Source organism: Endoryza foliicola, assembly GCF_050589245.1.
Lineage (GTDB): Bacteria > Bacteroidota > Bacteroidia > Chitinophagales > Chitinophagaceae > Endoryza > Endoryza foliicola.
In genome coordinates this window covers 461372-519042 of record NZ_JBOBEW010000001.1, presented here as the reverse complement: position 1 = coordinate 519042, position 57671 = coordinate 461372, and the positions used below count along the sequence as shown (strand labels likewise).

Sequence of the window (57671 nt, the reverse complement as noted above, 5' to 3'; positions counted from 1 at the left end):
ACTCATTCGTTGTACCAGTTCTTTTTCTTTCTCGATGTAGACGTCGTATTTAATTTGTGTTTCTGTTTGTTCTATAAATTCTGTTTCGATTTCTTTGAATTGGTTTAGAAATTCAAAATGATCGATCATCCCTTTTAATGAAATGTTTGGTCTAACGAGAAGATTGATAGCTTTTTGTTTTTGCGATAAAGGAGCTGAATTATTTTTCTCTAAGAAAGGCGTTGCTTCTGAAGGTTCTACAGATGTTTCTATTAAGCTATTTTTTAATATATCTACTGTTCTTAATTTTTCTTCTACACGTTTTAATCGATCTGTTTTTGCAAGTCCAATTTTTACACTCAATGGTGTAAGTCTAATATCTGCGTTGTCTTGGCGAAGTAAGGTTCTGTATTCTGCTCTTGATGTAAACATTCTGTAAGGTTCTTCGGTTCCTTTAGAAATAAGATCATCTACTAGCACTCCGATATATGCTTCGCTTCTTTTTAATATGAATGGCTCTTGATTTGTGATTTTCAAATGTGCATTGATTCCGGCCATTAATCCTTGGCAAGCTGCTTCTTCGTATCCTGTTGTTCCATTGATTTGTCCGGCAAAAAAGAGATTGTTTATTTGTTTCGTTTCGAGAGAATGTTTGAGTTGAGTAGGAGGGAAGAAGTCGTACTCGATAGCATAACCCGGTCTGAATATTTTTACATTCTCAAATCCCGGAACATTACGAAGAGCTTCGTATTGTACTTCTTCCGGGAGTGAGGTAGAGAAGCCGTTGACGTATATTTCAACGGTATTCCATCCTTCGGGCTCAATGAATAATTGATGTCTTTCGCGTTCTGCAAAGCGATTTATCTTGTCTTCAATACTTGGACAGTAACGAGGGCCAACACCTTCAATACGTCCGGTATACATTGGACTTCTGTCGAAACCAGTTTTAAGAATATCGTGTACAGTTGTATTGGTAAAGCTGATCCAACAAGATCTTTGTTCTGTAGGTTTCTTGGTATTGGTATAAGAAAAGCCAACTATTTCGTCATCGCCTTTTTGTTCTTCCATTTTAGAATAATCAAGGCTTCTTCCATCTATTCTAGGAGGCGTACCTGTTTTCAAACGGTCGCTTTCGAAACCAAGGGATACGAGCTGTTCAGTAATACCGGTTGCTGCTTTTTCAGCGACTCTACCTCCACCGAATCTTTTCTCACCAATATGTATTACACCGTTTAGGAATGTTCCGCTGGTAACTACTACGGCTTTGGATCTGATTTCATGTCCTAGACCTGTAACCACTCCTTTTACTTGATCTCCTTCGATGATCAATCCATTTACCATGTCTTGGTAAAACTCAACATTCGGAGTCTGCTCTAACATTTCCCTCCAGGTAGCAGCGAAGAGCATTCGATCACTTTGAGCTCTTGGGCTCCACATGGCAGGTCCTTTTGATTTATTAAGCATGCGGAATTGAATCATGCTTATATCGGTAACGATACCCGAGTATCCTCCAAGTGCATCTATCTCTCTAACAATTTGACCTTTGGCAATACCTCCCATGGCCGGGTTGCAACTCATTTGGGCGATGGTTTGCATGTTCATAGTGATCAAAAGAACTTTTGATCCCATATTGGCTGCAGCTGCTGCGGCTTCACATCCGGCATGACCGGCACCTACTACTATTACATCGTATTGTTGAAACATGATGCAAAGTTAGTTATAGGTGATAAGTTTTGTGTGGTAAGTTTTGAGAAGAGGGTGAAATGAGAATGCCGAGATTATATGGTGTTCCACGTGGAAACAAAAGGAGGTGTTTTTAGAAGAATAATGGACTTAGAAATAACTACTTATAACCAATTACCTAAAGTTCCACGTGGAACTCATTTAAAGTAGGCGCTTAAGGCTCTTTGTTCGGCCGCACGCATTTCTTTGATATGTTTCGGGGATTTGTCTTTGTATCCACAAAGGTGAAGTAGTCCATGGAAGATCACCCGATGAAGTTCTTGTTGGAGGGTAGAGGAGAAGGAAAGGGCGTTATCTTTTACTCGATCTACACTTATGTATAGTTCTCCTTCGATGGCACTGCCTTCGCTAAGGTCGAAAGTGATGATGTCGGTATAGTAGTCGTGCTGAAGGAATTGTTTATTCATTGAGAGCAGGTACTCGTCGGAACAAAGGATAATACTCAGTGTTTTGAGGGGTCGACCTTCCTTTTTAGCCAGTTTCGTTAAGAAAAGCTTTAATTCCTTTCTGTTTTTTAAGGAGGGAACAGGAATAAGATTGTGAAACTGTACTTTTGGGGTCTGGTTCATATTGTTCAATTAACGAAGCAAAGCTAAGGCTGTTAGAGAATTAGTTATGAAAAGATTATCAGAAGTAAAAGCGGGCTCGAGAGTAAAGATTGTAAGCTTCGAGAATAATGATTTGTTTTTGAAGTTGATGGAAATGGGTTGTGTACCCGGTGAGTTGGTTCAAGTAGAACAAATTGCCCCTCTAGGAGATCCCATATCAATTACGGTTGCGGGATACAGTTTGAGCTTACGAATCAATGAGGCAGATAACATCTTTGTTGAAGACATCGCCTAATTCAAATTCCCGAAAATGAAGATCGGTTTATACTTTGGATCGTTCAATCCTATACATCACGGTCATTTAATAATAGCGAATCATATCCTCAATCATGGTTCGGTTGATCAAGTATGGTTTGTAGTAAGTCCTCAAAACCCGCATAAACCTTCGGGGACATTGTTAAACGAGTACCATCGCCTTTATTTAGTTCAACTAGCCATTGAGGGATGTGAGGGATTGGTAGCAAGTGATATTGAATTCAAGCTACCGCGACCATCTTATACTATTGATACACTCACCTACTTATCAGAGAAATATCCGCAACATCAATTCAAGGTGGTGATGGGTAGCGATAGTTTCAGAAACTTATCGAAATGGAAGAACTATGAAATACTGATTCGCGACTATTCCTTTATTATATATGAACGTCCCGGCTTTCCGGTAGAAACAATACCAACCGGGGCTGATGTAACTGTGTTGAAAGCTCCGCTTTTGGAAATTTCGGCTACACATATACGTAATACTATTAAGGAAGGAAAATCAGTACAGTTCTTGGTTCCCGATAAAGTTAGGGAAGAGATGGAGCGAAACTCCTATTATAAATAAAGCTGGCGCAGGGTTGTGCTTAACTCTCTTTGGTGATTGCTTGCAATCCAATTAATTTACTCTCTTAAATGTAGCCGTTGGTATTAGTTCGACACATCCCATTTTTGAAAGCCGTTTTTCTGCATAGTCTTACCGGATTTGGCGGACCGCAGGGTCATTTCGGAATGATGTTGAAAACCTTTGTAGATGAGCGAAAGGATGTGAGTAAAGAAGAATTAATGGATTATAATTCTTTTTGCCAACTTCTTCCCGGAGCCTCGTCTACACAAGTACTCACGCTTATTGGCTATAAACGAGGCGGTGCGCCTTTGGCCATTCTTACCTTATTGATATGGATACTTCCGGCGAGTTTACTCATGGGTGCGTTGAGTTTTCTGTTGCGCAGAATCAGTGAGCAATCGATGCAAGTAACATTGTTTCGTTTTATTCAACCGATGGCAGTTGGATTTCTGATCTATGCTTCTTTGAAGAGTTATTCATTGGCAATTCATAATACCATTACAAGAAGTATTTTGATTGTATCTGCCATTGCTACGTTTGTACTTTTTAAAATGCCCTGGATCTTTCCGCTATTGATTGTTTTGGGAGGAGCGGTTACAAATATTAGTGACAAGAGGATTCCTCAAAAAGGGCAAGCGCCGAAAAAGATAAAATGGGGTAATCTCTGGGTTTGGGCTATTTTGTTTTTGGTTTTGGGGGTATTGAGTGAATTGGCCAGAAAAAACGACTGGCAATACCGAAGGCCTATCAACTTAGCTGAGAATACCTATCGTTTTGGAAGCTTGGTATTTGGAGGTGGTCAAGTTCTGATTCCAATGATGTATGAACAATTTGTAGAAAGACCTACCTCGGAAACGGTGATAAAGAAGAACCAGAACAAAAAGGAAAATGTAATTGCGATAAATAAGGATGAGTTCTATACAGGTGCCGGAGTGGTTCGAGCAATTCCAGGACCCGTATTTTCGATCGGTTCATTTATGGGTGGTATGGCAATGAGTGATAGAAGTTCTGCCTGGCAAGTATTGGGCTGTATTATAGGTACGGTCGGCATATTTTTACCGAGCGCATTGTTTGTTTTATTCTTCTTTCCCATTTGGAATAACTTAAAAAAATATGCAGTAGTATATCGTTCTCTAGAGGGTATCAATGCGGTAGCGGTGGGCATTATGTTTGCTTCAATTTTGTATATGAGCAAAGACATTGCCTTTTTTTCGAATACTCTAGATAGTTATATAAATATTATTGTAATGGTTGGCACTTGGTTGCTACTGCAGTATTCTAAAGTAGCGTCTCCCGCAATTGTAGCGTTAACCCTTTCAATTGGAACTTTTTCTACCTTTTTATAATGCAAGTAGCTTCTTAACAAGGTGTACCTAATCTGAACAGCGTCATATCTTATCTTTGTACTATGCTGAAAGAAACATTATACAACGCAACAGAAGCCGGGGCTCAAATCCTTCTTCATTATTTCAATAATAAGGATCTAGCCATTAGTCATAAAGACGGGGTCAATAATTTGGTCACTGAAGCAGATCATGCCTCAGAAAAAGCGATCATTGAAACCATCAAATCGACATTTCCGGATCATTTTATTTTGAGCGAAGAAGTGGGTGCTATAGAAACGGGGAGCGAATATAAGTGGATTATCGACCCCATTGATGGGACGATCAACTATGCTCACGGAATTCCGCTTTGTTGTGTATCAATTGGCATTGAACATAATGGCACAATAATTATGGGAGCCGTTTACAATCCCTTTTTAAAAGAATTCTACTTTGCCGAAAAAGGGCAAGGCGCCTTCTTAAATGATCAAAAATTATCGGTAAGCGAAGAAGGCAGTGTTTTAAAATCGTGTTTGGTAACCGGGTTTCCGTATACCTATATAAATCAGCCCAATGGTCCCTTGGAAAGTTTTTCAAGATTTATCCGTGAAGGGATTCCTGTAAGAAGACTGGGTTCGGCTGCGATCGACTTATGTTGGGTGGCGGCCGGAAGATTTGATGGTTTCTACGAACACAAATTGAATGCTTGGGATAGTGCTGCCGGTTATTTGATGGTGGAGGAAGCCGGTGGTAAAGTAACCGATTTCAAGGGACAGCCATATTCACCTTATCAGCCACATATTCTTGCTACCAATGGTAAGATCCATGACGAAATGTTGTTATGGGTGAACGATCAACGATAATTTTTCACGCCACACTATTACAGATAGAAACTCAGATCCACTGAATGCGGTTTACAGTACAGATCATCAATTACTTGACGGCGGCATATCTTGAAATATGCATCGACTCTTTGTTGGCTGCTGCCAAGGGTTATGATGTTGAAATATTGGTTTCGGATAATAATTCCGGGGACCCCGACTACCCGGCATTGGCCTCAAAATATTCAAACATTGCTTTCGAAACCAATGAGATAAATCTTGGATTTGGCGCAGCCCACAATGAATTGGCAAAAAAAGCCACCGGAAACTATTTGGTTATTTTGAATCCGGATATAATTGTTCCTGAAACATTTTTTCAAAAACTACTACTAACGATAGAAACAAACCCTGAATTTGGTGCAATTGGATGCAGAATGATCAACGGATCAGGAACCTTTTTGAAAGAATCAAAAAGAGGGGCTCCGACTATTTGGAATTCCTTTTGTTACTTTTCAAAGCTGAGCTTGCTTTTTCCCAAGAGTAAAGTATTTGCGGGGTATCATGTTGGATGGATTCCAGAAAGAGCCCTGTCGGTGGTACCGGTACTATCGGGAGCCTGTATGGTGTTACTTAAGTCGACATACCTGAACGAAGGTGGGTTTGATGAGCGGTTTTTCATGTATGGAGAAGATGTAGAGTTGAGTGAACGCTTGTTGAAAAAGGGGTATAAAAACTATTACCAGGGAGGGTTGACTGTTTTGCATTATAAAGGACGAAGCAGTGCTCAGAAAGCTGAAAGCATTAAATATTTCTATAATGCGATTTGGGTTTATTGGAAAATCAAACTCGGCATTTCAAAGGATGGAATCAAAACAAGTAAATTCAAAGGAGTTTCAGAGAGCGAGCGGTCAATCTTAAGTAGGCAAAAAGAGGAAGATCAGAAAAGGGGACGGAACAAAGAAATAGAAGTAGGCACCGATATGGGATATGCGCAAGTGATTGAATATATTGAAACGAAGAAAGAATCCGGGATTGTGCTAACAAAGAAGGGGTGCAGCTGGGCTCTTAGTCCAAAGGGAAAACTGCCTAGATTTGGCGAAAACTAGACAACAAAACAACGCATATTCCCTTAATTTTGAATCAGCTAACCAAATTAAAAGGTATCTTGCCGCATGGCATTAATTGAACTTTCTCTACCCAACAGCATCGCCAAGGCTCTGCGATTACCGCCGAAATCGCCGAGAAGACAGCAATTGAAAGTGCTCAAGAAATTGCTGAAGAAAGCGCGATTTACAGAGTTTGGTCAAGCCTATCATTTCGATGAAATTTTATTGAATAAGCATATTGGCATTAAGTTTCAGCAACTGGTGCCAACATATGACTATTCCAAGATATATAAAGACTGGTGGCATAAAACCTTAGAAGGAAGCTCCGATGTTTGTTGGCCCGGCAAAATAAAGTATTACGCATTGAGCAGTGGCACATCAGAAGCCGCCAGTAAATACATCCCCATCACCAACGATTTATTGAAGGGAAACCGAGTAGTTATGATCAAACAATTGTTGAGTTTGAGAAACTACCAAGACCTTCCCATGAAGAGCATAGGCAAAGGTTGGTTGATGATTGGAGGAAGTACGGACTTACAAAAGGGCGAGGGTTATTATTCCGGCGACCTTAGCGGTATTACAGCTAAGAAAGCGCCTTTTTGGTTTTCTCCATTTTATAAGCCAGGAAAAAAAATAGCGAAAACGAAAGATTGGACCAGCAAGATTGAGATGATCATTGAGGAAGCGCCGAATTGGGATATCGGATTTGTGGTTGGCGTTCCTGCGTGGATCCAGTTGGTGATGGAAAAAATTATCGAGCGCTATAATTTAAAAACGATTCACGATATCTGGCCAAACTTGGCATTTTTTGTTCACGGAGGTGTTTCTTTTGAACCGTATAAAAAAGGGTTCGAAAAATTATTAGGAAAGCCGCTGATTTACATTGAGACCTATTTGGCTTCCGAAGGATTTTTAGCATACCAAGACCGTCAGGGGGTAACCAGCATGCGCTTGGTTTTGAACGATCATATTTATTTTGAGTTTGTTCCCTTTGACGATACCAACTTTGACGCTGATGGAAATTTAGTAGAGAATCCCAAAGCTTTAATGATTCATGAAGTGGAGGAAGGCAAAGACTACGCAATTCTGTTGAGTACCAGCGCCGGAGCTTGGAGGTATTTGATTGGCGACACGGTTCGATTCACCGATACCGAGCGATGTGAAATTGTGATCACCGGACGAACAAAGCATTTTTTAAGTTTAGTAGGGGAGCATTTGAGTGTAGACAATATGAACAAAGCTATTCAGTTGTCTAGCGAGGAGTTGAATGTATCGATTCCCGAATTCACGGTGGCGGGGGTGCCACATGGGTTGTTTTTTGCACACCATTGGTATGTGGCATCGGATGATGCTTTGGATACTGAACTATTGAAACAAAAAATTGATCAACACCTGTGCGTGTTGAATGATGACTATGCGGTGGAGCGGAAGAGTGCATTGAAAGATATTTTTGTTACGGTATTATCTGAAGACACGTTCTTAGAGTTTATGAAATCGAAGGGTAAGGTTGGTGGTCAACATAAGTTTCCGCGAGTAATGAAAGGTAAGATGTTAGAAGAATGGACTGCATTTCTGGCCAAACAAAAAAACACAAAACAATAAGACTGGACCAATGATAACGCTTGAGAAAATTGGAATGGAGGCAATGGAGTCGTTGCGAGAAATTGGAATCCGAACATTTACGGAAACTTTTGGTGCTCTAAATACTCCGGAAAACATGAAAAAGTATTTAGACGAAAGTTTTGCAACAGAGAAACTTAAGCAGGAATTAACGAACCCGAATTCTGTTTTTTATTTTGCAAAAGAGGGTGAGGCCATCATTGGATATTTGAAGTTAAACTTTGCCGGCGCTCAAACAGAATTAAACGACGGATCGGCTGTTGAAATTGAGCGGATATATGTTGTGAAAGAATATCAAGGCAAAAAGATTGGTCAGTTATTGTATGATAAGGCAATTGAAGTGGCGAAGGAAACAGAGGCTGCATATGTGTGGCTGGGTGTTTGGGAAGAGAATGTAAAAGCCATTGCTTTTTATAATAAGAATGGGTTTGTTCCATTCAACAAACACCGGTTTACACTTGGCGAAGATGTTCAAACAGACATCATGATGAAAAAGGTATTGTAAACCGTTTAATCTCCTTTCCGAATTATTTTTTGTATAGAACCGTATGACAGAAGCGATTTTAAACGGAATAACTCTTGGTTTTGTGCTGGCGATTTCTGTCGGTCCGGTTATTTTTACTATTATCAAACAAAGCTTAACTAACGGACCGAAAGGAGGATTTAGTTTTGTTGCGGGGGTTTGGTTAAGTGATATTGTATTAGTGGTTATCAGCAATGCTTTTTCTGAACTGGTAAGTGGGCTGTTGAAATATAAAATGATGATTGGTGTGGTGGGAAGCGTGTTTTTGTTTTTGATGGGAGTTGTATATATTTTCTTCAAGAAAGTGAGTATTGCAACAGCTGATGGAGAGCCTCAACGGTTTCGAAAGAGAGATGTGGCGAAGATTTTTTCATCCGGCTTCTTAATAAATACCCTCAATCCTAACGTGATCATCTTTTGGCTGGGAGTAGCAACGGCTTTTTCCGGGAAGTTTAATTTATTCGAACGAATCATAATTTTCTCGGTTTGTATTGGAATCAATATCGTTGCAGACGCTTTGAAGGTTATACTGGCCGGTAGGCTGAGCAAGAAACTCACTTTCAAAACAATTGGAACCATCAATAAGATATCGGGTATTTTATTGATTGCATTTGGTGTAGCGCTCTTTTACGGTGCGGTGATTTTAAGGAAATAGTGCTCTGTTAACAAAACCCCAACAATATTAAAGCGCGTAGGGTTGTAATTTGCCGATCATTATGAGAATTCTTCTATATTTTTCTTTTCTCCTCTTTTTGGACGCTAGTGTAGTGGCCCAAACCACCGATATCGTTCAAATTCGAAAGAAGAATTCCACCAAGGTTTTAAAATCTTATTTCCCAACCGCTTTTATTGCCGGAAGCACTTATGATGGTTTTCAAATCAGCGGAATCATAAAGGCGATTCATGGCGATACCTTGTACATTGCTCAGCAAGAAACAAAGTTGATGAGAACCGAGTTCGGATCTGTTGTAGACACGATGTTCTACACTGTTGGAATTCCGTTGGTAAACATCGAGCGATTTTATTTTGGATCGCGTTATGAGAACGGGAAATCCAAAGGATTTGCGCAAGCAACCCTACCGAATATTATGGTGGTGGCAGGAACTGCTTATGTGGGTCTAGAATTATTCAATACGCTTTATAGACGTGAAAGTCTAAACGAACATAATAAATGGCCATCGCTCATCGGCGCTTCTACAGCGGCTTTGACGGGATACTTTTGGAAGAAAATTGCACGAAAAAGAGATCGTGTTGGCGGAAGGTATGTTGCGGTTTACATAAAAGCAGGATCAATTAAAACACCTTCTTAGTATCTTGCAGAAAACCGACTAAACCCATGTTCGCAAAAGCAAAAGAAATTCTATCAAAACTCTGGAGGGTTACCAAAAAGGTTTTCATTTTCTTACTCATTTTTCACTTAGTATATATTGTTGTATTAAAATGGGTTGATCCCCCAATCACTATTACTCAGTTGGTGAGCTTGGTAACAGGCGATGGACTGAAGCGCGATTATGTGGATTATGATGAAATGAGCAAGTATGCAAAGCTTGCCGTTATTTCTTCAGAAGATCAACTATTTCCGGATCATAGTGGGTTTGATTGGAAGAGCATCGAAAAAGCCCAACAATACAATAAGAAAAAGCCCAACAGAATACGCGGGGCCTCTACCATTAGCCAACAGGTGGCAAAGAATGTTTTTCTTTGGCAGGGGCGAAGTTGGTTTCGGAAAGGCCTGGAAGTGTACCTCACTTTTATGATTGAAACCATTTGGGGTAAAAAGCGAATTCTGGAAATGTATTTGAATGTAATTGAAATGGGTCAGGGGGTTTATGGGATTGAAGCAGCTTCGCAGTTCTATTTTAAGAAACCGGCTTCGAAATTAAGTCGATCCGAGGCAGCAATCATTGCGGCTTGTTTACCCAATCCGGTAAGGTTTACGGTTAAGCCGATGTCGAGATTTGTTGCTCGAAAGTACCCTTGGATCATGGTACAAATGGGAAACCTGGAATCAGATGAGGATATAAGGAAGCTAATTGATGCAAAATAGCGTTTCAAGAAGTGGGTCTTTAATAATTTTGAAATTGCCCCAAAAAACCTATTTTTTTCGATTTTTGCCCCAAAACTGGCCAAAACCGAGTAAAAAGAGCTCAATTCTACCTAAAATCGCCTTATTTCAAACTATCAATTGCTTCAATTGCTGCCTGTAAACGTTCTTCGCCGGTTCCGCTAATAAGGGTCCAAGGAGTATCTTGATTGATTAAAATATCTTTATAAATGTTGAAGAGCTTGGCCCTTGTTTCTAGGTCCGGATATTCTCTAAGTTCGTCTTTCACCCAAGGAAGATCAATATTACATAGTAGATATAGGTCGTATTTTCTAGAAACAATGTTATCGAGAATAAAGCTATGGCAGTTGTTAAAGACAAACTCAGCCCACACTTTCATTACGTACATATCGGTATCAACGATAAGCAGGTCTTGATTTTTTGATACATTGGAACGGACTTGTTCCACCGCCTCGTCTTCGCCTCGAAGCTGACCTTTGGCGATGGTGAGCAAATCGTCGAATGAATAATTCATCCCGTTTTTTAGGAGGTACTCACGTGCGAACTCTTTTACCCAAATGGTATTGAAATGGTTGGCGAGTTGATCGCACAGCGTGCTTTTGCCCGTGCTTTCCGGACCAATGATCACTATTTTTTTCGGTTGAGTTGCTTCCATGCAGGTTGGTGCTTCAATACGGTTTTGTAAACAGGACAGTCTTCACTATGGGCACCGGGAAGATATCCGGTGCTCATTAAAAACTCATTGACGATTTCCCCACCTGTAAAACGAAAGGTTTTCTTAAAAAGTTTGGTCCACTCCTCTTTTGTTAAGGGATGGTTCTGATTCAACCAGTTTTTAAAAGAACCAAACTCTTTCTGTAGCGATTCGATTACTTGTGCATTGTGAATGGCGGCGTGGACCTTAAGTCGGTTTCTAATAATACCTTCATCACTCAACAATCGTTCGATATCTTTTTCTTTATAACGCGCAACCTTTTTTATTTCGAAGGAAGAGTACGCTTTTCGAAAATGGTGTTCTTTTTTGAGAATAGTAGTCCAACTTAATCCGGCTTGATTGATTTCTAGAATAAGTCTGCAAAATAATTCATCGTCGGTTTCAATAGGGAACCCGTAGAGATGGTCGTGATAATGCTTATGAAGGTCTTTAGTTGGACCATCCATGGTTGCAATAGCTTTGCAATAAGACATAGGTTAAGTGCTGCTTTTGATGTTTTCGATTGCTTTTCTTCTCCATTCCATAAGACCACTAAACGCCAGCAGCAACAATATTACATAATATGCACTGGTGAGCGCGTAATGTTTTACAAAATATAATGGGATGGAAAAAATATTGGTTAAAATCCACCAGTACCAGGACTCAACTTTTTTCTTGGCCATTAGCCACATTCCGGTGAATGCGCTGGCACTTGCAATGGAGTCGGCCCAAGGTATTGTATCGGCCGCAAAGCCTTTTTTAACTAAACTTAAAATACTGAAAAGGCTAACCAAGAAGAACGAGAAGAATCCTAATTGATACACTATCTCTTTTTTATTAGAGTATGCTATAGGCGTCTGTGGTTTATTGTCTTCTTTTTTCAAAGCCCACAACCACCAACCATAAATGCTAACAATGGTATAGTAAAAGTTCACGGCAGCTTCTCCAAATAGTGCACCTTTAGCAGAAAGGAAGATGTAGATAATGGTATTGATCAAACCAACAGGATAAACCAAGATGTTCTCTTTTTTACTGAACCAAACGCTTGCTATTCCTGCAATAACACCGATCCACTCAAGCGGTTTAGCGTTTTGTAGTTGAGTGAGAAGTTCAGAAAAGAATTGTGACAACATCTGACGAAGATACTAAAATACAAAAGCATATACATGATCTTGCTTGTGCATTAGAGATGATTGCTAGCGATGCCTGTGATATGGCTTAATCTTCGGTTGGAAACTTTTTGTGATACTTAAGATGGTTAATTACGATCCTCAGTTCGGTGAATTCAATGTCTTTGCCTAGTGCCTCTCTGTATTCTGTTAGGGATTGGGGGCCGAGTTTTAATATTTCTTCTTCTAATTGTTTGAGTTTTTTCGAATCGATGAGCTTATCGGCATCAAGGTCTCCGTTCAGCACAAATGCGGCGAGATGTCCTTGAATAGTGGAAGTAGCCAACCCGCGTAATTCGGCTATGGCTGCTATTGAAGAACCATTCTTAAAGAAATTCAATGTTTCTAGCTGTGAAGATCCAATGGCGTTTTTCTTTTTTACTTGAATTACGGGTAACTCTTCTCTCTTAAAGAGTGGGCCTATTGCGGGTAATCCAATTTGGTCGAAAGAGCTGTTTTGGAGTTGTGATAATTTACCCCAGAAAATGGTCTCGGTATCGAGTAAAAATTTCACATAGGTCTTTTGCTTTAGATCAGTTGATGCTTGAAGCGCTTCTTTATGAAGGGGAAGAATCAATTCGTTGTGAAGATTTTCAGCAAACCATTTCAAACCTTTTGAAACCCTGTCGTGCAAAACAGCGTTTGTGGGGCCATCTTTGAGTAGCCTTGATTTTAACTCTTCGGAAAATTTATCTGCGACATCGGCTTGATTGTTGGCTGTAGTTATCAAGCTGTTGCAAAAGCTCATTACGAGTTCTTTGCTTTGAATAGTTTTTGAGTCGCAGTTTTTTTTCAAAGAATGAAGTGCCTGAACAAGGGGTTTCCACTCGAAGAGTTTGACTAACTGAATATTGGCATGGTATTGAGCTTCTTGTTTCAAGAGCATTTCCAATTCAGGAATGGCCTCTTCGGAAGCCATGAAGGCGTTTACTTCTTTATTGGTGCTAATGGCACCGGGGGTTATTTTCGAAAGCAACGTAATTCCATCGAGCGTTGTACAACGGCTGAGTGCTACATAAACTTGGCCGGGCGAAAAAGATTGTGCAGCATCAATCACAACTTTATCGAAGGTAAGACCTTGGCTTTTGTGAATGGTGATGCCCCAGGCCAATCGAATTGGATATTGAGAAAACGAACCGAGTTCTTCTTCTTCTATTGCATTGTCCTCTTTATTTAAAACATAGCGGATGTTTCTCCAGGTTTCTTTTTCAAGTTTGAATTCCGAGTCATCATCGATACCTTTTACAAAAATTTCTTTTTCATTGATTTTTGTAATGATGGCTCTTTTACCGTTAAAGTATCGTCTGCTTTCGCCCACATCATTTTTGATGAACATAATATGAGCGCCTTCTTTCAGCTCGAGTTCCATTTCTGTTGGAAGCGCGTTCTCATTGAACTCTTTACTGATAGTGCCTTTGAAGTAAAAACTTTTTGAGTTTAGTTTCGCGAGTCCGGCGGCATTCAGGGCATCTGCTTTTCTATTATGGGTAGTAAGAGTGATGCAGTCGTCCGGAATATGATAATTGGTATTGGTTCTGCTTTCGAGTTTTTGCCAATTTGCTGCTGTCATAGTGTTATTTCTTACATTATTAAGCAGGTTGATAAAATCCTCTTCTTTTTGACGGTATATTTTTTTTAGTTCAATACAAAGCGGAGGGTTGTCTCGCAGCACTTGAGATTGAAAGAAAAAGGGCCCACTGTAATATTCTTGCAGATATGTCCATTCTTCTTGTTGTACAACGGGCGGGAGCTGGTGAAGGTCGCCTATGAACAACACTTGTAAACCACCGAAGGGTAGTCGGGGGTTTTTGCGGACGTATCTAAGAATGGTGTCGATAGCGTCGAGCGTATCGGCGCGAAGCATACTCACTTCATCTATGATGAGTAGTTCTAATTCTTGGAGTAGTTCTCTTTTGTGTTGAATGAATTTTATTTTTTCGATAAGGCTGTGTTTGTCTACAATACCTTGTTCAGTAAACCCTGCTTTGGTTCCGGGGATGAAGGGACCGAAGGGTAGTTGAAAAAGAGAGTGTAGGGTAACACCTCCGGCATTAATTGCTGCTACTCCGGTAGGTGCAGCGACAACTGTATTTTTCACAGCCGATTCTACAATGTGTTTCAGGAAGGTTGTTTTACCGGTTCCTGCTTTACCTGTAAGAAAGATCGATCGGTTTGTGTTTTTCACAAACGAAGCGGCTAATTCGAAAGGGGTATTGATAGAATCGTAATGCATAAAATGGGGCGGTGAAGATAAATCAAAACAGTGGTATGGGATAGAGATACCGGGATAAACCCGGTATCAATTTAGGCTGCAATGGGTTCTTTTTTCGGTTTAGGGCTTAACACAAGAAAGCCGCTTGCTTCAATTTCGGCCCTTGTTCTTTTAACGCCGTCTTTGTCTACATACGTATTGTAGATCAACTTTCCTTCGACGTAGATTTCGGCTCCTTTCTTGAGGTATTTTTCTGCTGTTTCGGCAGATTTGCCCCAGATGTTAACGGAATGCCACTGTGTGTCTTCTTTTTTCACACCGTCTTTTGTAACATATTGATCGTTTGTGGCGATGTTCAGTTTTGCCAATTTGCGATCATTGTTAATGATTTTGATTTCAGGATCTTGACCAAGGTGGCCAATCAATTGGATTCTGTTTTTGAATTCGTACATGGCTATTATTTTTTGAGTGAAAGGCAAAGCGAACAACTTTGCCTCTTAATGAAGGCAAAGGTGAAGTTGTAAGATTCTCGGATCTGTTTTTTATACGCTTATATTCGCATGTAAACGTATATAACAGTAAAATACAACCGAATTAAATTATTTTTGTATGGAAACGAAGCAGTGTAAGTGGTGTGGATCTATTGTGAAGGGCAGAACGGACAAAAAGTTTTGCAATGATTATTGCAGAAGTGCTTTTCACTATAAACAGAAGGATGAAAAGCCGGAGATAATGAAACGGATTATTCGGCAGCTGGAGCGTAATTGGGTGTTGCTAGGTCATTGGAAGAAGAGGGGTCTTCAATCTGTTGACATAAAAGCCGCAAGAATGCAGGGTTTTGTGGAGGACTGTTATACAGGAATGGAAACCAAGAATGGAAAGAGGTGCAAGTTGGTTTTTGATAGGGCGTTTGTTTGTGAGAAGGGCGGGGGGGTGATTAGGGGAATATGAGGTAGGAGCGAGGAGACGAGGAAACGATGAACGAGGAGGAGAGGAGAAGGAAGAGGAGGAGGAACAGGGGGAAGACAGGAACGAGGAGAAGAGGAACGAGGAAGAGAGGAGAAGTAAGAAGGAGAATATAGGAGAGAGTAAACGAGGAGAAAGAAGAGGGGGAGGTGCAGGGGGGAAGACAGGAACGAGGAGAAGAGGAACGAGGAAGAGAGGAGAAGTAAGAAGGAGAATATAGGAGAGAGTAAACGAGGAGAAAGAAGAGGGGGAGGTGCAGGGGGGAAGACAGGAACGAGGAGAAGAGGAACGAGGAAGAGAGGAGAAGTAAGAAGGAGAATATAGGAGAGAGTAAACGAGGAGAAAGAAGAGGGGGAGGTGCAGGGGGGAAGACAGGAACGAGGAGAAGAGGAACGAGGAAGAGAGGAGAAGTAAGAAGGAGAATATAGGAGAGAGTAAACGAGGAGAAAGAAGAGGGGGAGGTGCAGGGGGGAAGACAGGAACGAGGAGAAGAGGAACGAGGAAGAGAGGAGAAGTAAGAAGGAGAATATAGGAGAGAGTAAACGAGGAGAAAGAAGAGGGGGAGGTGCAGGGGGGAAGACAGGAACGAGGAGAAGAGGAACGAGGAAGAGAGGAGAAGTAAGAAGGAGAATATAGGAGAGAGTAAACGAGGAGAAAGAAGAGGGGGAGGTGCAGGGGGGAAGACAGGAACGAGGAGAAGAGGAACGAGGAAGAGAGGAGAAGTAAGAAGGAGAATATAGGAGAGAGTAAACGAGGAGAAAGAAGAGGGGGAGGTGCAGGGGGGAAGACAGGAACGAGGAGAAGAGGAACGAGGAAGAGAGGAGAAGTAAGAAGGAGAATATAGGAGAGAGTAAACGAGGAGAAAGAAGAGGGGGAGGAACAGGGGGAAAACAGGAGCGAGGAGAAGAAGAGGCGAGGAGTGTGGGGAGGGGGGTGAAGGAAAGAACAGGAGAATACTGAATCGTTTTGGTAATTTGTATCAAAATTTTGCCATGATTGATACGGTTGACGGATATCTGAAAGACGGGTGTATGCGCTGTAAGTATGGTGCGACGCCGGATTGCAAGGTTAACTTGTGGAGGCCGGTTTTAGTTGAGTTAAGAAAGATAGTGGTAAGGTCGGGATTGTTAGAAGAAGTAAAATGGGGTGTTCCTTGTTATACCGATAATGGAAAGAACATCCTTCTGTTGAGTGCTTTTAAAGAATACGCTTGCATCAGTTTTATGAAAGGCTCGATGCTGCTTGACCCCGCAAAAAAATTGATTCAGCAAGGTGTTAATACGCAAGAAGCAAGAATAATAAAGTATTATAAATCATCGGAGGTAAAAGAGGATCGCGAAATAATATTGAAACTCATACAAGATGCTGTTGAGATTGAGCGTTCGGGACGAAAGTTGGAAAAACCCAAAGCCACAAATGAACTGCCCGAACCGCTTTTGCATGCATTTGAGAAAGATGTTCTATTCAAAGAGGCTTTTTATAAACTTAGCCCTAGTAAACAAAGAGGATATCTTATTGGATTATCGAGTGCAAAGCAAACGAGCACTTTATTAAATCGAATTGAAAAGCTTCGAATAGAAATTACTGCACAATAGAAAAAAGGAGCTGAGCCTAGTCGAACTTTAGAAATGAATCGAGCTTCGATCAGCGGGCTGCGATATTCGAAATGCTGCTACTTGAGATATGATTTATTAGATTGAGACTGAATGATAGCAGACAGTGTTCTTATTTTAGTTGTCGCACTTTAATTTCTCGGTCTGTAATTGAGTTTTGTTTGGTACCGCTGATAAGACCTCGGCATGAAGTAGTTCCGCAGCGGCATACAAAAGACTCCATGTGTTCATCAAGGAACACAGCGTAATCGAGTGTGAGTTCTTCGCCTTTTTTGATATCACGAAGCGCAATTACATTCAGTCCGTCGCAAACGGTATTAGCTTCACAACTATGGTTTTGAGGAGCCCAACCGGAGGGGTCGTCATCCCATAACAAGAACACTTCGTTGCTTACCGGCCAAGCGTAACGGCGGAAGATCTCTTTTTCGTTTTCGTTCCAATTTGCTTCCACGTGGCGACGCGTAGCAATTCGCTGGCTTCGTTCTTCACCGGCAAAAACCACTTCGCTTTTCGCAATGTTTTGATTGGCGTAGATGCCGTAACCGGCGATGGAATTTCCTCGAACAACAAACTTGCGTTGTTTCTTTTTATGACGGGCAATTCCTTCTGCAATGATGTGTTTAAGGAAGCCTTCCTGGCCAATTCCATCAAATTTTAGAATAAAATCTGCAGAACCCTCCATCCCGTCTTTATAAAAAACAGAGCAGGTGAAGTTTATTTCAAGAAAGAATATTTTGCCTTTATCATTTACTCGGAAATCGAGACGCGCATAACCAATTCCACCAAATCCTTTGAAGATGCGCTCAGCATATTCCCGTAGTTCTTTTTCTAATATAGGATCGTCGCAAGGAAAGTTACAATCAGGATGAAGCTCCGAAGTTTTGAGGGCATAGGTTTTAAAGGCACGGCCTTCGGGAAACTTATACTCTACAGGTTTGAATGTTTTGCAAGTATTGTCTCCATTGGCGGCAACAAGTACGGTGAATTCTCTACCAGCGATGTATTCTTCAACCAGAAGAGGTCCGTATTCTTCCAGAATATCGGCCACTTTTTTTCTAAGCTCTTCTTCGTTTTGAACGAGAGAGTGCTCGTCTACTCCCAAACTATCACCCGCTTTGGCCGGTTTCACGAAAAGCGGGAATTCAAGGTATTTGAGGCATTGAGGGATATCGTCTTCCGATTCTACCAACACAAATTGAGGCGTAGGCACGCCCTCGCAATAAGCTACATATTTCATTAGCTCTTTGGTGGGGTCGTAAAGTTTCGACGAAGGTCCTGTATGCGGGAGGTTGAGAAGTTCAAACGTATGAATAACGTCTATTGAAGGCACTTCCCATTCGAGGTATCCTTCACAGAGGTTTACAAAAATGTCGTAATTCTTTTTGCTTAGTTCTTTTAGTTGACGGTAGGTTGTAAGCTTGTTGAGGAAAACATGGTCAACTTGATCGTTCGGTAATAGAGGCGCCAGATCTCTCGGGGGATCATAATTTTTATAATCCACACCTGTTGTTGAATAATCAGGCTGAAGTACACATACTCTCATATTTGAACGCGACGATGGTTGATTAGTAAGGTATATTCAAATGTAATAGATAATTCAATAAAAAGATCAAATCTTCTTATTAATAGCATCTTTTATTATGGTTTCAATTAAAGAGGTAAAGCTTGCATTTGATACTCTAAGAATGGCTCCGATAGAAGTAAAGTCTTCGTCTTCACTTAATCCGCATTGCGCGTTTACTTCAAGAACATATAGATTGCCTGTTTCGGTATCCATTCGAATATCTAATCTACCGTAACCGGTACCTTTTACCGAACAATAGGCTTTCAAAGTAAGGTCTTTCAAGGCTTTTGCGAGTGCCGGTTCTACTGAGATATAGTTGTAGAAGTTTTCTTCATTTGGCATTGGGGTTTCGTCTTCATAAATTTCCCAAAGTCGATCGAAAGATAGAAAGCGTTCATTTTCAGGAAGGGAGGGATGAAACACCCGTTCAACGGGTTCGTAAACTGTACACTCTTCAGGGTTGGTATAGGAGCCAACAATAAAGGTGGTAAACTCTTTCCCTTTGATGAATTGTTCTACGAAGAGTCCACCGGTATTCAGTTGCCAACCCCGGTAACCGGAATTGAGTTCGTTTACGCGATCAATGAGTTCTTGTTTTGATTCAACCACATTCTTTACAGAAACGCCCATGCTACCACCTGAAATAGCCGGTTTTATAATAAAAGGGGTTTCTATTTGATCACAAATGGTTTCTAAAGAATGGGATGTTTCGTCAACGATACCCCATTTGGGAGTTTCAACCATGGCTTGGTCGAACGCTTTTTTCATCGGAATTTTTGAAGTAGTGATGTCGTAGAAATAAGCGTTAGAGCCGGTGTATTGAATTTGATGCTTTTCAAGTTCGTGAATGACAGAGATACCGGGTGTGCCGTTTACTTCATCTCCATCACAAAGGTTAATGACCAAGGGCTTTTTAGGTTGACTTTTCTCCTTGATTTCATTTATAGTGCCAGGGATATTATTGATGGTTATGGGCTGCCATTGCCATGGTGTATTAAGTTCGGAGAATACTTTTTCGTATTCTTTCAAACTTTGAGAGAAATCGTAGTAGTACTGAAGATTGGGGTCTTCTGTTTCCAGGTGTGGTACGAGTACCCAAAGCGCATAGTCATCAAAAGCCTTCATGAACCAGTTTTGCTGTTTATACCTTTTGTAGGATTTGCTCCTGTATAAAATTCGTTAAACGATAGTGTTGTAGAATTTCATTGGAAAGGTAGGCTGCACCTTGAATCAACTGAAGGCATTCGGGTTTACCGCATTGACAAACAAAGGGTTGGTCCATTTTCCATTCAGTTGAAGGATAGAAGAAAGTGATTTCTTCGCCTGCTTCAATGGTGTCTAATGCGATCAATTCCATGGTATCGGTATTGAAGAATGCATTCGGTTTGCAGCTATGATTAATATATTGAAGATGGCTGGGTTGCAACGTTATGTGCGTATGCTCACCAACCTGAACCGTTAGATAATTGGGTGTTGAAAGGGTTTCGCCGGCATAAAAGGGGCTGATAACATCACCCGAATTAAACTTTTGAGTTGCATTTAATTGCTGTTGACCTGTAGTTCTATTCTTAAGAACAACAGCGTAGGGAGCCGTGAAAACCACGTCTGTATTGAATTGTGAAAGATTGTTGTTTGCCATTTCTTAAGGATTAGTGTTAAAGTACTTTAAAGATAGTTATATATGTTTATTGAAAGTGTTATTTAAGAATATTATATAAATAGTGTTTATAAACTATCATTAATTGTGAACTTTTATTACAATCTATCAGTGGTTCAAAGCATATAAAATCGCTGTTTAGAGCAATCAATAGGTTCAATTGATGAATAGTAATGTAGATGAATGGATGAGTGATCTTTTTAATAGAAGTGGAATCTCAAAATTCATAATAGGGCATGAAAAGGCGACATTGAAAAGCAGATCGTGCATTGGCTTGATGGTTGGGCGTCAGTACTCGGCAATGGTTAGTGGGTAGCAATTATTACTGTGTAAATCATCATTTTAAAAATGATTAAATTCTTTGGTGTCCAACAAGCGTTTCTTTTTAATTTTTTAATTTTCTAAAATTCGCTCCTGACCTGAATTTTGCAAGATTTTCATTCGAAAAAGAAAAGACTAAATTGTAAATTGCGCAAAGCATTTCCTTTCGTTGCAATCATCAACCTATAAACAGCAAGGGCACGTTATATGAAAAAGAGCGTATTGAAAGTTCACCCTAAAGACAATGTTATTGTTGCACTCAGTACTCTTGAAAAAGGCAGTACCATTGAATTTGAGGGTAAAACATACCTTATTCAAGAAACCATACCGCCCAAGCATAAGTTTTATGAGGAAGATATGAAACCCGGCGATTCGGTATATATGTATGGGGTTTTGGTAGGAAAGATACAGGTACCTGTAAAAAGCGGTTCCTTGATGACCACTGAGAACTTAAAGCACGCGGCAGATCCATTCAACTACAAAAATTCTAATTATACCTGGACCGGTCCGGATGTAAGTGCGTATAAAAACAGAACTTTTAATGGGTACCACCGCGCCGATGGCCGAGTAGGAACAGCCAACTACTGGCTTTTCATTCCAACGGTTTTCTGCGAGAATAGAAATCTCGATGTTATAAAAGAAGCACTTCACAATGAATTGGGATATGCCGTTACGGGAAAGTATAAGTCGTATACCCATCATTTGCTGCAGGCTTATATGAAAGGAGAAGACATTTCAAATTTCAATTTGTTACCATCGGATGCCCCCGCAGTTAACCGACCGTTTAAAAATGTGGATGGGATAAAATTTCTGAATCATCAAGGTGGCTGCGGTGGCACTCGCCAGGACTCGGAAGTTTTGGGCTCCCTTTTGGCGGCCTATGCCGACCATCCAAATGTTGGAGGTATCACTGTTTTGAGCTTGGGCTGCCAGCACTTGCAGACCAACCACTTTTTAAAACAAGTAAAAGACCGCAATCCTCATTTCAATAAACCGATATACATATTTGAACAACAACAAAGCCAAAGCGAAGAGCAATTGATTGCCGATGCAATCAGAAAAACATTTGAAGGATTGGTTAAGATCAACCAACAGGAACGCAAACCTGCGGGATTGGAGCATCTCTGTATTGGAGTAAAGTGTGGCGGTAGTGATGGATTTAGCGGTATTTCCGCGAACCCGGCAGTGGGTTATTGTGCAGACATGGTAGTAGCGCTGGGCGGTAAGGTGTTATTGGCAGAATTTCCGGAACTCTGTGGTGTAGAACAAGAATTGATTGATCGATCTGTTTCAAAAGAGGTTGCAGAAAAGTTCATTCATTTGATGACCACCTACAATAACCAAGCTTTAAGTGTGGGCTCGGGTTTTCATATGAATCCATCACCGGGAAATATTAAAGATGGATTGATTACAGACGCTATCAAGAGCGCCGGAGCAGCAAAGAAAGGGGGCACGGCACCGGTAGCGGATTGTTTGGATTATACAGAGCCAGCAACGAAACCAGGACTAAGCTTGGTTTGTACGCCGGGCAACGACGTAGAAGCAACAACCGGTAAAGCCGCAAGCGGCGCAACACTCATTCTTTTTACAACAGGTTTGGGAACCCCTACAGGAAACCCTGTTTGTCCTACTATTAAAGTTGCCACCAATACTCCATTGGCAACCCGAATGAAAGATATTATTGATATTGATTGTGGTCCAATAGTAGCGGGAGAAAAAACGATCGAAGAGATGGGGACCGATATATTGGAATATTGTATTAAAGCTGCCAGCGGCGAAATCATTCCGAAAGCGGTTCAGTTGTTACAAGACGACTTTATCCCTTGGAAGCGAGGCGTATCGCTTTAATTATTTGCAGTGGATTCAACTGTTTCACTTTTCCATTTGAATTCTTCAGACCGAATTCTCCAAATGAAACCATCTAATATGTAATGGGTGATTTGGGGAACGGCAAGAAACGGAATTAACAATCGTAAAGTGGCATCAGAAAATGCCGGAAGATTCCATTGAAATACGGGAAAGACTGTTGCTCTTTCTTTCCAAACCAAACCATCCCACAGCCCCTCTTCTATAAAAGCAAATAGTATCAGCAAGGCAATCAAAAGGAGCCAACCGTATTGACTGAAGATCAGTTTTAAGAATGACCCCGACTTTGATTCTGTTCCGTATTTCTTCTTACCATAAATCCATACCAGCGCTACGTAAGGAATTCCATGGCTAACCACATTTAATAAGGTGAAAGCCATATCTCCATTGAAATATACAATTCCTATAAACCAGGATAATCCTGTTCCGCTAATGATCAAGAATTTTGGCCAATTGAAAATTGCAGGGTCTTTTTTGATTCTTTCCAAAACCAGAATCGAGAGATAGATTGTTATGGATATAACGTACAATAAATTAAGTACAGTAAGAATTGCGCCGGCATTGAAATAGAGGAAATCGTTTTCTACAAACCAATTGAAATTTCGGGGTCCGGATAAATGCCAATATAGAAGCGGGTAGATTGTTAACCAATAAATGAAGAAGGTTTCAAAATTGCGCACCCATTTTTTAATTGGATCTCTGCGGCTATAGATTCGAAGAAACCCATATTGTTGTCGAACAAAATGGAAAACTGCTGTATATGCCAGCACTCTCCAAAATAAAAGGCTTGAAAAACTGTAAAGCAGCACACCAATAGTAAATGCAATTACCGGAATAGCAATAAGTAGGGTACTCTGCTCTTTCAGAGCCTGCTTATCGAAATAGGTTCGAAAGAGCGTGCTGTAAACGTGTCCCACATCAATCAATAGAATGAGCACCACCCATGCGGCTTCGGGAAGTTGATCGTTGTTTTGAAAGAAAGCAGGAAACAGCGCGATAATAGCAATACTCAGAAAAGGCGGTAATAAAATGAAGAGGAATTCTATCCAAGGAAACCCCAACCAAGGTTGTTTGTTAACTGCGCTATTATTACCCATTCAAACAATTTTTAGCTGCATTCAAGCCTTGATAGAAGGCTTCTTCAAAAATACTAATACCCGCCAGATCTGTATGTGCGAAATGTATTCGAGGGTCCGGGCTTTTTGCAAGGCTACCAAGTACCGGTCCATGTACCAGCCCCGGTTTGGGTTTTACCATGGCATGCCCCCACAATAGAATTTCGATGGAGATGATGTTTGATTCAAAATTTGGATACACTCTTTTCATTTCTTGTAGCACTAATTCTTTCCAATTTTCAATGGGAGTTTCGTATGCTTTCTGTCTTTGTGCTTTGGCGTCTTTTTCGCTAAGTGGAATGTAAAGTGTAAAGTTGTGCTCGCTTATTTTTTGATTGAGCAACTGATGTGTTGCATTGACGTACCCCAACGACAGACTGCCATAGCACACATTGTCCCATGATAGTGGAGCACCGCTTATTTCGAGCGGGGTACTGCAGTTGATGTTTGCCACCAACCAAGGAACGTATTCAAAATGAGTTTTGACCAATGCTGCCCGTTCTTTATGCTCCCATATTCTGTTTGTAATGAACTGTGGGGTTGCGATGATGAGTTGTTTACAAAGAAATCCGGTGCTCTCATTGTTAATTGGATTCAAGACAGAAATCTTAATTCCTGCTTCTACCGGTTGTACTTCGGTGACCAAGGCGTTTGTTCTTATTTGGTCCTTGATTTTCTCGCGCAGTTTCTTTACCAAGAAACCATTTCCTTCAGGCCAGGTGATGACATCATCTGATTTTACATTTGCGCCTTTTCCTTTTCTTGCTGCGAAATAGTGTAAGCCAATCCATGCGCTGCATTCATAAATTGACGTGCCAAAATCATCGCGTGTGCAATAGTTGATATAATTTTCTAAATGAGAATTGAAAAAGGATTGTTGCTTTAACCACTCGATCATGGTGATCTGATCAAGTTTCAACCACTCTTCATCCTTACTAGAGTTGGCTATCGGAATGTCGAAGACCCACTTACCATCCGAGCCCTTTTTTTCTTTTAATACCTCCATTAATTTCAGAAAGGAGGCGACCTTGGATTCGTCTTCTGTTAAAAGTCCAAACTTTGGTACCAACCCTTCTTGCCATTTCCCGTTGATGAAAAGTCGCTCTTGAGAATCGAAGCAAATGTATTCCTCTTTGTAGATGGGTAATTGGTTTTCATCGTATCCTTGAACGATTCCTTCTTCTTCAAGAAATTGAAGGTATTCTATGAGATGATTATTGGGAATGGGAATATAGTGCGCCCCCCATGGATATTCAGATGTTTTATTGGATCCGAAAGCCGCATTTCCTCCAACTTCTTTATCGAGCTCGAGAAGTAAAAACTGTTTTTGGTTTTTATGAAGTTCACGCCCGGCAACCAAACCTGAAATGCCACCGCCAATGATGATGGTGTCGACTTCTGTGAATGTGGTTGGATTTGCTTTGACCCCTTCTCTTATTAGATGCCCAACTTTGCTGTTAGCACCTACCATTGAAACTTTAATAGGCAATTTTGTACTGCAGCTTTCTAGTAAAAAACCGGCAGAAGATAGTAGTGAAGCGGCTTGTATAAAAGAACGACGGTTCATAAACTAGGGCTCCAAAAATTTCGACCATTCTTCTTCAAAATAAGTGACCAAGGCTTGATTGTTCAATCTGTTTATTTCGAGTTTTGCGGTGGTCTTCATGTCTTCGGGAAAAACAAAGAGGTCGTTGATCGTTTCTTTGTTTAAAAATCTTAATGGAGTTGGTAGTTGAGAGAACCAATTGAAATTGCTTGACTTCATCGCCATGATGTATCCCCATTCTCCAAAAGACGGAACATAGTTGTGGTATGCTTTTGTTTGCAGTCCAACGGATCGAAGGGTTTGGTCTACACACCAGAAGCTTTTCGGTGCCACATAGGGTGAAGTACTTTGAATCACCACCAATCCTTTTTCGTCCAAACTTTTATAGAGTGTGTTATAAAACGCACTGCTGTATAATTTTCCGATTGAATAATTGGAGGGGTCCGGAAAATCGACAATGATTGCATTGAAAACTTGGCTGTTCTTGCGGAGCCATATATAGGCGTCGGCATTGACGATGGTTAGCTTTTTGTTCTTAAGCGACTCGTGGTTTAGTGACATCAGCATGCTTTGGCTGCTGAAAAGTTCTGTCATTTTAGGATCTAGATCAACCAGTGTGATTTTTTCAACATCGGGGTATTTGAGAATTTCACGCACGGCCAAACCATCGCCGCCCCCCAAAACCAATATGTTTTTTCTTGAAGGAAGCGAAGACAAAGCCGGGTGAACGAGGGCTTCATGATAGCGGTATTCGTCTGCGGAACTAAACTGCAGGTTGCCGTTCAGAAAGAGTCGGGTTTCTTTTTTATTTTTTGTGATTACAATTCTTTGATAGGGGGTAGAGGTTGCATAAACCACTTGGTCATTGAAGGTCAGCGTTTCGCTATAGTTCATGATTTTATCTGCATAAGCGAAACATATAGCACTAGAGAGCAGAAGAATGATGGCTGCAGAGTGCAAAGGTTTTGTGTTTCGGAGTTCTTCCTTGAACTTAAAAACCAGGTACCAGCCTACACCGATATTTAAAATACCAAAGAATAAAGAAGTGCGAATGATGCCTAAATGTGGAACTAATAGCAATGGGAAAATAATGGACGCTAAGAGAGCACCAATATAATCGAAACTGAAAACCCGGCTGATCAATTCTTTGAACTCGAGACGGTTTTCCAAAATCCGCATTAGCAATGGAATCTCTACTCCAACAAGAATACCGGTAATTCCAACTAGTGCATACAATACTATTCGGAAGGATTCTGCAACCGGAAAGAGCAGAAAAAGCAGAATGGAGCTAAAGCCGCCCACCATTCCAACCAATAGTTCGGTTTTTACAAACCAACGAAGCAAGTTGCCCTTAAAAAATTTCGATAAGTAAGAGCCAATTCCCATTGAGAAAAGATAGACCCCAATGATGGTACTAAACTGTGTAACGCTATCGCCAAGAAGGTAACTCGCTAATGTGCCTGCTACTAGTTCATAAATAAGTCCGCAAGTAGCAATCACGAAGACTGCTAGCAGTAGGATCCATTCTTCTTTCTTTTCTCTTGCGCTCATGATTTAGTGAATGGCGGATGCAATGATCAGAGCAACGGAAAGCATGAAGAATCCGAAGAAAATAGCAAGTGCCGTGTTTTTGTTTTCAATGATTTCTTTTCGCAGGTTGTGTTTTGGTGTCAGTATTTCTAAAATAAAAAAAGAAACCACCAAAATAGCAATGCCTAAGAAAGCATAGATGATTGAATTTACAAATGCAGAACTCATAGTTAGTTGATTTATTTGTGATAGCCGGGTCCGCTTGCAGACCATTTTTCCTGTGAAGCACTATTAAAATATACTCGGCCGGTTAGTTCGTAAAACAGAAAAATTGCCAGTACTATTAAATAGGCGATGATTGGTATTTTAAGAATTTTTAATTTATTCATTTGTTGGAAATTTAGAATCGTAAAACGGACTATTGGTCCAACGTGATTTTTCCACTTGAAAACGAATGACGCCGAGAACTATTGACAGTATTACAATAAAGATAAGCGTGTGAATCAGGTTTTTTGAGCCGGCAACATCATAAGTGGCTTTTACAGATATGCGTTCAACCGGAATTAATTTAAAACTCTCTCTTACGCCTTCTACTGAAACAATGTATTTTCCGGAGGGAATTCCCGTGAGAAATCCTGATTCCGATTTAGAACCTTCACTCCAGCTTTCACCACCATCGTATCCTGAATAGTATTCGACCCCTTGTTCCATACTGTATTCTTTTCCTGAAATAATATCGGTGAGTATTACAGAAACACTGGTCCATGTATTATCAACGGGGGCGCTCACATCAAATTTAATGTTTGAGATAGACCTTGTTAGCTCCACCGTATCAAGAGTGGTGCTGAAAGTGTTTGTGCTGTCTTTAAAATAGAAGCTTTGATTGAAAAGCTCCTTGTTCTGTTTGCCTTTGTCTAAAGCAAGATGGGCAACCAGCACTAAAACAACCGCCATAAGCGTGGTGATTATCAGCTCAAGAAAAGTATACTTAAAAACCGGCTTGAGTGGGTGTATTTCTATTGAACTACTTGGTAGCTCAATATTTGCATTGTTGAGTGCTTTTGATACCTGTTTTCTTGAATAATACTCTGCTTTAAACCAAAAGACGCCTTCTCTGGTGTCTTTGTCTTTGATCCACATAAATGGCGGCGCAATGTATTCTTTAGAAAAGAAAGAATTGTTGTTGAAGGCATTGTAAGCGAATACGCCGCTACCGCTGTCTACTCTTGATTCATAACTATTGTATAATTCGAATTCAGCATCTTCATATTTAAAGAAGTCGAATTCTTCATAAATCAAGACCGGATGATTTCCTTGTTCTTTGGCAAATGTGAATTGACCATTGTATTCATTAAGGTAGGCGAATCCGTAGTTTGGATGGAATAAAGTGAATTCATTCCACTTATAGCCGCTGCTGCGTTCGGCTTTACTTAAGTAACCAACAACTGTATAGGATATACCCTTGTGATTGAAACTGCTACCAATTGGTATGTATGGTTCAGTTTCGTTTTTAAGAATTTTCTGTTCGGCAAATCTGAAATTTGCTTTTGCCGAATAAGGGTGTTGGCATTTGTTACAGATGGTGCTTTGTGTATAAGGATAGAGTGGTAGTGCTATTTGGTTATTGCAGTTTGAGCAGCCAAATGAAAAGCTCGAATTTTTAAATGGTCTTAGGTTTTCAAAGCGGAGCTCATCAAAATCCATGTACTCTGTTACATATGGATACTTTTGAAATCCATCTCCCTCAAAGATTGTATAATGCGTACCCGATTCGGTTGAAAAGCTGCAATCAAGCAGTGCTTTGAAAGAATCAATGCAAAAAGCTTCTCCCTCAACCTTTATTGAGAATAGGCTGTTTTTTTGCTCAAGTGAAAGTACGGGCCCTTGGTCCCATAAAACATATCCACTGTCGATCTTTAAATTATGTAGCGACTCGTTGGTTTGAAAGTCAATGTTTTTTGCGGTAAGAAAACTATAGATTCCGTATGCTTCCCCCAATAACTTCGATGTGCCGTCTGAACATTCAAGGGTCCAGTAATTAAAAACACCTTCTTCATAAAAAAACTGAACCCTTCCAAGTACGGTGAATTCATGTTCTTTCCAAGCGCCTTTAGTGCCTACTTGAATCACACTTACAGGATCTTTTATTGAATCTAGCTTTATTTTAGATTGTAATGCGCTTTGACTTACAACCGCACCGCAGCTGCAAGTCTTTAAATTAGTGTCTATCCGCTTGAATTGAACCAGCGTTTTGCAGGAGGGGCATTCAATGAGTTTTCCCTGGTTCATTAGCGTACGATTTCTTGTTGGTGAAGAATGGTTGCTTCAAGTTTTTCAACTATAGAATTGAAAATGGAACGTACAACTCCATCATTAACTCTTTGGAAGTTGCTTAGATATATGTCGATGTTCAAAAGTTGATGCTCAGGCCAAGAGTGAGCCGAGAGATGGCTTTCACTTAAACAAACAATGGCCGTAAATCCGCCAGGATCAAATTGATGGTAAACCTCTCCTAGGTTCTGAAGTTGGTGAAATGTGATTTGTTGGTCGATTACTGTTTTTAGGTAATCGGCCTTCTCCAGATAGTTTAGGTTGGAGCACTGAAGGCTTGCGATAAGGTGTAGTCCCGGTTTGTACAATGATCGAAAATTGTAAAAATGAAATTAATAATTAAAGGCGAATGATCATCATCATTCGCCTAATTTATTCGATCGATTGTTGATTTTTAATGTGATGCTTTGTAGGGATGAACTGTTTTTTCGCCGGCGTTTACTGCAAAGGGTAATATGTTTTGTTTCGGAGGAAGCGGACATGTTGCGAAATCAGAGAAAGCACAAGGCGGGTTGAAGGCTTTGTTGAAATCTACGATCACCACTCCTGCAGCTGTGGGCTTGTTTACATACATGAATCTGCCTGCGGGATAGGTATCCACACCACTTGTTGCGTCTCCAAAAATGATGAACAATTCATTGCCACCCTCATCAATTGCATCGAGCTTGTATTGTTTGCCCTGCCAGGTGAATACAAGTTTACCGGGAGAAGGCTGAAGCGTGGTTTGACCCAATACGTTTGTAATCGGAATTTTCTTTCCATAAGAAGGCTCGAAACTGGCGGTTATCTTCCACTGTAAATCAGGAGCAAATCGAGGGATTTCGTTGTAATAGTTTAAAGCCGGGCTCCTTGTATCACGAAAACGAACACCAATTTTATCTTCTCTTTTAATAATGGTGAACCGAAACTGACCCAAAACCAGAGTTGGGTTATTGCTTGAGTCGGGATTGAAGATCTCTTTTTTAAGAATGGGGACACCCTTAGAGTCGGTGGCCACCACTTCATCGGCACTGATCCATTCTACACTATACCCCGTTCTTTTGAATGTGCCTGCTAAGCTTGGAAAATATGGATGATTGAAAACCAATTTATTTGAGGAGTCGCTGCCAAAAGTATTTCGTCCTTCTTCTAACCAAAACAAACCCGCGAGATTGATCCAGCCTGTTGGCGCTTTCAAATCGGATAATCTTTTGGCCTGCCATGTTTCAATTTCAATATTGTAATGATCGTTGGATTGAGCAAAGCCAATGAATGTAAATAACAAGAAAGAAAGCAAGAATAGAACTCGACTCATTTTATAGACAATTATAGTATAAAGGTACGATTTTTCTTATTCGAGCGGGGCTTTGTACATTCGCATGATGGATCTTAACAATTTATATGATGTTCATTGCCACAGCCCAAAGGTGGGTGTTAAGTCCATTGTGAATTACTATGAGGGTTTTTCAACGATGCAAGGGGCTCCTTATGTTTCTGCCGGCATTCATCCTTGGTATCCTGATAAAACAAGCTTACAAGAACTGGAATCGATTCTTTCCAAAAAGGAACTTATTGCCATTGGCGAATGCGGGCTCGACAAGGTTTGCAGCACCGATTGGGAGCTCCAACTAGATCTCTTTAAATCTCAGATAGTGTTGGCGGATCGATATGGCAAGCCCCTGATCATTCATTGTGTTCGCGCTTGGAGTGAATTGATCGCTTCATTGAAAGGAGTGCGTGTTCCGGTAGTGATCCATGGTTTCAATAAAGGTGTTGAATTAGCAAAAGCGCTATTAGCAGAAGGTTATTATATAAGTATTGGATTGACGGCCTTGAAACCTGGAATGGAAGAGTTGATAAAAGCGATTCCGGTGGAGAAGATGTTTTGCGAAACGGACGATAGAGCCGAATCGGTAGTAGAGGTGTATAAAGCAATCGCTGCAATTAAAGAAATTGATTTGAATTCCTTTGCTTTGCAGGTTCAAAAAAACGTATTGAAGGTTTTTGAAATAGAATAGTATGACAACTGATTTTTCTTGGTTATCGAGAACGAAATTATTAATTGGAGAAGAGGCGTTGATTAAGTTGGCCAATACACATGTATTGGTGGTTGGCTTGGGTGGAGTAGGTTCTTTTGCTGCAGAGTTTATTGCCAGAAGTGGAGTAGGAAGAATGACGATCATTGATGGCGATGTAGTGGATCCTTCCAATAGAAATAGACAGTTGCCCGCTTTGGCAACCAATCATGGAGTATCGAAGGCAGAAATTATGTGTGAACGATTGAAAGCCATCAATCCTGAATTAGAATTGGAGACCATCAAGGAGTTTGTTACCCCGGAACGCGTATTGGAGCAATTGAAAGGAAAGCCCGATTATGTTATCGATGCCATTGATAGTATAACGCCGAAGGTTACCTTTATTAAGACTGCTGTGGAGATGGGTTTAAAGGTAGTAAGTAGCATGGGTGCAGGTGCGAAACTAGATCCAACCAAGCTTCAAGTAGTAGACATTTCCAAAACCTATAATTGTCCATTTGCCCAACAGGTTAGAAAACTCCTGAAAACACACGGAATTCGTAAAGGAGTAACAGCGGTGTTTTCACCGGAAAAGCATATCAAGGAAAGTTTGATGCTTACAGATGGGAAAAATTACAAGAAATCGGCGTACGGTACCATCTCTTATTTACCTGCAGTTTTTGGAGCTGTTACGGCGAGTGTAGTTATCCACGATGTAATTGGCGCAGAGTATTAGGAGGCCAACAGAACAATCATAGCGTCGTTTTCTGCTAGTGTTGGCCAGAGTAGGTACCACAGAAGTGCATGAAACAAACTTGGGGTATTTGCAAGTTCTCCTTCAAAAAGAGATTTGGGTTTGTGATTCTCAGTAATCAAACCTAGCGAAAGAAATAGTTTTTCATTTTCGTAAATGGCATAGGTGGCAAGTGGTTTGTTTTCAAGTTTTAAAACAAACTGTTTTGAATTGTGGGTGATGAAATAGCTGGAAGACCACCATTTCTTTCCTACAACCTCAAGAACCGTTTCGTCTTTTGAGTTCCGGATTATGGTTTTGTTTAACAGAAATCCTGTTCTTTTAATTTGAAAGGTTTCACCATTTAAACTGAATTCCTGTTTGTTAGCACCTGGGTTGATCTTAAACTCAAGTGTTCCTCCTTGATTCAAGTATAATCCAAATTGATTTGATGTACTCATCGGCTTTTTCATTATGAGTAGACTTCTAGGTGAAAATGTTACCGGAGCCTGTGTTAAATTATTATTACCAGATATTAGAAACGAGCCGTTTGAAGAGGAGCTTGCCCATTGTTAAGTACGGTAGCTAATAATATCTGTGGGTTAATGGTTCCCTTTAATTCGTTTTTCACCCAACATTGAATTAAGTTGTTGGTATGTTTTAATTGAAGTCTTCCTTTGAAAAGTGTGGCTCCGGGAGTTTCTATGAATTCGATCAAACCCTTTTTAGACGAGATGTGACAAGCCAGTTTCTCGCTGCCCATCCATACACAAACCTGGAGTTGACGCAAGTGAGGCTTTACTGATATAAGGGGTTTAAGAGTGTTCATAGACGGAATACAATGTACAAAAAATATGCCTTAGATACAAGTACAGTCTTTCCGTTAAAACGGACTTGATTAAAAAGTTCCTTTATATATTCTTATTTGGTCCATTCCCAAAAGTGGTGAAATTGATCAGGGTGCTCGTGTTTGATCAAGGTGAAACCAATTTCTTCAAGCGATTCTTTTATGAAAGTTTTTGTTGCCGGGAAATCGAAATTGGAAATATGATCGTTGATGAGATCCAATCCTTCTTTAGAAAGTTTGTTCCAGGTATTGATACAATTGTTGATATAGTCGTATAAATATTGACTACGAGAAGCCCTGTTTTCTCTAGCCACATCAATTATGATGAATCGACCTTCCTTTTCTAGGTTGTTGTAAATTTTGGTCCAAAGTGCATATTTGGCCTCATCTTGCAGGTGGTGTATGGCAAAAGAGGAGTAAATAATATTGACAGTTTTATCAAGGTATTGCTCGAAGGATTCCATGTTTGCATTGTGCAAATGAAGTCCGTTGCCTATAAAAGCAAACCGTTCTGCGGCAATATTCAAAGCTGGTTGTGCAAGGTCGAGACCAATATAGGCGCTAATATTATAAGGTTTCAAGAGGGAGCAGATGGGTTCCCCATCGCCGCAGCCCAAATCAAGGATTCGGAGTGCATCGGCCTTGGTCGAGAAGTTCTTAAACGAGCTGTTTAGCAATGATCTTAATTCTGTATGATGCATGTAATTTTCTGCTATCAGTAATTGGTAAACAGACCAGCTGTTTTCGAAGATGGTGGTTGAGTTGCTCACGAGAAGCCTGTATTTATTTGATGGGAATGAAGATAGTTTAAAATAAAATAGTTGCCATATAAAGATGAGCGCTTTTCAAGGGATAGAATCGAATCTCAGAATGAAATGATGGACTTTCAAATGATTGGCAAGTGAACAGACTTTTAGACTTCCAGACTTTCGTTCTTTTCGAGAGAATCCATTAATTTACCTGAAAATAGCGATCATGTTTTTGAAGGCCATACCTTATCATGTTCAGGTGCGCGATTATTTTAAAGAACAAGAAGTCAGCTGGGAATTTTTCTCAAAAGCCCAAACGCAGGAGGAGCAGTTGAAGGAGTTCAAATCGGCACTGCTAAAGAATACCTATTTATTTACTGAAGAGGGCGAGCCCATGTTGTTTGCCCAATTGGGAAAAGCAAAGAGTGCATTGGAGCTAGAAGCCTTACCTGTATATATTTACCAAGCACCCTACACAGATGAGTTTAATGCCAGTATTGCTTATTTGGAAAAAGAGGCGCACTTGGTTTTTTCCGGTCCTGTTCTAAAACTACTTTCCGATCAAGAACTACTAGCTGTATTGGCACACGAACTTTCACATATTAAACTCTATACGATGTTGGAAGGGGAGTTAGAAGTGGCAGATAGGATTGTAACGGCAATTGCCAATAACCGTTATTCAAACAACGCACATTACGAAACCGCACGATTGTTTAAATTATTTACTGAGATATTTTGTGATCGAGGAGCGCTATTGGTTACTCAAAATGCCGACGCGGTGGTTGCCTCACTGGTAAAAATCACTACCGGACTAGACAATGTGCACGCCCCTTCCTATCGTCAGCAAACCGAAACCATTCTTAATTCTGAGCAAGGATTGAAATCGGAAGGACTCTCTCATCCCGAAAACTTTATTCGTTGCAAAGCCCTCGATTGGTGGATAGAAGATGAAGCTACTGCAGACAAAAAGATTGCGGAATTATTAGAAAAGCAGACGACTCTCGATCAAATGGACATCTTTAAACAAAAATCACTCAGCGAGCTCACCAAAAAGGTTTTACAGCTTTTTTTAAAGCCAAAATGGTTTCAAAGCGTGAGTGTATTGGCGCAAGCCCGACAATATTTCCCCACTTATCAATCGGATGAAAAAGCGGTGCTTTCAATAGAGCTGGTAGATACAATTAAGGGTTTTGACAAGAGCATTCAACAATACCTTAGTTATGTGCTGCTTGATTTTGTGAGATTGGATCCAAACTTAGAAGAGATTCCGGCCGGTTGGGCCTTTCAGTTTTCTGAGGACCTAGGACTTCAAGAACACTATGAAAAAATTCTAAAGAAAGAATTCAAATGGAGTGAAAAAGCACTTCAGCAAAACAAAAAGAAACAGCTAGCAGCGTACTATCAAGTAAAAGAGGGAGCTGCGGATCAAATTTATGAAGACTAAAATAGTGAAAATGGAATCGCGTGTACAGTTTCAAGAATATATAGAAAGTTGTTTTGAGCAAGGAGCGTTTGCAACCGATGATGTAATTGCTTTTGTGCTTCCTGTGTTTAAAGAGGTGCTTGGCTTTCATGAAGAAGGCAAAGTGGGGCCCTTTCATTTACCTATCAGTTTGTTTGTAAATGAAAATGTGTTGGATATTGACGAGAATCTCGCAATATCAGCAAAGAGCAATTTGTCTGCAATAGAACAATTGTTTAGAAAATACAAAGCCACCCAATTTGAAGTCGCAGACCGAGAAAAGTTTGAATCTGATGACGAAGGCTATGGGTTTAGTGACACGATGGATCTGTATTTGGGTGAGGATGCGGACCTAAAAGATCCCGCATTCATTAAAGGGTATCGTTGTTATGAACTGTTGTTTGATCATCATGATGCTTTAACAGACATATTCTCGCTGGGGTTGATCTTAGCTTCTGTTTCAATGGGCTTGGACCTAAACGATGAGTTCGACCTAAAAGTTTTTGTGAGAAATCGCAAATCGCCTACTTCTGTTCATTCATCAATTCATCCAACTATTGCATCGTTGATTACTGAGATGACAGAATTGGATCGAAGTAAACGAAGCAAGGACTTGTATGAAATCATCCGCAAACTCGAGCACTATCGTGAATATGATGTGGAACGTCAGCTGGATTTAAGTAAGGTGAACGGATGGAAACAACAGCAGGTTCAAACTCGTTCTCAATTCATTCTCACCAAACTACGAAACCGGCTTTTTGATACTAGCAGGAGGAACCGTTTGTTGTATTACAAATCGAACATGCGTTTTGTAAACCTTACGGTTAGTAGCGTACCAATTGTATTGCATTACCAGAGTATAAGACCCGATCTTTTGTTTACTTGGAACGAAGAAATCAGTTCCAAGTTAATTGGAATGAAGGAAATGGTGTTGAACAAATACCTTCGATTTGAAGACCATCCATATATTGCTTCGTCATTGGATAAAATAAGATCGGAAAGCCAAAGAGATGTTCAAGAATATGGATTTAGCCAATTAAAAATGGTAGTTGCATTTTTGAACTGGCATAATTTGAAAGAAGACATAGAAGAGCGAATTCAAAGTCCGCTGCTTTTGGTTTCGGTTGCATTGAAGAAAAATAAAAAGCTTAAAGAGGATCATTACGTACTAGAAGTACTCGATAATACTGCAGAAGTAAACCCCGTATTGGCCAATCAGTTGAGAGATCTTTATGGAATTCAATTACCTGATTTTGTTGATCTCGATGAAATGAAGCTTGAAAGCTTTTATCAACTCATCAAAAAACAAATTGATGGTGCAAATCAAGGGATTCAATTAAAGTACATCGATAAACCCAGAATTCGATTGATTCATTCAGTTGCCCGTCAAACGGTTACCAATTTTAAAAGAAGACTTCGGCCCAAAGGTCAAAGAACCAATAGCTATTTGGATGTTGAGTACAGTTATGACGCTCAACACTATAAGCCCTTGGGATTAGAGCTGTATCGGCAAAGAGTGGAGCCCAATGCAAGTTTCTTACAATACCTAATTGACGATGCCATAAAACTGCAAGCCTCCAATATGGCGGGCGATGCCGTGAAAACAAAAGAGCTGTATGAATTAATGGAAAGCGACAGCAATCCTTATAGTTGGGACTTTGATACCTGCAATATGGTGTTGGGAAATTTCAACTATAAAAAGATGAGTTTGGTGCGCGATTACAATTCTATGGTAGACGAAGGTCGCGTACATGAGGTGTTTGAAGAATTGTTCAGCGAAAAGCCTAAAAAGTATGAATTGGATTCTGTGTCTTTAGACGAACCTGAACATTGGCACCATGTGATAACCGCAGATCCTACTCAAACAAAGGCAATACTGAATAGCAGAACCGGCAAAAGCTATATCATTCAGGGTCCTCCGGGTACGGGTAAAAGCCAAACAATTACCAATTTAATCGCCGATTACCTCGCGTTAGGAAAAACAGTATTGTTTGTATGCGAGAAAAGAGCGGCACTCGATGTTGTGTTTCATCGATTGAAACAAGCAGGACTTGATGAGCTGTGTTGTTATATTCACGACAGTCAGAATGATAAGAAGTCTTTCATAATGGGCTTGAAGGAAACCTATGAAGATTTCAGCACCAAACAGTGGCAGTATGCAGAGATCGTTTCAAAGAGAAATGAAGTGTTAGCGGAGATCAATGAGCATATTGGCTTGTTGAAACATTTTCATTTGAATCATCTTAAAGAGCCTGCAACTATAGGAATGAGCTTGCGCGCTTTTATTGACAGACTCGTGAGCATGCAAGTGCCCAACTTTGCAATGAAAGCAAGCGAAAAAGAACGCTTGCCAGATTATGCTCAGTGGAAAGCCTCAGGAGAAGTGATTAAGAATTTAGCCCAAGCGCTCGAAGATCTGGGTGCAGAGCCCATATTTAGTGAGCATCCTTTTGGCGCAATAAAAACAAAACTCTGGACAGAAGATCGGCCAATTCATTTAATTGAAACTATTGCATCGCAATGTAGAAGCGTGCTGCAACAAATTCAACAAGTTTCTGATAAGGTTGAGTTAGACGCTGTGTTTACTAGCGAGTTTCAAAAGTTGAAAGGATTGGTTCAAGATGCGGTGTTATTGGCGCCGCTGGCTCAAACCGGTCAAATGGATTTGATTGATGCAAATAGTTTTGCTTCTAAGGGGTTCGAAAACGACTATTCCGGATACCAAAAAGCCAAGAAAGATCAACAAGAGGCTTTGGAGCATGCGGCAAATTGGAAGGAAAAATGGAATCGTACTCAGGTTGAAGAAGCGTTGCGCTTAGCAAGCGATAAAGAAGGAAAGCTGTTCAGTTTTTTCAGTGGTGCTTGGCGAAAGTTGAAACAACAAATTCAAGAAACGTATGATTTCAATCAACATACGGTAAAGCCAAGGTTTACCGAAGTTCTTACGCAGCTTAAGGAATGGCACGATAGAACGGCAAAAACAGAAAGCATAAAACAGGGACTAGAACAAAAGTACCGATTATCTCATATCGATACTGCCTATTTAGGAATAGAGCAATTACGAAAAAAGAAGGGCGATCCGGAACTCGATTATTTAATGAATCGAACCGACGGTGAAAAAACTGTTCTCGCCTTAGAAGGTTTGCAACAACAGTTGAACAAGTTAGAGTTGGATTTGCAGCAGTTGTTATTTGAGTTTAAGGAACAACCATTAGCGCAGCTTGGTGATTTGTTGGAAAGCATTGAGATGAATGCTGAATCGGTAATGGAGATGCTTCCCATTTTAAAGCAAGTATCACAATTACCTCAGAATGTACAGTATGCATTGGCTAAAATTCCTTTGGAGCCAACGGCACTAGAGGCGCTTGTGGCATCCTACAGTTATCAGCAGTATTTGCAGGCCGACCGTATGTTTCAAAGTACAGACATGCTGGTAGTAGAGCGTTCGGTTCAAAAACTCAAAGCCGCCTATGAGCAGTTGATGCAATTGAACGCTTTGTATATACGCGCTTCTATTCGAAAGAACTTTCATCACAATATTGAAAAGAGTAATACCGCCATTAGCCAGTTGAATACGGAAGAGCGTCAGTTTAAGAAAGATTACAATGAAGGAAGAAAGCTTTTAGAAAACGAGTTTGGAAAGTCTATGCGCTATAAAAGCATTCGAGAATTGGCTACTAAAGAGAGTGGATTGGTATTGAAAGACCTCAAACCAGTTTGGTTGATGAGTCCTTTAAGTGTGAGTGATAGTCTGCCCCTCGATGAAAAGTTTTTTGATGTAGTAATATTTGATGAAGCCAGCCAAATTACCTTGGAAGAAGGTATTCCTGCATTGTTTAGAAGTCAACAATCGATTATTGTAGGAGACGACAAACAAATGCCGCCTACCAACTTCTTTTCTACAAAGGCGGAAGATCCCGATGATCTTTCCAACACGCTGGCCATGGATGAAGATGAAGTAATATCAGATGATGCTGATAGTTTGTTGGTTCAGGGTGCCAGAAAGCTTCCCTCTTCTATGTTGAGTTGGCATTATAGAAGTCATTATGAAACTTTGATCAGTTACAGTAACCATGCTTTTTATCAAGCGGGATTGTTAACCATACCCGATACGGCGGTTCACCAGAAGGAATTAAAAGAACTAATTGTTGAGGATGCCGCGCAAATAAATACGGATGCTTTGTTTGATAGAAGTATTAGTTATCACTACCTGCCCAAGAGTATTTATGAGAAACGCGCCAATTTGGATGAAGCGAAATACATTGCACATATGGTGAGAGATTTGTTGAAGCGAAAAAGGGAAGAAAGTATTGCAATTGTGGCTTTTAGCCAAGAACAGCAACAAACTATAGAAGATGCGCTTACCGATTTGGCGGCTACCGATCGCGAGTTTGAACAGCTATTAGAAGAAGCCTATGAGAGAACCGAGCAGGATCAATTTGTTGGATTGATTGTGAAGAATCTGGAAAATATTCAAGGTGATGAGCGCGACATCGTTATTATGAGTGTTTGTTATGGCTTTGATGCCAACAAGAGAATGATCATGAATTTCGGTCCTATAAATAAGAAGGGTGGTGAGAAGCGGTTGAATGTGTTGTTTAGTAGAGCAAAGAAGCATATGGCCGTGGTAAGCAGTATTCAGCATCATCATATCACTAATGAATACAATGAGGGTGCGAATTACTTCAAGCGATTCTTACACTACGCAGCATCGGTGAGTAAAGGGGAGCTAGGAATGGCGCGGCAAATTTTGGATGGTTTGGTGTTGAACAAAAAATCTACTCAATCAACTCGATTGTATACAGCGGTTTTAGATCCATTGAAGAAAGCTCTAGAGTTGGCAGGATGGGATGTAGCAACACATGTAGGTCAATCTGACTTTAAAGCAAGTATCGCCATTCGAGAGCCGGGTGCCGATAAATATGTTTTAACGGTGCTGATTGATGATGATTTTCATTATAACAACGAGAATATTGTAGAGCAATATTTTCAGCGTCCGGCCTTGTTAAGGAGTTTTGGTTGGAAGTGTTTGCAAATTTTTGCCAAGGACTGGTTGCAGGATCCTTCGAAGGTGTTGCAGAAAATTGATGAAGCGCTGAAAAATGATTCTAATGAAGAGTTGTCGAAACCGGCGTTATCGGATTTTGTAGTCAAGGTAGCGAAAACAGAAGATGCCTCTACTGAGAACTGGGAACGATATGTTGCAGAAGAAGAGGGCAAATCAAAGTTTTGGGAGGTCAGTTTGCAAGGAACAAAGCTTTTGGTTCGCTTTGGAAAACTAGGATCGAAGGGGCAAACCCAAGTGAAAAATTTCCCGGATGAAGCAACTGCGGTGAGAGAAAAAGATAAATTGGTTCGTGAGAAGGTTAACAAGGGATATCAGAGAACCTAAGAAAATAAAAGTATAGCGAATATAATGGCTGGGGAAAGCAAGGCTGTTTTTGTTCTTGCAAAAGAAGAAGAGCGTTTTGTTGTTTCTATAGAATCACGGGTTGGTTCAACAAGCTACAGAACCATTTGTGTAAATCGTAAAATTGATCAACGAATATCAATAGATGTTCTGTAAATTCCCAGTTCAATTAAAACTTATGAGTTCACGTCGACAATTTCTTGGAATGGCCGCTTTATCTGGCGGCGCTTTGGTAACAGGGTCATCATTTAAGTCTTCAGAAGAATACGATGTTCCTTCTGTAATAGAAAACTTGAAACCTATGACAGATGGGGTAGAGCCCATTACTGTAGAGGAGCGGAAAAAAAGAATTGCACGTGCTCAGGAGTTAATGGAAAAGAATAAGATCGATGGGATCTTTATAGAAGGAACTACCAGCAGTGTTTATTTCACCGGAATGCGCTGGGGTCAAAGCGAGCGCACCTTTGGATTGGTAATTCCCGCGAAAGGAGCCATCGCCTATATCTGTCCGAAGTTTGAAGAGGACCGAGCAAAAGAATTGATCAATCCTGTTTTTGGAGATGATGTGCGTTGTTGGGAAGAACATGAGAGTCCTTATAAGCTGATCGTTGATGTAATTAAAAGCAGAGGTGTTAAATACAAGCGTATTGGTATGGAAGAACGAGTTCGTTTCTTCATTGCTAATGGCGTTCAATTGGCTGCGCCCGATTTTAAAGTGGTAGACGCTACTCCAGTAACAGCAGGATGTAGAATGATCAAGTCGCCAGCAGAATTGGCGCTCATGCAGAAAGCAAATGATGTTACCATTGAAGCATACAAAGCTACTTTTTCATCCATCAAACCAGGCATGAAGCAAGGAGAGCTGAATGCTAATTTGGGAGCGGCTTTCAGAAAGTTGGGTTATAGTGGTGGTGCATTGATTGCAATTGGTAAGTATTCTGCTATGCCGCATGGAAGTATTGTTCCGCAGGTAATTCAGGAAGGAGATATCGTTTTGATTGACGGCGGCACTAGTGTTGAAGGCTATGCATCAGATATTACCAGAACCATCGTTTGTGGTAAACCCACTGCCCGACAAATTGAGGTGTGGAACTTAGAACTGGAAGCGCAAAATGCAGCTTTTAATGCCATAAAAATTGGAGCACCTTGTGAAGTGGTTGATGCCGCAGCTAGGGCCGTTATTGAAAAAGCGGGTTATGGTAAGAACTACGGATTACCCGGATTGCCGCATCGCACAGGGCACGGAATTGGAATGGAGGGCCATGAATGGACCAACTTTGTAAAAGGGAATAAAACGCCAATACAAGCCGGTATGTGCTTCAGCAATGAGCCTACAATTTCGATCCCCGGAGAGTTTGGTATTCGATTGGAAGACTGCTTATATGTTACTCCTTCGGGCCCCAAGTTTTTCACTCAACAAAGCGCTTCTATTGAGCAGCCTTTCGGATAATTAAAATATTTAATATCAATTGTTTAGAGCCGGTTTTTGGGTAAATCCCAACCGGCTCTTAAACATTCTATTGGATATCTAAAAAAATTACGGATATTAATATAACAGACGTATCTTCTGCCCCAATGCTTACATCAGTGCATCAAATATTCGATATGCCTCCCCAAGATCTAGATGACTATCTGGAACGAGGGTGGTTTCGGATGCAGCAAACCATTTTCACAACGCACTCGATACACAAATATGGCCAGCCGTATACTACTTTATGGCTGAGAAATAGATTGACAGACTTTGAAGCGAACAGCACTTTTAAATCTCTGGCGAAACGAAACAAGAACTTTAGAGTTTCCATCATGCCGTTTGAAAAAACCGAGCCCTTTGATGAACTCTACGCAAAGTATCGTGCCCCATTGCCGGAAGATAGAATTGACGATTTGGATCAAGTATTGTTTGGAGATAAAAAAAGGAATCGCTTTAGGAGCTATACTGTTTCCGTTTTTGATGGCGATAAAATGATTGGCGCGGGCGTGTTTGACTTGGGACAAGAATCGGCCGCAGGTATTACATCCTTCTACGATCCCGCCTATGCGAAGTACAGTCTTGGAAAGTATTTGATCTATTTGAAAATGGAGTATTGCAAAAGCATTGGGATGAAATATTTCTATCCCGGATACTTTGTACCCGGATTGCCCGCCTTCGATTACAAGCTCACTATGAATCGAGAAACCCTAGAGTTTTACGATCCTTCAAAAGAGCGTTGGTTAGATATTTCGGAGTACAATCCTTCTTGCGTATTTACAGATGTGATAAAGGCAGCGCTAGATCACTATAAATTCATATTACAAAAAGAGGGATTGATGTCTACTTTGGTTCATTATATACCCTATAGTGCAACTGCCGAAATGTTGGGTATTACACATCACTTGGCCATTCCATATTTTCTTCATTTGCCCGGCCAACACAAATCAGGATCAGATTTAGCCATTACCTATCATCCCTTCAAAAAGGAATACCAATTTTTCCAATGTACGCATTTGGATCCGGAAGACTTTCTTAAGAATGAGTTTCACACCTATTGCTTTACACTTGCAAATTTTGTGAGAGTGAAGAAATTGCAGATGTTTAATCCGGTCAGTTAATTAATAAGTAAGAATTAATAATTAAGAATGGGTACAGATTGAAATGGGAGAATTGTTCTAGTTTTTGGTCTTCTTTTGGGTAGACCTTCGGTCTGAATTGAGCAGGACTTTTGGTAATGCAACTATCTAAAATCGTTATTGACTTCGTTGCAAAAAAAATCGATAGAAACAAACCTTGAGGAGTGTTCCTATCGATCAGATATTAAGAGGAGACGTTTGCTATTTGGCGGGAGTGATTACAATGTTACGGTATTCAATAGGACCATGATCTCCTTGCATCATGATGGGTCCGGGTAAGCCTTCATTGCTATCAATAGCACCACCCGTTATACCTGGAATTTCTTGTTTGTAAATCACCGTTTTTCCATTTGCAACTACTGTAACAATACGACCAACAATAGTAATATCATACGATTGCCATTCTCCGGGTGCTTTTGCAACTTGATAGAGGGGTTTAATAAAGCCATAGATTGCACCTAATTCTCCTACGTTTGGTTCATGCCCTTTTGCATCGTTTACTTGAACTTCATAACGACCTCTCAGATAAACACCACTATTGCTTTCTTCGGGATAGCGGAATTCTATGTGTAACTTGAAATCTGTGAAGGTTTTAGTAGTGCGAATGTTGACTCCCGATTTAGGGCTTTTCAATACGCCCTTCTCTACTGTCCACTGGTTGTTTTTTCCCATAGGTTCCCATCCGGTAAGATCTTTTCCATTAAATAGTTTAATAGGAGCTCCCCAAACCGGTTCTTTAGCGGGAATTAAGTCTGGTGCTCGTTTCGCAACAAACTCCCATTTTTCTCCAATCGGATATAGGATGGTACCTTTTAAACTATCGCCTTCAAAAACGCCTTCCATTACCAGTGGCTTGTTTATGTTTTCCCATTGAGGAGGGATAGAGAAATGAAATTTATTTCCTTCTACAAATATTTCTGAAATTGGACGAGCGCTTCCGCCATCGTGAACGAAATGTCCTACCAGTGTTTTAATTCCTGAATGAGAAATTTCTAACCAAGACGGACGAACACGGTCGCTTGCATAAATAGAAATATCCCAACGCCCTTCAATTTTTCCGTTAGCAAATGTGAATTGACTGGTCACAAAACTTAGGGCGAGCAACAAAACGAACTTTACATTTTTCATATCAGCTTATTTAATAAATGGCAATAATGGTTTAGCGGCTTTTAACCAAGCTCTTGCAATAAGTTCATGACCTGCGGGCATTGGGTGTATGCCGTCCCAAATCCAGTAATTAGCAGCGGCTCTGTTTAACGCTGCATCGAACAAATATTGCAAGGGAATAAAAACAGCCTTGAATTCTTTCGCTAAGTTTTTAACAATAGCAGCCCGCGCAAGGGTAGGTTCTTTCCATCGATCGTATTCTTTCAACACCTGACCTACCGGTAAAATAAAAGGCTCCATCAATATAAGTTTTATTTCCGGAATTTTTACTGTGGTTTCTGCGAGAAGGCTGCGGTAACGTTCTTCAAATTTTGTTATTGGCTCTCCATATCCATTCAGCAATGCATATACATCATTGATTCCGATAAGAACGCTTAGGATTGTTGGTTCAAGGGCGATGGTGTCGTCTTGCCAGCGCTTTTGTAAATCGCCAACGGTGTTCCCGCTGATGCCTCTGTTGAATATTTGAAGAGACTCATTTGGATGGTCGTACCAAAGTTTTGACGAAGCAATGTAAGCATAGCCGTGACCCATTACATGATTCCAGTCGTTGTTTCGGGTTCTGTTTCCATCAGTGATAGAATCTCCTTGGAAGAGAATGCGGTAATTCGCTTTAGTAGAAATTGGATCTGCATTTGGCAATAGGGAAACGGCTGTTCCGGCTAGACTTATGTTTTTGACAAAATCTCTTCTGCTTTGCATGCATCTAAGATACCAACTGTTTTGTTTTCTTCTTTTATTAATTGTTCAAACTACAATTGTAAATTTTACTTCATATAATTCTGTAAATTGAGAACACTAAAACTAATGGAATGAAATACACACTGCTTCCTTTCTTTTTGTTCCTTGCCATTGTTTCTTCTGCTCAAGGTGTTTCCAAAGAACTTCCACAATTGTATAAAAAAGTTGAAGGAAGGATGATTGAATGGAGACGACATTTCCACCAATACCCTGAACTATCCAATCGAGAGTTTAAAACGGGAAAATTCATTGCTGATACATTAACTGCGCTTGGATTGCAAGTAAAATATCCTGTGGCGAAAACAGGTGTGGTGGCGATTTTAAAAGGAGGAAAGCCGGGTCCTGTAATTGGTTTGCGTGCCGATATTGATGCGCTTCCCATTGTTGAAAGAACGCCAGTTCCGTTTGCTTCTAAAGAAACATCAACGTACAATGGACAAAATGTTGGAGTAATGCATGCGTGCGGCCACGATGCACATACGGCCATCTTGTTGGCAACAGCCGCAGTATTGAAACAAATACAATCTGAAGTACCGGGTACCGTGGTCTTCTTTTTTCAGCCGGCAGAAGAAGGTGCACCAACAGGTGAAGAAGGTGGCGCACCGTTGATGATAAAAGAAGGTGCTATGGATGATCCCAAAGTTCAAGCAATGTATGGCTTGCACATGGCTTCAGGAATGCCTGCAGGAATGTTGGCTTATAAACCAGGTGCTGCACAAGCTTCTTCTGATCTTTTCAAAATAAGTGTTCAGGGGAAAGGAAGCCATGGTTCCATGCCTTGGGGAGGAGTTGATCCAATAATGGTTTCCGCAGAAATCATGACCAATATTCAAACCATTGTAAGCCGCCAGTCTAACTTAACAAAAGCACCGGTGGTTATTTCGGTTGGTTCCATTCACAGCGGCGTTCGCTCGAATATCATTCCCGAAACAGCAGAAATGTTGGGCACTATTCGAACGTTGGATCCGCAAATGCGATTGGAGGTTCATGCCAGTTTGAAAAAGATGATACCTGCCATTGCTGAGAGTATGGGTGCGAAAGCCAGCATTGATATTGTAACGCAAACATTGGTTAATTATAATGACCTGGAACTGTCTAAAAAAATTCCTGAATTTTTAAAGCGCGCTGCCGGTGCCGATAAAGTAATTGAAAGTACTTGGACAACAGCAGCGGAGGATTTCTCTTTCTATGGAACAAAAGCGCCGTCTTTCTTTTTTAGTTTGGGCGGATTGGCTCCCGGTAAAACGCCTGATCAAGCCGGCCCACATCATACGCCTGATTTTTATTTAGATGAATCTGGTTTTATTGTAGGCGTAAAAGCCTTTGTTGAAATTGTACTCAGCGGAAAGTAATCCCTACTATTATTAAATAACTGAAATATACTACTCGTGAAAAAATTAGTTGCACTAATTGCATTAGCTGTGTTATCATCAAGCATGTTGAATGCACAAACTCCGGCCAAGCTCACAAAGATCTATCCCGAATTGGAAACCAAACTGATTGAGTGGCGTCGGTATTTACATGCTAATCCGGAACTGAGTTTCGCAGAAATGAATACCGGAAAGCTTATTGCAGACAGTTTGAAGAGTTTCGGACTATCCGTAAAGTATCCGGTGGCAAAAACCGGAGTGATTGCAATATTAAAAGGTGGTAAGCCGGGACCGGTTATTGGAATTCGTGCTGATATTGATGCGCTACCCGTAACTGAACGTGCCCCCATTTCTTTTGCTTCAAAAGTGACAGCCGATTATGCCGGTCAGAAAGTGGGTGTGATGCACGCTTGTGGTCATGATGCTCATACTGCCATTTTGCTGGCAACTGCATATGCCCTTAAGCAAGTACAATCGCAGCTACCGGGAACCGTGGTGTTTTTCTTTCAACCCGCAGAGGAGGGAAATCCAAACGGGGGTCCGGGTGGTGCAGAAACCATGTTGAAAGAAAATGTGATGGATGATCCGAAGATTGATAAGATGTATGCCTTGCACATGAGTGCAGCCCAACCGGTAGGCACCATTGGTTATGCGCAGGGTGCAGCAATGGCTTCAGCCGATATGTTCAAGATTGTTGTGAAAGGCAAAGGCAGTCATGGCTCGATGCCGTGGGGAGGAGTAGATCCTATCATGGTTTCAGCCCAGATCATTCAGAATTTGCAGACAATTGTGAGTCGACAATCAAATCTAACCAAAGCGCCATTGGTAATTTCAGTAGGTTCTTTGCATTCAGGTGTTCGCAGCAATATTATTCCGGAAACGGCGGAGATTGTTGGAAGCTTGAGAGCATTGGATGAACAAATGCGATTGGATGCGCATGCGAGTATGCGCAAAATGGCTAAAGCAATTGCAGAGAGTGCCGGCGCTACAGCTACGGTAGAAATAAACACGTCAACTTTGGTTACAGTGAATGATGTTGATTTGTGTAAGAAAGCAGCTCCTGCATTGGCGCGTGCTGCCGGTGCCGATAATGTAAAAATCATTCCTTGGATTACGGGCTCAGAGGATTTTTCTTATTTCGGACAAAAAGCGCCCGCAATGTTGTTTATGCTAGGGGGACTGCCCAAAGGTAAAAAGCCCGAGGAGGCTGCACCGCACCATACGCCTGATTTTTACTTGGATGAGAGCGGATTTATTGTTGGGGTGAGGGCGTTTGTAGAGTTGGTGTTTAACCAATAGAAGAGTAGAATTTTTAACAAGCTTAAACTATATTTTGTAAGCCGCAGCATAGCTGCGGCTATTTTATTGACTATGATCAATTGTTTTCAATAAGTATTGGGAATCTCTCACCCGATTGAGGGATTGAAAGCGAGTTGTTGATGAATAGTTTTGATACTGAACAATTCGTCGATATGAAATCGGTTCTCGCCTTATTATTTTTTGTCATTTTTGGTGCATGCAACACCCCGTATTATAGCTCTCCTAATAGTATGTTGGGGCAGCCAGCCTCTTTATACTTAATTGATGGTCGACAAATCAATGGTAAGATCGCTGTACGAACCTTTGATGATTACAGTTCAGTAGCACGAATACAATTTTCAGAGGGGGCTACAAATCAATATCGAGATTATTTTATTGAGGATATACAATCGATATACATGAATGGAAGTGTATATCAGGTAAAGCTATTAATTGGGAGTCAGTTTTGGGGTGGCGATGCATTGCGTTTGGTTAAGAGGCTGAGTGCAGAGAACGGCAGAATGGCAATGTTTGAACATGAGAAAATGTTTAAGAATGCAACAACGGGAAAAATGGAGAAGATCACTGAGTTCTTCTTGCAATTGCCCAATAGCCAACGAAGAGAGATATACAATGCGGAAAGCGCCAAATTCACTCCCAATTTTGATGATAAGATGGCTGCTATTGTTGTTGATTGCCCCGAACTCGCTGCAAAAATTAAATCGAAGCATCGCGACTATTTCTACCCATTTCTTGCAAACAATAGTGAATTGAGAAGAAGAACAGTATTGCTTCAAATAATTAATGAGTATAATTCCTGTAAACAATGAAACTAAAGTATCTATTAGTACTAACTTTTCTGTGGCTTTCTAGGCCACTCAATGCACAAGTAGCGGTTCATTTGAACGGTATACACTGTTTTTCAGAAACAGAAGATGGAAGTGGAAGTGACGAAATTTTTATGATCGTCAATTCTTTTTGCGATGGCCAATACAAGGGAACGATGAAGGTTCCGGGAAGGAGCTATATGGGCGGTATAGATGCAGGAGGAACCTATTTTAAAGATGAGATTCCGATGTATCTGGGCTCGAGCGGTTTGATTGTGTTGGATCTGTATTTGTATGAGTGGGACAATGAAGACCCTGATAAGATAAAATTGCGTTTCGAAGGAGCTTACGAGAAATTGTTATCAAAAGGACTCCCGGTTTTGGAAAAGGTTGATGTGCCTGCTAATTCAATCGAAATTCAAAAACTGCCATTTGATAAGTTGAATACCGCTGATCCATTGGCGCCTTTAATTGCTGAAATGTCAAGTAAGAATGACCTTTTTGGAAGATACCGGATTATCATTCAGCCCAGTCTTGCCAATGCCGCTGTAAATCTCCAAGAAGTACTTCCTAAAATAAACAATGATCGTTTTATTGACCAGATACCCTATCATAAGGTTCTTCGAATGAAAAAGGACCAAGGTGACTACGGAGTTTATCTAAGCGTTGATCCACAAACTCCGGGAATAAATCAAATTCCAATGAGAAAGAAATGGGACCAATTCAAGTGGTTAGGAAGTCCAACAAGTATTGGAAGTACTTGGGATTCAGATAATAAAACATATGTAACTGATTTTGTTGAAGCCAAAATGTTCGGATACAATAACGCAGCATACGTTGTACAAGGAGATATTTTAAAAACCTTCATGTCACAAAAAACAGGCAAGCTTTTTAGGTTGGGCTTGCCCATCACTGATGAACGCAATTTAGCCGATTTCAAATTTGTTGGTTCGTCGGCCAATAGTTGGATGGATGCAGGATATGTAAAAATCAGCAAGTTTCAAAAAGGAGTGATAATCTGGAAGCCCGGAAAGACAACGGTTTTATCAAACGAAGAATACGAGAAAGGACCGATTGATTTTAAGAAAGTTGATTCTAAAGAGTTGGTTGGAACTCCTCTTAATCCTAAAGCTACTAATGGAAATTTATCTAATTCGGAAATTGATCAACTGATTCTGAGGAAAGGAAAAGAGGCAAAGCTTGGAGCTATTCATTCCGAAGCTCCGGCGCCAAGACCAACGGCCGGAGTGGGCGGACGCTTTTTACGATTTGAAAAAGGCTGGGTGTATTACAATCCATCGGTGCAACAGGCTTTTGTTGTATCGGGAGTTTTCATGACAGTTTGGGCTGCGGAAGGTTATGAAACAGGATCTCTTGGTTTCCCTCTTTCTGATAACATGAGCGATCAAAATTTTAAAGAATTCAATCAAGTTCAACATTTCGATAAAGCTTCCATTTATGTGGGACCAAACGGAACTAAAATAATTAAAGGAACCATTAATACAAAAGGTAAATAAACGATTATGAAAAGTATCATCACGGCATTGTTTTGTAGTATTTCTTTGATGACCATGGCTCAAAAAACAATTGCGGTTGACACGTCTTCTAAACCGAATTTGCGTCAATTTCAAAACAAAGTAACGCCGCTGTCTCCTTATGAAAGAGAGCACAGATCTTTTAATGACAATGGCACTATTGTAAATTTTTATGAAAACAACTTATTAGCAGGAAAAAGATGGAGTGTTGATATGCTGGGAAAAACAGAGCTTTCGTTTCCTACATTATCAGCAGATTGGAATGATGTGATTTCTTCCTTGCTATTGCCCAAAAACTACAAAGTTGTTTTGTATGAACATGCCAATTTTCAGGGCGAACAGAGAATTATATTAGGATTGAAACAAATTGAACATAGCGACAAACCCGTTTGGACAGGCACTGTAAACTTTGCCAATACTGAATGGAATGATAGAGTTAGTAGTATAAAAATCATCAGATTATGAAAATGAAAATTTATTTGTTGACTAGTATGGTCATTCTTGTCAATCATTTTTCTTACGCACAGTTCACTAGGAACAATACAGCTGCTCAGCCTACATTGAACCTACAAATGGAAGAAGCTAAGAAATTAATTCAACAGAAATCAACTCAACTAAAACTTGGAAGTCCTCATGCAGAAACTCCAGAAGTAAAACCAACTGCTGTAAGAGGTGGGTACTACCAACGATTCAATAGTGGTTGGCTTTACTACAATCCAAAGATGAAGGCCGCTTTCTTTACATCCGGTGAAATAACTGTAAAGTGGGGAGAATTGGGTTATGAATCTGGCATAATGGGATTTCCGGCAGGTGATCTAGTGAACACACCAAATAGAACCGGAAAATTTCAGGTTTTTGATAATGGAACACTCTACTTTAGCCCTACTACCGGTGCGCATTTTATAAGAGGTGAAATTAGAAATGAGTGGCTGAAGAGGGGTGCTGAAAATTCGGCGATGCTAGGGTTTCCGAAAACTGATGAGCTTGAGATTTTTGAAAATGGATACACTCGGTACCAGCAGTTTGAGAAGGGCAGTTTGTTTTTTTCCTTATCTGAAGGAGTAGCATTTGTGAATAATCCTAATCAAACCCAAGCGCCTGATTTGGGCTCTCAGTTCCGTACTGTTGAAATCGAAGTTACAAGCATCTACGGTTCGGAGTCGGGTGTAACCATTGAAAATACATTAGAGTTGTACGGATGGTTTGATTTGAGAGTATATGTGAAGAAAGATCAAGAAGTGCGAGATATTGAAGGGCGTTCACACTCCATTTTCAATATTGAAGAAAAGCGATATGCCACCATTGGTTATTCCGATGGTATTACTCCCAGCTTACAAGGTCGAGATTTTCACAGAAAGTACAAACTTAGAACAGAAGATATAGAACAAGGTGCATTTATTCGTGCTATTGGATGGTTAAATGATGTAGATGACGATAGCTCAAATGATTACTTAGGTATGCAAAACTCCTCCGGAAAAGTAAATTATAATGGTGGAAATCATCGGTATCATGATCAATTGTTAAAGCCTTTATTGGCGAAAGTAAGCGACTCTGTTACTTATGCCTTTGTTGAAGGGAGCGACAATGTTATTATAAAAATTAAAATTACGGTCACAAAATAGGAATATGAAACATACATTATTATTTATACTTGTTTTAATGAGTTTTGCAGTTCAAGCTCAAACTCCGGAGGAAACAGCCGCAAAAATAAAAGCCATGAGAGAAAAGGCTTTGCAGGGCACCATTAAATTTGAGATCAGTGGAAAAACCTATGTTAACAAAGCTTCTATAATAAAAGCATCAAAAGGTTTTTATGTAGTGCAAACTTTCAACATGGGGACAGGACAAGATTATATTTTCTTGCCGTTTCTAAAGCTTTTGGCAAGTACACAAACAATTTCAACTGGAAAAGAAGATCAAGGTTCTTGTTTTGTAAATGGAGTACTATATAAAATGGTAGGAAAGGTCACACTTGTTTCAATAAAAGGAGCAATCAGCGGTAGTTTTTCAGGATCATTATACAAAAGTGTTAAGGGTGTAAATAAGTTTGAAACGGCATCGAGCGGCGCAATATCAGGTAGTTTTGGAAATTTACAATTGTAACTATGACTATTCAGCATCCTATTCTTGTTCGAATTATTTGTTTTGTATCGGGCCTTTGTTTTTTGTTTTGGTCGGTTAGTTCATTGTACAGCTATTTTCAAACCGCCTATTTTAAGCAAAGTGCTGAAGCTGAGGTAATCGGCTATGGTAGGGTTGGAATGGGACCGGTTCGGCCCAAGCTTTCATTCGAATTCAAAGGGAAAAAATACATGTCTCTTTCAATGAATTTTCCGCTACGAATATTTAAAAGTCGCAAACCTTATGCAATTGGAGAAATAGTTTCAATTGGATTTGATTCTAATAAACCGTCTTTCGTTGCAATAAAGAACTGGTCTTTTTGGATCATTTATGTGATTGTTTTGTTGATGTCATTCATTTTATTTTCCATTGGAATTAAAGGAATGCCAAAGAAAAAAAGTGCATGAGAACTTTGTTGGTGTCTTTATTTATAACGATGGCTTTGAGCGTAAAACCTCAAAAGCCATCTTTTCTTTTAGACAGGGCGCAAGTATATTTAATTAAGTTACCGCCAGGATTGGACAGTTCCAATGTGGTATTGAAGGTTTTTTCAAAAAAAGGCCTTGCGCTTCCGCCGTATTCTTTTCTACCTGGCGGTAAAAAGAAGCAATCCGGAACTTTTGTTTATACCAAAGATTCTAGTTCTTATATCGGTGGGATTCAACTACCCCTTTGCATTCCCTCCGGTACTTGGGTTTGGTTCTTTAATTATGACGATCACTTACTTATTGTCGACGATGACTTATATTTAAAAATTACAGAACGAGGCGGGAGGGCTCTGCCGTATGAACTTCCGCAGTCGTTCGATTTGTTACAAAAGAATGTGTACAGTTTTAGGGATTTAAAAAACATTCAACTAAACAACTCAAAACTTCTGCTTAATCAACTTTCTGTGCCTAAATTTAAGGATACAACTGTAGAAGTTCGTTATAAAGATAGTTTGACAATGCCGCTCTTTTTCAAAGATCCACGATTTTCGAAGTTTTGGAATGAATTAAAAAGGGACAGTGAATTGAAGTTTGATTTAAATGGGTACGTGTTTATGAATCAACTTTGGATTCCACTTAAAAAAAGTGTCAGAAATTATTCTGATGGGTGCAATGCAGTGTTGCAAAATTTTCAATTAAAAAAGCACTGTTTTGATGGCGGCTTTGTACCAACTATTCCAAACGGCGTAAAGTACGATAGGATATTTATTAAATTGGTTTTTAAGAAATAGATGGGACTTAAAAAATTTATCAGTATTGCAATTGGTTTGAGCTGCGTATTTTTATTACAAGCACAAGAATACAAGGCAGATAGATATACCATTGAAACAGGAATGCCTTCAAATTACGTAGAACAAGTTATATCCGACAGTACCGGATTTTTATGGGTGGCAACCAAGAAGGGCATCAGAAGGTATGACGGATATCAATTCATTCAAAAGAATCATCCTGGAAAGAACATCGTGAGTATTGCCGGTAATGCAACCGGTTTATTCTACACAAGTAATAATGATGGTCTCTTTTATTATTCTTATAGTCGTAATCAGTCTCTTGTAATTGCCCCCACACATTTTGAAGACAGCAATGCATTGAATGATCATTTCAGTAATTTGTTTTCAGATACTGATGGATGGGTATGGTGTACTGATTTCTCAAATATTAAGAGAATTAATCTGGCTACAAAAGAGATGCAACAATTTGCATTAAATGGAATTTTTAATACAACAGATAGAATTGCTAGCTTTACGGAACCTCGTAAAGGATGTGTTTGGATAGCTTCCATAAACGGGTTATATGTTTGGGAAAAAGAGTTGAAAGCTATTAGGAAGCGAAATGAAACAGTCTTCAGTCAACCATTTACAGCTATTGAAAGCATAGGCAAAGATTCAATAGCGCTTGCGGGTTTTTCTTGGGTGTATGTAGTTAAAGCTTCAACATTTGAAATTCTTAGAAAAATTCCATTGGAGCCCGGTGCTACTGTTCAAAAAATAGCCAGCATTCAAAGTCCTACGAGAAAGTCGCTTGTATTCGCAACTAGAGGGTCGGTGTTGGAATATGATTTTGTATCAATTAAGAAGATTTTTAGCCTTGACCGTTTTAGCGGGGTCATCAATCATTTACATGTACAATCCAATGCGTTGCTGTGGATAAGCACCTCGCAGGGTTTGATAAAGCTTACACCTAGCCAGTCTGCTATTAAAACCTATTTTTTACCATCTGCATACTCGTTTGACGAGAATCAGATTGTGCAGGTTGCTCCTGTAGATAATAGGGGAAACTATTTTGTGCTAGGTACAGCGGGAAAGCCCATAATAACAGATCTACTCACTTCTTGGGCTACAGTTCCTGTGCCTACAGCGGTACATTTTGTTTTAAATGATATTGACAGAATTCTGTTTGCTACCGATAAGGGAGTGTACAAGTACGACCCGGTTCATAATAAACTGGTACATTTTCCGAAGTCTTCATCTTTTTCCATTAAGAAGCTAGTTAGAAAGGGTATGACAATTTGGGCGCTTTTGAAATCGAATCGGGTTGTTGTACTTAATGATATTGATTTCAGTGAACACACAAACAGGATTATTTATGATGATGTTTTTTCGGTCGCAAATGTTTGGAATGACATACAAGTAGACGATCAGAATCAAGTTTTTTTAGCCGGCTGGATTTCTACCAACTATGGTATAGCAAAATATGATTCAACTACTAAAAGGTTTGAAAAAGTAGCAAGTAAAACACCATCAGAAAGAACCCTAATAGGCGATTATTATAATAGGATTTGTGTTTCGAAGAACTTTCATCTTTTGGTTTCTGGTTATGGTGGTTTTAATAGTTTTGATGAGAATGGAATCGCTCATAAAAAAATTTCGATAGATTCTTATCCGTTTCCAAATGAACATGTAGAGGGAATTCAAGAACTTCAAAATGGCGAAGTGTGGATGGGAACCGAAGAAGGAATAGTTGTCTGGAATCCGAGATCCGATCAAGTGCAGCAAGTCAGCACTCAAAATGGATTGTATTCCAATTATGCTGTACATGGGTTTGATCTTTTGCCTACCGGTGAAATAGCGGTCGGCTTTAATAATGCGTTAAGTTTGATAGCACCTGATAAGGTGTTTAATACGAGTTTAAATGAAAAACTCGTATTATCTGCTTTGTATATGAATGGTTCCTTGGTAGAGGAAAAGACGATTGTAGAAGTTAGTCCTGAAAACAGGAATCTCACTTTTCACTTTAGTGCACTGAATTTTGCTGATGAACGAAAGTTGAATTATCAATATCGAATAGACCAAGGTAATTGGCAGTCTTTGGGCCATGTTCCAATTTGGTCGTTTTCCAATTTTAAACCCGGACGTTACATTGTTGAAGTTAGAGTAAGCGACAATACAGATCGTTGGCAGTTAAAGCAACTGAGCTTTGAGATAATAGCCTATCCAAGATTTGTAGAAACACTCTGGTTTCCGATTGTTCTTTTCGCAATTGTTGGGCTCATTTTGGTCTCCATACTTATGTGGAGAATCAGAGAGTTGAAACAATTGAATAATTTACGACAAGAGATATCGCAAGAGCTTCATGACGAAATGGGCGCCACGCTGAGTTCTGCAAAAATAATGAACGATATAGTATTGAAGGATATGGAAATTAGCGCTAAATCGAGAACCTATTTGTCTCGGTTAGCAAAAGAAATTACCCAACTTCAATACCAGCTTGAAGAGATTATTTGGAGTCTCAAGCCCGGTAATCAAAATTTACGAGAAGCGATTGAGAAGGCGATTCAATTTGGAACGAGTGTATTTGATGCAAAAGACATTCACTTTAATCATAATATTCAATTTGATGAGGTACAACAGCCGGTGTCTTTTGAAGTAAAAAGAAAACTGTACCTCTTTTTGAAAGAGGCAATGAACAATATCGCCAAACACAGTAAAGCGAATAGTGTATTATTAAATGTTGAACTGCGGAATGGCCAAGTTAAGATTGAGATTAAAGACAATGGCGTGGGCTTCTCTGTAAGTGAAGTTAGTGCTAGAAATGGAATTGATGGAATGAGAAAAACTGCTGAAAAATTAAAAGCTGAATTGAGAATTGAATCTATGCCGAATAAAGGAACGTTTATATCCTTGGAAACAAAAATTTGATATGATTAAAGTTGCTATTTATGAAGATCATGCTAGTTTATTAGAATCCCTTGTGATTTTAGTGAACAATCAACCCGACATGAAAGTTGTTCATGATGCTGTACATTGCAAAACAATTGAAAAGGATCTCGAGTTGTCCCTCCCTGAAGTGATTTTAATGGATATAGACATGCCCGAAGTGAATGGGATTGAAGCTGTACGACGGGCAAAGTTAGTATTACCTGATCTCCAGATTATTATGTTCACTGTATATGAAGACAACGAGCGCTTGTTTCAGTGCTTGCAAGCTGGAGCCAGTGGTTATTTGCTAAAAAAGAACAATGCCGATGAGATCCTTGCAGCAATCAAAGACGTTTATACCGGAGGAGCACCCATGAGTCAGGAAATAGCCCGCAAAGTGATCAATGCATTCAATCAGCCAACAACTCAGTCGCATGGATTGAGCGATCGAGAAGTTGAATTACTGCAGAAACTTGCATTAGGACTTCCCTATAAAATCATAGCCGCTGAATTGGGTATCTCACTTGAAACTGTTAAAACGCATCTAAAGAACGTTTATCAAAAGCTTCATGTTGCTAGTGGAACAGAGGCTGTTGCAAAAGGCTTGCGAATGAAGATTATCAAATAGAGAATCGAGAGCCGGCTATATTGCGATGTAAATGTTGGACCCTTGAAGCGCCAACACCAGCTTACTGATCTTTCCAAAACAAGTACTCCGATTTAATAATCCAAGAAAAGCCAAATGCCATAAGGGCTATACCTTCACACCAGAATACCACTTTGTTAGGATTCATTTCTTTATAGAAGAAAATATATCCAAGAATAATGGTTAGAATGGTTGCTATCATAATAATGCCGCAAATGAGGTACACTCGATTGCGGTATTTTTTTGGCTTAGGAAGGTGTTCCGGGTCCGATTCTGTTTTGCGAAACAAGTATATTGAGAATGTAATGAAGCAAACGAAGAGAAGCAGTGCTGAACTTAAATGCACCCTGCTTACCCATTTAATTCCGGTAGTATCCGGAAATAAAGCTGCAATTAAGGCAAATGCTCCGGCAAGGGTGGCAATGCGATCATCCCATTTATCATAACCTTTATAAGAGAAAAGGAAAAAACCGAGTACGAAAAGCACACCAACGAATATATCTCCGGCTGCACCGTTGTCATAATAATCACTGATGGAAATTTCAATGGTGGCGTCGCCTTGTTGAATCCATTTGGCAAAAAACAAGGCAATTGGCAGTCCAAAACCCATGGCACCAATCATAAGCCTTAGGGTATAATGAGAAATAATCAAATTAGATGTTGGCTTCATGAAATTAAGATACGTTAATTGACTGGTATTTGAAATTTTCGACCACTCAACACTTTAAAGAAATCAAAAGGTTGTTTTCTCGTAAATTAGGCGTCTAATTGCATGAGAAAAGCGCCCGCCATACTGCTTTTGGTTTTAACCGCTTTCACCTTAGTGGGCGGTAGGGTGTTGTT

The 57671-nt window shown here is 40.2% G+C and carries 56 protein-coding genes (2 of these 56 running past the window's edge); 32 read left to right on the top strand and 24 right to left on the bottom strand.

Annotated features, from left to right (window positions below; all coding sequences use genetic code 11):
- Both mnmG and ybeY read right to left on the bottom strand, forming a co-directional pair.
- Positions 1-1683, bottom strand: the 5' portion of a protein-coding gene (mnmG, locus tag ACQ2HE_RS02200; protein WP_430894996.1) for a tRNA uridine-5-carboxymethylaminomethyl(34) synthesis enzyme MnmG. 177 nt of this gene lie to the left of the window's left edge; 1683 of the gene's 1860 nt are visible here — the first part of the coding sequence; it begins with the start codon at positions 1681-1683; the stop codon falls past the left edge of the window.
- Between the two features lie 176 nt (positions 1684-1859).
- A complete protein-coding gene (ybeY, locus tag ACQ2HE_RS02195; RefSeq protein ID WP_430894998.1) occupies positions 1860-2291 on the bottom strand; it encodes an rRNA maturation RNase YbeY in 432 nt (143 codons plus the stop codon).
- Positions 2292-2337: 46 nt separating this feature from the next.
- Between ybeY and ACQ2HE_RS02190 the strand changes: the two genes are divergently transcribed.
- The 10 genes from ACQ2HE_RS02190 to mtgA all read left to right on the top strand — a co-directional run bounded on the left by ACQ2HE_RS02190 (position 2338) and on the right by mtgA (position 10592).
- Positions 2338-2565: a FeoA family protein gene (locus ACQ2HE_RS02190; RefSeq protein ID WP_430895000.1), complete on the top strand. Its 228-nt coding sequence runs from the start codon at positions 2338-2340 to the stop codon at positions 2563-2565.
- A gap of 15 nt (positions 2566-2580) precedes the next feature.
- Complete coding sequence (gene nadD / locus ACQ2HE_RS02185; protein ID WP_430895002.1) at positions 2581-3153, top strand: nicotinate (nicotinamide) nucleotide adenylyltransferase; 573 nt, start codon at positions 2581-2583, stop codon at positions 3151-3153.
- A gap of 77 nt (positions 3154-3230) precedes the next feature.
- Positions 3231-4499 (top strand): chromate transporter, encoded by a 1269-nt coding sequence (locus tag ACQ2HE_RS02180; protein WP_430895004.1) that lies wholly within the window; start codon positions 3231-3233, stop codon positions 4497-4499.
- Positions 4500-4561: 62 nt separating this feature from the next.
- The gene (locus tag ACQ2HE_RS02175; RefSeq protein ID WP_430895006.1) at positions 4562-5338 is read left to right on the top strand and encodes an inositol monophosphatase family protein; all 777 of its coding nucleotides are present in this window, start codon (positions 4562-4564) and stop codon (positions 5336-5338) included.
- A gap of 44 nt (positions 5339-5382) precedes the next feature.
- Positions 5383-6402, top strand: coding sequence for a glycosyltransferase family 2 protein (locus tag ACQ2HE_RS02170; protein ID WP_430895008.1), 1020 nt, complete (start codon positions 5383-5385; stop codon positions 6400-6402).
- Positions 6403-6468: 66 nt separating this feature from the next.
- On the top strand, positions 6469-8004 hold the full coding sequence (locus ACQ2HE_RS02165) for a GH3 family acyl-acid amido synthetase (RefSeq protein ID WP_430895010.1): 1536 nt from the start codon (positions 6469-6471) through the stop codon (positions 8002-8004).
- Between the two features lie 10 nt (positions 8005-8014).
- Positions 8015-8527 (top strand): GNAT family N-acetyltransferase, encoded by a 513-nt coding sequence (locus ACQ2HE_RS02160; RefSeq protein WP_430895012.1) that lies wholly within the window; start codon positions 8015-8017, stop codon positions 8525-8527.
- 43 nt (positions 8528-8570) lie between these two features.
- Positions 8571-9200 (top strand): LysE family translocator, encoded by a 630-nt coding sequence (locus ACQ2HE_RS02155; RefSeq protein WP_430895013.1) that lies wholly within the window; start codon positions 8571-8573, stop codon positions 9198-9200.
- A 61-nt stretch (positions 9201-9261) separates the two neighbouring features.
- Positions 9262-9855 carry a hypothetical protein gene (locus ACQ2HE_RS02150; RefSeq protein ID WP_430895014.1) on the top strand — a complete coding sequence of 198 codons (594 nt, stop codon included), beginning with the start codon at positions 9262-9264 and terminating at the stop codon, positions 9853-9855.
- A 26-nt stretch (positions 9856-9881) separates the two neighbouring features.
- Complete coding sequence (gene mtgA / locus ACQ2HE_RS02145; RefSeq protein WP_430895015.1) at positions 9882-10592, top strand: monofunctional biosynthetic peptidoglycan transglycosylase; 711 nt, start codon at positions 9882-9884, stop codon at positions 10590-10592.
- Between the two features lie 121 nt (positions 10593-10713).
- Here the strand turns inward: mtgA and ACQ2HE_RS02140 are convergent, their stop codons facing one another.
- The 5 genes from ACQ2HE_RS02140 to ACQ2HE_RS02120 form a co-directional block, all read right to left on the bottom strand.
- The gene (locus tag ACQ2HE_RS02140; RefSeq protein WP_430895016.1) at positions 10714-11265 is read right to left on the bottom strand and encodes an AAA family ATPase; all 552 of its coding nucleotides are present in this window, start codon (positions 11263-11265) and stop codon (positions 10714-10716) included.
- Entirely contained in the window at positions 11238-11798 is a 561-nt protein-coding gene (locus ACQ2HE_RS02135) for a DNA-3-methyladenine glycosylase I (protein WP_430895017.1), read from the bottom strand. Before ACQ2HE_RS02135 ends, ACQ2HE_RS02140 begins: the two co-directional genes overlap by 28 nt.
- Positions 11799-11801: 3 nt before the next feature.
- The gene (gene pnuC / locus ACQ2HE_RS02130; protein ID WP_430895018.1) at positions 11802-12437 is read right to left on the bottom strand and encodes a nicotinamide riboside transporter PnuC; all 636 of its coding nucleotides are present in this window, start codon (positions 12435-12437) and stop codon (positions 11802-11804) included.
- Between the two features lie 85 nt (positions 12438-12522).
- Entirely contained in the window at positions 12523-14706 is a 2184-nt protein-coding gene (locus ACQ2HE_RS02125) for a helix-turn-helix domain-containing protein (RefSeq protein WP_430895019.1), read from the bottom strand.
- A gap of 71 nt (positions 14707-14777) precedes the next feature.
- Entirely contained in the window at positions 14778-15137 is a 360-nt protein-coding gene (locus tag ACQ2HE_RS02120) for a single-stranded DNA-binding protein (RefSeq protein WP_430895020.1), read from the bottom strand.
- A 157-nt stretch (positions 15138-15294) separates the two neighbouring features.
- Between ACQ2HE_RS02120 and ACQ2HE_RS02115 the strand changes: the two genes are divergently transcribed.
- The gene (locus ACQ2HE_RS02115; RefSeq protein WP_430895021.1) at positions 15295-15636 is read left to right on the top strand and encodes a hypothetical protein; all 342 of its coding nucleotides are present in this window, start codon (positions 15295-15297) and stop codon (positions 15634-15636) included.
- Positions 15637-16643: 1007 nt separating this feature from the next.
- The gene (locus tag ACQ2HE_RS02110; protein WP_430895022.1) at positions 16644-17246 is read left to right on the top strand and encodes a YdeI/OmpD-associated family protein; all 603 of its coding nucleotides are present in this window, start codon (positions 16644-16646) and stop codon (positions 17244-17246) included.
- A gap of 130 nt (positions 17247-17376) precedes the next feature.
- On the opposite strand, the gene ACQ2HE_RS02105 is transcribed toward ACQ2HE_RS02110, so the two are convergent.
- The 3 genes from ACQ2HE_RS02105 to ACQ2HE_RS02095 form a co-directional block, all read right to left on the bottom strand.
- Positions 17377-18807: an SET domain-containing protein-lysine N-methyltransferase gene (locus ACQ2HE_RS02105; protein ID WP_430895023.1), complete on the bottom strand. Its 1431-nt coding sequence runs from the start codon at positions 18805-18807 to the stop codon at positions 17377-17379.
- Between the two features lie 66 nt (positions 18808-18873).
- Entirely contained in the window at positions 18874-19953 is a 1080-nt protein-coding gene (locus tag ACQ2HE_RS02100) for a D-alanine--D-alanine ligase family protein (protein ID WP_430895024.1), read from the bottom strand.
- Positions 19954-19969: 16 nt separating this feature from the next.
- Positions 19970-20467 carry an SET domain-containing protein-lysine N-methyltransferase gene (locus ACQ2HE_RS02095; RefSeq protein WP_430895025.1) on the bottom strand — a complete coding sequence of 166 codons (498 nt, stop codon included), beginning with the start codon at positions 20465-20467 and terminating at the stop codon, positions 19970-19972.
- Between the two features lie 181 nt (positions 20468-20648).
- Between ACQ2HE_RS02095 and ACQ2HE_RS02090 the strand changes: the two genes are divergently transcribed.
- A complete protein-coding gene (locus ACQ2HE_RS02090) occupies positions 20649-20801 on the top strand; it encodes a hypothetical protein (RefSeq protein WP_430895026.1) in 153 nt (50 codons plus the stop codon).
- 212 nt (positions 20802-21013) lie between these two features.
- Entirely contained in the window at positions 21014-22654 is a 1641-nt protein-coding gene (locus tag ACQ2HE_RS02085) for a UxaA family hydrolase (RefSeq protein WP_430895027.1), read from the top strand.
- Here the strand turns inward: ACQ2HE_RS02085 and ACQ2HE_RS02080 are convergent.
- The 8 genes from ACQ2HE_RS02080 to ACQ2HE_RS02045 form a co-directional block, all read right to left on the bottom strand.
- The gene (locus ACQ2HE_RS02080; RefSeq protein ID WP_430895028.1) at positions 22651-23769 is read right to left on the bottom strand and encodes a hypothetical protein; all 1119 of its coding nucleotides are present in this window, start codon (positions 23767-23769) and stop codon (positions 22651-22653) included. The two genes, ACQ2HE_RS02085 and ACQ2HE_RS02080, sit on opposite strands and share 4 nt — an antisense overlap.
- Positions 23762-25354 (bottom strand): FAD-dependent oxidoreductase, encoded by a 1593-nt coding sequence (locus tag ACQ2HE_RS02075; protein ID WP_430895029.1) that lies wholly within the window; start codon positions 25352-25354, stop codon positions 23762-23764. The genes ACQ2HE_RS02080 and ACQ2HE_RS02075 overlap by 8 nt, the downstream gene beginning before the upstream one ends.
- Before the next feature lie 3 nt (positions 25355-25357).
- Complete coding sequence (locus ACQ2HE_RS02070; RefSeq protein ID WP_430895030.1) at positions 25358-26884, bottom strand: polyamine aminopropyltransferase; 1527 nt, start codon at positions 26882-26884, stop codon at positions 25358-25360.
- Positions 26885-26887: 3 nt separating this feature from the next.
- A complete protein-coding gene (locus tag ACQ2HE_RS02065; protein WP_430895031.1) occupies positions 26888-27091 on the bottom strand; it encodes a DUF350 domain-containing protein in 204 nt (67 codons plus the stop codon).
- Between the two features lie 11 nt (positions 27092-27102).
- Positions 27103-27252, bottom strand: coding sequence for a hypothetical protein (locus ACQ2HE_RS02060; RefSeq protein ID WP_430895032.1), 150 nt, complete (start codon positions 27250-27252; stop codon positions 27103-27105).
- Positions 27245-29152, bottom strand: coding sequence for a hypothetical protein (locus ACQ2HE_RS02055; RefSeq protein WP_430895033.1), 1908 nt, complete (start codon positions 29150-29152; stop codon positions 27245-27247). The genes ACQ2HE_RS02060 and ACQ2HE_RS02055 overlap by 8 nt, the downstream gene beginning before the upstream one ends.
- A complete protein-coding gene (locus ACQ2HE_RS02050; RefSeq protein ID WP_430895034.1) occupies positions 29152-29502 on the bottom strand; it encodes an S-adenosylmethionine decarboxylase family protein in 351 nt (116 codons plus the stop codon). The genes ACQ2HE_RS02055 and ACQ2HE_RS02050 overlap by 1 nt, the downstream gene beginning before the upstream one ends.
- Before the next feature lie 86 nt (positions 29503-29588).
- Positions 29589-30488 carry a DUF1684 domain-containing protein gene (locus ACQ2HE_RS02045; RefSeq protein ID WP_430895035.1) on the bottom strand — a complete coding sequence of 300 codons (900 nt, stop codon included), beginning with the start codon at positions 30486-30488 and terminating at the stop codon, positions 29589-29591.
- A 64-nt stretch (positions 30489-30552) separates the two neighbouring features.
- Here ACQ2HE_RS02045 and ACQ2HE_RS02040 point away from each other — a divergent pair, with 64 nt between their 5' ends.
- The gene (locus ACQ2HE_RS02040) at positions 30553-31191 is read left to right on the top strand and encodes a TatD family hydrolase (protein ID WP_430895036.1); all 639 of its coding nucleotides are present in this window, start codon (positions 30553-30555) and stop codon (positions 31189-31191) included.
- A 1-nt stretch (position 31192) separates the two neighbouring features.
- Positions 31193-31924 (top strand): tRNA threonylcarbamoyladenosine dehydratase, encoded by a 732-nt coding sequence (locus ACQ2HE_RS02035; RefSeq protein ID WP_430895038.1) that lies wholly within the window; start codon positions 31193-31195, stop codon positions 31922-31924.
- Here the strand turns inward: ACQ2HE_RS02035 and ACQ2HE_RS02030 are convergent.
- From ACQ2HE_RS02030 to ACQ2HE_RS02020, 3 genes are all read right to left on the bottom strand, one after another.
- Positions 31921-32394 carry a hypothetical protein gene (locus ACQ2HE_RS02030; RefSeq protein ID WP_430895039.1) on the bottom strand — a complete coding sequence of 158 codons (474 nt, stop codon included), beginning with the start codon at positions 32392-32394 and terminating at the stop codon, positions 31921-31923. The two genes, ACQ2HE_RS02035 and ACQ2HE_RS02030, sit on opposite strands and share 4 nt — an antisense overlap.
- Before the next feature lie 62 nt (positions 32395-32456).
- Positions 32457-32750: a hypothetical protein gene (locus ACQ2HE_RS02025; protein ID WP_430895040.1), complete on the bottom strand. Its 294-nt coding sequence runs from the start codon at positions 32748-32750 to the stop codon at positions 32457-32459.
- Between the two features lie 92 nt (positions 32751-32842).
- Positions 32843-33538 (bottom strand): class I SAM-dependent methyltransferase, encoded by a 696-nt coding sequence (locus ACQ2HE_RS02020; RefSeq protein ID WP_430895041.1) that lies wholly within the window; start codon positions 33536-33538, stop codon positions 32843-32845.
- 205 nt (positions 33539-33743) lie between these two features.
- Here ACQ2HE_RS02020 and ACQ2HE_RS02015 point away from each other — a divergent pair, with 205 nt between their 5' ends.
- The 4 genes from ACQ2HE_RS02015 (at position 33744) to ACQ2HE_RS02000 (ending at position 42978) form a co-directional block, all read left to right on the top strand.
- Positions 33744-34961, top strand: a complete 1218-nt coding sequence (locus ACQ2HE_RS02015; RefSeq protein ID WP_430895042.1) for a M48 family metalloprotease — start codon at positions 33744-33746, stop codon at positions 34959-34961.
- A gap of 10 nt (positions 34962-34971) precedes the next feature.
- A complete protein-coding gene (locus ACQ2HE_RS02010; protein WP_430895043.1) occupies positions 34972-40371 on the top strand; it encodes an AAA domain-containing protein in 5400 nt (1799 codons plus the stop codon).
- A 196-nt stretch (positions 40372-40567) separates the two neighbouring features.
- Complete coding sequence (locus tag ACQ2HE_RS02005) at positions 40568-41839, top strand: M24 family metallopeptidase (protein WP_430895045.1); 1272 nt, start codon at positions 40568-40570, stop codon at positions 41837-41839.
- Between the two features lie 125 nt (positions 41840-41964).
- On the top strand, positions 41965-42978 hold the full coding sequence (locus ACQ2HE_RS02000; RefSeq protein ID WP_430902417.1) for a GNAT family N-acetyltransferase: 1014 nt from the start codon (positions 41965-41967) through the stop codon (positions 42976-42978).
- A 219-nt stretch (positions 42979-43197) separates the two neighbouring features.
- Here ACQ2HE_RS02000 and ACQ2HE_RS01995 read toward each other — a convergent pair whose 3' ends face one another.
- Together ACQ2HE_RS01995 and ACQ2HE_RS01990 are read right to left on the bottom strand one after the other, a co-directional pair.
- Complete coding sequence (locus tag ACQ2HE_RS01995) at positions 43198-44124, bottom strand: 3-keto-disaccharide hydrolase (protein WP_430895049.1); 927 nt, start codon at positions 44122-44124, stop codon at positions 43198-43200.
- A 6-nt stretch (positions 44125-44130) separates the two neighbouring features.
- Positions 44131-44865: an SGNH/GDSL hydrolase family protein gene (locus ACQ2HE_RS01990; RefSeq protein WP_430895051.1), complete on the bottom strand. Its 735-nt coding sequence runs from the start codon at positions 44863-44865 to the stop codon at positions 44131-44133.
- Between the two features lie 110 nt (positions 44866-44975).
- On the opposite strand from ACQ2HE_RS01990, the gene ACQ2HE_RS01985 reads away from it, so the two are divergent.
- The 11 genes from ACQ2HE_RS01985 to ACQ2HE_RS01935 all read left to right on the top strand — a co-directional run bounded on the left by ACQ2HE_RS01985 (position 44976) and on the right by ACQ2HE_RS01935 (position 56810).
- Positions 44976-46256 (top strand): amidohydrolase, encoded by a 1281-nt coding sequence (locus tag ACQ2HE_RS01985; RefSeq protein WP_430895053.1) that lies wholly within the window; start codon positions 44976-44978, stop codon positions 46254-46256.
- 36 nt (positions 46257-46292) lie between these two features.
- Positions 46293-47573 carry an amidohydrolase gene (locus ACQ2HE_RS01980; protein WP_430895055.1) on the top strand — a complete coding sequence of 427 codons (1281 nt, stop codon included), beginning with the start codon at positions 46293-46295 and terminating at the stop codon, positions 47571-47573.
- 173 nt (positions 47574-47746) lie between these two features.
- Positions 47747-48403, top strand: a complete 657-nt coding sequence (locus tag ACQ2HE_RS01975) for a hypothetical protein (RefSeq protein WP_430895057.1) — start codon at positions 47747-47749, stop codon at positions 48401-48403.
- Positions 48400-49917 (top strand): LGFP repeat-containing protein, encoded by a 1518-nt coding sequence (locus ACQ2HE_RS01970; protein ID WP_430895059.1) that lies wholly within the window; start codon positions 48400-48402, stop codon positions 49915-49917. Before ACQ2HE_RS01975 ends, ACQ2HE_RS01970 begins: the two co-directional genes overlap by 4 nt.
- 6 nt (positions 49918-49923) lie before the next feature.
- Positions 49924-50400, top strand: a complete 477-nt coding sequence (locus tag ACQ2HE_RS01965) for a hypothetical protein (protein ID WP_430895061.1) — start codon at positions 49924-49926, stop codon at positions 50398-50400.
- Entirely contained in the window at positions 50397-51557 is a 1161-nt protein-coding gene (locus ACQ2HE_RS01960; RefSeq protein WP_430895063.1) for an LGFP repeat-containing protein, read from the top strand. The genes ACQ2HE_RS01965 and ACQ2HE_RS01960 overlap by 4 nt, the downstream gene beginning before the upstream one ends.
- 4 nt (positions 51558-51561) lie before the next feature.
- Positions 51562-52038: a hypothetical protein gene (locus ACQ2HE_RS01955; protein ID WP_430895065.1), complete on the top strand. Its 477-nt coding sequence runs from the start codon at positions 51562-51564 to the stop codon at positions 52036-52038.
- A 2-nt stretch (positions 52039-52040) separates the two neighbouring features.
- A complete protein-coding gene (locus tag ACQ2HE_RS01950) occupies positions 52041-52463 on the top strand; it encodes a DUF3592 domain-containing protein (protein WP_430895067.1) in 423 nt (140 codons plus the stop codon).
- Positions 52460-53275: a hypothetical protein gene (locus ACQ2HE_RS01945; RefSeq protein WP_430895069.1), complete on the top strand. Its 816-nt coding sequence runs from the start codon at positions 52460-52462 to the stop codon at positions 53273-53275. The genes ACQ2HE_RS01950 and ACQ2HE_RS01945 overlap by 4 nt, the downstream gene beginning before the upstream one ends.
- Complete coding sequence (locus ACQ2HE_RS01940) at positions 53276-56182, top strand: ligand-binding sensor domain-containing protein (RefSeq protein ID WP_430895071.1); 2907 nt, start codon at positions 53276-53278, stop codon at positions 56180-56182. It abuts the gene before it with no gap.
- 1 nt (position 56183) lies between these two features.
- Positions 56184-56810, top strand: coding sequence for a response regulator (locus ACQ2HE_RS01935; RefSeq protein ID WP_430895073.1), 627 nt, complete (start codon positions 56184-56186; stop codon positions 56808-56810).
- Positions 56811-56871: 61 nt separating this feature from the next.
- On the opposite strand, the gene ACQ2HE_RS01930 is transcribed toward ACQ2HE_RS01935, so the two are convergent.
- Positions 56872-57498, bottom strand: a complete 627-nt coding sequence (locus tag ACQ2HE_RS01930) for a hypothetical protein (protein WP_430895075.1) — start codon at positions 57496-57498, stop codon at positions 56872-56874.
- Between the two features lie 102 nt (positions 57499-57600).
- Here ACQ2HE_RS01930 and ACQ2HE_RS01925 point away from each other — a divergent pair, with 102 nt between their 5' ends.
- On the top strand, positions 57601-57671 hold the beginning of the coding sequence (locus ACQ2HE_RS01925) for a hypothetical protein (protein WP_430895076.1). Its footprint extends 421 nt past the window's final position; the window shows 71 of its 492 coding nt (coding positions 1-71); its start codon is at positions 57601-57603; the stop codon falls past the right edge of the window.

Coding starts and splice junctions, on each gene's coding strand:
- ACQ2HE_RS02005 (WP_430895045.1), top strand. CDS start 40,568: ATGAGTTCACGTCGACAATTTCTTGGAATGGCCGCTTTATCTGGCGGC.
- ACQ2HE_RS01930 (WP_430895075.1), bottom strand. CDS start 57,498: ATGAAGCCAACATCTAATTTGATTATTTCTCATTATACCCTAAGGCTT.
- ACQ2HE_RS02080 (WP_430895028.1), bottom strand. CDS start 23,769: ATGGGTAATAATAGCGCAGTTAACAAACAACCTTGGTTGGGGTTTCCT.
- ybeY (WP_430894998.1), bottom strand. CDS start 2,291: ATGAACCAGACCCCAAAAGTACAGTTTCACAATCTTATTCCTGTTCCC.
- ACQ2HE_RS02045 (WP_430895035.1), bottom strand. CDS start 30,488: ATGAGTCGAGTTCTATTCTTGCTTTCTTTCTTGTTATTTACATTCATT.
- mtgA (WP_430895015.1), top strand. CDS start 9,882: ATGTTCGCAAAAGCAAAAGAAATTCTATCAAAACTCTGGAGGGTTACC.
- ACQ2HE_RS02030 (WP_430895039.1), bottom strand. CDS start 32,394: ATGAAAAAGCCGATGAGTACATCAAATCAATTTGGATTATACTTGAAT.
- ACQ2HE_RS02040 (WP_430895036.1), top strand. CDS start 30,553: ATGATGGATCTTAACAATTTATATGATGTTCATTGCCACAGCCCAAAG.
- ACQ2HE_RS02190 (WP_430895000.1), top strand. CDS start 2,338: ATGAAAAGATTATCAGAAGTAAAAGCGGGCTCGAGAGTAAAGATTGTA.
- pnuC (WP_430895018.1), bottom strand. CDS start 12,437: ATGTTGTCACAATTCTTTTCTGAACTTCTCACTCAACTACAAAACGCT.
- ACQ2HE_RS01950 (WP_430895067.1), top strand. CDS start 52,041: ATGACTATTCAGCATCCTATTCTTGTTCGAATTATTTGTTTTGTATCG.
- ACQ2HE_RS02175 (WP_430895006.1), top strand. CDS start 4,562: ATGCTGAAAGAAACATTATACAACGCAACAGAAGCCGGGGCTCAAATC.
- ACQ2HE_RS02105 (WP_430895023.1), bottom strand. CDS start 18,807: ATGAGAGTATGTGTACTTCAGCCTGATTATTCAACAACAGGTGTGGAT.
- ACQ2HE_RS02135 (WP_430895017.1), bottom strand. CDS start 11,798: ATGTCTTATTGCAAAGCTATTGCAACCATGGATGGTCCAACTAAAGAC.
- ACQ2HE_RS02165 (WP_430895010.1), top strand. CDS start 6,469: ATGGCATTAATTGAACTTTCTCTACCCAACAGCATCGCCAAGGCTCTG.
- ACQ2HE_RS02170 (WP_430895008.1), top strand. CDS start 5,383: ATGCGGTTTACAGTACAGATCATCAATTACTTGACGGCGGCATATCTT.
- ACQ2HE_RS01975 (WP_430895057.1), top strand. CDS start 47,747: ATGAAATCGGTTCTCGCCTTATTATTTTTTGTCATTTTTGGTGCATGC.
- ACQ2HE_RS02065 (WP_430895031.1), bottom strand. CDS start 27,091: ATGAGTTCTGCATTTGTAAATTCAATCATCTATGCTTTCTTAGGCATT.
- ACQ2HE_RS01985 (WP_430895053.1), top strand. CDS start 44,976: ATGAAATACACACTGCTTCCTTTCTTTTTGTTCCTTGCCATTGTTTCT.
- ACQ2HE_RS02095 (WP_430895025.1), bottom strand. CDS start 20,467: ATGGCAAACAACAATCTTTCACAATTCAATACAGACGTGGTTTTCACG.
- ACQ2HE_RS02015 (WP_430895042.1), top strand. CDS start 33,744: ATGTTTTTGAAGGCCATACCTTATCATGTTCAGGTGCGCGATTATTTT.
- nadD (WP_430895002.1), top strand. CDS start 2,581: ATGAAGATCGGTTTATACTTTGGATCGTTCAATCCTATACATCACGGT.
- ACQ2HE_RS02010 (WP_430895043.1), top strand. CDS start 34,972: ATGGAATCGCGTGTACAGTTTCAAGAATATATAGAAAGTTGTTTTGAG.
- ACQ2HE_RS01965 (WP_430895061.1), top strand. CDS start 49,924: ATGAAAAGTATCATCACGGCATTGTTTTGTAGTATTTCTTTGATGACC.
- ACQ2HE_RS02035 (WP_430895038.1), top strand. CDS start 31,193: ATGACAACTGATTTTTCTTGGTTATCGAGAACGAAATTATTAATTGGA.
- ACQ2HE_RS02090 (WP_430895026.1), top strand. CDS start 20,649: ATGAATAGTAATGTAGATGAATGGATGAGTGATCTTTTTAATAGAAGT.
- ACQ2HE_RS02110 (WP_430895022.1), top strand. CDS start 16,644: ATGATTGATACGGTTGACGGATATCTGAAAGACGGGTGTATGCGCTGT.
- ACQ2HE_RS01960 (WP_430895063.1), top strand. CDS start 50,397: ATGAAAATGAAAATTTATTTGTTGACTAGTATGGTCATTCTTGTCAAT.
- ACQ2HE_RS02000 (WP_430902417.1), top strand. CDS start 41,965: ATGCTTACATCAGTGCATCAAATATTCGATATGCCTCCCCAAGATCTA.
- ACQ2HE_RS01955 (WP_430895065.1), top strand. CDS start 51,562: ATGAAACATACATTATTATTTATACTTGTTTTAATGAGTTTTGCAGTT.
- ACQ2HE_RS02125 (WP_430895019.1), bottom strand. CDS start 14,706: ATGCATTACGATTCTATCAATACCCCTTTCGAATTAGCCGCTTCGTTT.
- ACQ2HE_RS01940 (WP_430895071.1), top strand. CDS start 53,276: ATGGGACTTAAAAAATTTATCAGTATTGCAATTGGTTTGAGCTGCGTA.
- ACQ2HE_RS02100 (WP_430895024.1), bottom strand. CDS start 19,953: ATGAAGGCTTTTGATGACTATGCGCTTTGGGTACTCGTACCACACCTG.
- ACQ2HE_RS02160 (WP_430895012.1), top strand. CDS start 8,015: ATGATAACGCTTGAGAAAATTGGAATGGAGGCAATGGAGTCGTTGCGA.
- ACQ2HE_RS01995 (WP_430895049.1), bottom strand. CDS start 44,124: ATGAAAAATGTAAAGTTCGTTTTGTTGCTCGCCCTAAGTTTTGTGACC.
- ACQ2HE_RS02085 (WP_430895027.1), top strand. CDS start 21,014: ATGAAAAAGAGCGTATTGAAAGTTCACCCTAAAGACAATGTTATTGTT.
- ACQ2HE_RS01935 (WP_430895073.1), top strand. CDS start 56,184: ATGATTAAAGTTGCTATTTATGAAGATCATGCTAGTTTATTAGAATCC.
- ACQ2HE_RS01945 (WP_430895069.1), top strand. CDS start 52,460: ATGAGAACTTTGTTGGTGTCTTTATTTATAACGATGGCTTTGAGCGTA.
- ACQ2HE_RS02060 (WP_430895032.1), bottom strand. CDS start 27,252: ATGAATAAATTAAAAATTCTTAAAATACCAATCATCGCCTATTTAATA.
- ACQ2HE_RS02140 (WP_430895016.1), bottom strand. CDS start 11,265: ATGGAAGCAACTCAACCGAAAAAAATAGTGATCATTGGTCCGGAAAGC.
- ACQ2HE_RS01990 (WP_430895051.1), bottom strand. CDS start 44,865: ATGCAAAGCAGAAGAGATTTTGTCAAAAACATAAGTCTAGCCGGAACA.
- ACQ2HE_RS02070 (WP_430895030.1), bottom strand. CDS start 26,884: ATGAGCGCAAGAGAAAAGAAAGAAGAATGGATCCTACTGCTAGCAGTC.
- ACQ2HE_RS02055 (WP_430895033.1), bottom strand. CDS start 29,152: ATGAACCAGGGAAAACTCATTGAATGCCCCTCCTGCAAAACGCTGGTT.
- ACQ2HE_RS02025 (WP_430895040.1), bottom strand. CDS start 32,750: ATGAACACTCTTAAACCCCTTATATCAGTAAAGCCTCACTTGCGTCAA.
- ACQ2HE_RS02155 (WP_430895013.1), top strand. CDS start 8,571: ATGACAGAAGCGATTTTAAACGGAATAACTCTTGGTTTTGTGCTGGCG.
- ACQ2HE_RS02150 (WP_430895014.1), top strand. CDS start 9,262: ATGAGAATTCTTCTATATTTTTCTTTTCTCCTCTTTTTGGACGCTAGT.
- ACQ2HE_RS02120 (WP_430895020.1), bottom strand. CDS start 15,137: ATGTACGAATTCAAAAACAGAATCCAATTGATTGGCCACCTTGGTCAA.
- ACQ2HE_RS01970 (WP_430895059.1), top strand. CDS start 48,400: ATGAAACTAAAGTATCTATTAGTACTAACTTTTCTGTGGCTTTCTAGG.
- ACQ2HE_RS02075 (WP_430895029.1), bottom strand. CDS start 25,354: ATGAACCGTCGTTCTTTTATACAAGCCGCTTCACTACTATCTTCTGCC.
- ACQ2HE_RS02115 (WP_430895021.1), top strand. CDS start 15,295: ATGGAAACGAAGCAGTGTAAGTGGTGTGGATCTATTGTGAAGGGCAGA.